This window comes from Microbacterium soli (assembly GCF_039539005.1).
Lineage (GTDB): Bacteria > Actinomycetota > Actinomycetes > Actinomycetales > Microbacteriaceae > Microbacterium > Microbacterium soli.
On the sequence record NZ_BAABCP010000001.1, the window covers coordinates 2500500 to 2558032 of the forward strand.

At 68.9% G+C, this 57533-nt stretch carries 52 protein-coding genes and 2 tRNA genes (2 of these 54 cut by a window edge); 38 read left to right on the forward strand and 16 right to left on the reverse strand.

The genetic code is table 11. The features are described from left to right. The 5 genes from ABD770_RS11800 to ABD770_RS11820 all read left to right on the forward strand — a co-directional run. Positions 1-944, forward strand: the 3' portion of a protein-coding gene (locus tag ABD770_RS11800; protein ID WP_344819758.1) for a dipeptidase. The gene continues 496 nt to the left of window position 1, outside the view; the window shows 944 of its 1440 coding nt (coding positions 497-1440); its start codon lies off the left edge, out of view; it ends in the stop codon at positions 942-944. A gap of 145 nt (positions 945-1089) precedes the next feature. Continuing rightward, positions 1090-1449 carry an iron-sulfur cluster insertion protein ErpA gene (gene erpA / locus ABD770_RS11805; protein ID WP_344819759.1) on the forward strand — a complete coding sequence of 120 codons (360 nt, stop codon included), beginning with the start codon at positions 1090-1092 and terminating at the stop codon, positions 1447-1449. A gap of 89 nt (positions 1450-1538) precedes the next feature. After that, complete coding sequence (gene ctaC, locus ABD770_RS11810) at positions 1539-2438, forward strand: aa3-type cytochrome oxidase subunit II (RefSeq protein ID WP_344819760.1); 900 nt, start codon at positions 1539-1541, stop codon at positions 2436-2438. A gap of 3 nt (positions 2439-2441) precedes the next feature. Beyond that, positions 2442-4172 carry an aa3-type cytochrome oxidase subunit I gene (gene ctaD, locus ABD770_RS11815; protein ID WP_344819761.1) on the forward strand — a complete coding sequence of 577 codons (1731 nt, stop codon included), beginning with the start codon at positions 2442-2444 and terminating at the stop codon, positions 4170-4172. 3 nt (positions 4173-4175) lie between these two features. Then, positions 4176-4598, forward strand: a complete 423-nt coding sequence (locus ABD770_RS11820; RefSeq protein WP_344819762.1) for a cytochrome c oxidase subunit 4 — start codon at positions 4176-4178, stop codon at positions 4596-4598. A gap of 100 nt (positions 4599-4698) precedes the next feature. On the opposite strand, the gene ABD770_RS11825 is transcribed toward ABD770_RS11820, so the two are convergent. From ABD770_RS11825 to ctaE, 5 genes are all read right to left on the reverse strand, one after another. Continuing rightward, positions 4699-5118 (reverse strand): rhodanese-like domain-containing protein, encoded by a 420-nt coding sequence (locus tag ABD770_RS11825; protein ID WP_344819763.1) that lies wholly within the window; start codon positions 5116-5118, stop codon positions 4699-4701. A 253-nt stretch (positions 5119-5371) separates the two neighbouring features. After that, a complete protein-coding gene (gene qcrB, locus ABD770_RS11830) occupies positions 5372-7198 on the reverse strand; it encodes a cytochrome bc1 complex cytochrome b subunit (protein ID WP_344819764.1) in 1827 nt (608 codons plus the stop codon). After that, positions 7195-8271 carry a cytochrome bc1 complex Rieske iron-sulfur subunit gene (gene qcrA, locus ABD770_RS11835; protein ID WP_344819765.1) on the reverse strand — a complete coding sequence of 359 codons (1077 nt, stop codon included), beginning with the start codon at positions 8269-8271 and terminating at the stop codon, positions 7195-7197. The genes qcrB and qcrA overlap by 4 nt, the downstream gene beginning before the upstream one ends. 35 nt (positions 8272-8306) lie before the next feature. Continuing rightward, on the reverse strand, positions 8307-9140 hold the full coding sequence (gene qcrC, locus ABD770_RS11840; RefSeq protein ID WP_344819766.1) for a cytochrome bc1 complex diheme cytochrome c subunit: 834 nt from the start codon (positions 9138-9140) through the stop codon (positions 8307-8309). 20 nt (positions 9141-9160) lie between these two features. Beyond that, a complete protein-coding gene (ctaE, locus tag ABD770_RS11845) occupies positions 9161-9814 on the reverse strand; it encodes an aa3-type cytochrome oxidase subunit III (protein ID WP_486348210.1) in 654 nt (217 codons plus the stop codon). A gap of 191 nt (positions 9815-10005) precedes the next feature. On the opposite strand from ctaE, the gene trpD reads away from it, so the two are divergent. Then, positions 10006-11070: an anthranilate phosphoribosyltransferase gene (trpD, locus tag ABD770_RS11850; RefSeq protein WP_344819767.1), complete on the forward strand. Its 1065-nt coding sequence runs from the start codon at positions 10006-10008 to the stop codon at positions 11068-11070. Between the two features lie 34 nt (positions 11071-11104). Here trpD and ABD770_RS11855 read toward each other — a convergent pair whose 3' ends face one another. After that, a complete protein-coding gene (locus ABD770_RS11855) occupies positions 11105-12025 on the reverse strand; it encodes a 5'-3' exonuclease (protein WP_344819768.1) in 921 nt (306 codons plus the stop codon). A 187-nt stretch (positions 12026-12212) separates the two neighbouring features. Between ABD770_RS11855 and rpsA the strand changes: the two genes are divergently transcribed. After that, on the forward strand, positions 12213-13670 hold the full coding sequence (gene rpsA / locus ABD770_RS11860) for a 30S ribosomal protein S1 (protein ID WP_344819769.1): 1458 nt from the start codon (positions 12213-12215) through the stop codon (positions 13668-13670). 100 nt (positions 13671-13770) lie between these two features. After that, complete coding sequence (gene coaE / locus ABD770_RS11865; RefSeq protein ID WP_344819770.1) at positions 13771-14370, forward strand: dephospho-CoA kinase; 600 nt, start codon at positions 13771-13773, stop codon at positions 14368-14370. Positions 14371-14508: 138 nt separating this feature from the next. Here the strand turns inward: coaE and ABD770_RS11870 are convergent, their stop codons facing one another. Continuing rightward, a complete protein-coding gene (locus ABD770_RS11870) occupies positions 14509-15120 on the reverse strand; it encodes a DUF4126 domain-containing protein (RefSeq protein ID WP_344819771.1) in 612 nt (203 codons plus the stop codon). A 92-nt stretch (positions 15121-15212) separates the two neighbouring features. On the opposite strand from ABD770_RS11870, the gene uvrB reads away from it, so the two are divergent. From uvrB to ABD770_RS11950, 16 genes are all read left to right on the forward strand, one after another. Continuing rightward, positions 15213-17291 (forward strand): excinuclease ABC subunit UvrB, encoded by a 2079-nt coding sequence (gene uvrB, locus ABD770_RS11875; RefSeq protein ID WP_344819772.1) that lies wholly within the window; start codon positions 15213-15215, stop codon positions 17289-17291. A 3-nt stretch (positions 17292-17294) separates the two neighbouring features. After that, positions 17295-18041, forward strand: a complete 747-nt coding sequence (locus ABD770_RS11880) for a DUF4129 domain-containing protein (RefSeq protein ID WP_344819773.1) — start codon at positions 17295-17297, stop codon at positions 18039-18041. Then, positions 18038-18526 (forward strand): hypothetical protein, encoded by a 489-nt coding sequence (locus ABD770_RS11885; RefSeq protein WP_344819774.1) that lies wholly within the window; start codon positions 18038-18040, stop codon positions 18524-18526. Before ABD770_RS11880 ends, ABD770_RS11885 begins: the two co-directional genes overlap by 4 nt. After that, positions 18523-19488 carry an AAA family ATPase gene (locus tag ABD770_RS11890; protein ID WP_344819775.1) on the forward strand — a complete coding sequence of 322 codons (966 nt, stop codon included), beginning with the start codon at positions 18523-18525 and terminating at the stop codon, positions 19486-19488. Before ABD770_RS11885 ends, ABD770_RS11890 begins: the two co-directional genes overlap by 4 nt. Positions 19489-19539: 51 nt before the next feature. Then, positions 19540-20793: a DUF58 domain-containing protein gene (locus tag ABD770_RS11895; protein ID WP_344819776.1), complete on the forward strand. Its 1254-nt coding sequence runs from the start codon at positions 19540-19542 to the stop codon at positions 20791-20793. After that, the gene (locus ABD770_RS11900; protein ID WP_344819777.1) at positions 20790-21368 is read left to right on the forward strand and encodes a hypothetical protein; all 579 of its coding nucleotides are present in this window, start codon (positions 20790-20792) and stop codon (positions 21366-21368) included. Before ABD770_RS11895 ends, ABD770_RS11900 begins: the two co-directional genes overlap by 4 nt. A 9-nt stretch (positions 21369-21377) precedes the next feature. After that, positions 21378-24281: an excinuclease ABC subunit UvrA gene (uvrA, locus tag ABD770_RS11905; protein ID WP_344819778.1), complete on the forward strand. Its 2904-nt coding sequence runs from the start codon at positions 21378-21380 to the stop codon at positions 24279-24281. Further along, entirely contained in the window at positions 24281-26170 is a 1890-nt protein-coding gene (gene uvrC, locus ABD770_RS11910) for an excinuclease ABC subunit UvrC (RefSeq protein WP_344819779.1), read from the forward strand. Before uvrA ends, uvrC begins: the two co-directional genes overlap by 1 nt. 26 nt (positions 26171-26196) lie before the next feature. Then, on the forward strand, positions 26197-27069 hold the full coding sequence (gene rapZ / locus ABD770_RS11915; RefSeq protein WP_344819780.1) for an RNase adapter RapZ: 873 nt from the start codon (positions 26197-26199) through the stop codon (positions 27067-27069). 88 nt (positions 27070-27157) lie between these two features. After that, positions 27158-28150, forward strand: coding sequence for a DNA-binding protein WhiA (gene whiA / locus ABD770_RS11920; RefSeq protein ID WP_344819781.1), 993 nt, complete (start codon positions 27158-27160; stop codon positions 28148-28150). Between the two features lie 285 nt (positions 28151-28435). After that, complete coding sequence (locus ABD770_RS11925; protein WP_344819782.1) at positions 28436-29062, forward strand: superoxide dismutase; 627 nt, start codon at positions 28436-28438, stop codon at positions 29060-29062. 100 nt (positions 29063-29162) lie between these two features. Next, a complete protein-coding gene (gap, locus tag ABD770_RS11930; RefSeq protein WP_344819783.1) occupies positions 29163-30173 on the forward strand; it encodes a type I glyceraldehyde-3-phosphate dehydrogenase in 1011 nt (336 codons plus the stop codon). 10 nt (positions 30174-30183) lie between these two features. Beyond that, positions 30184-31398, forward strand: coding sequence for a phosphoglycerate kinase (locus ABD770_RS11935; RefSeq protein ID WP_344819784.1), 1215 nt, complete (start codon positions 30184-30186; stop codon positions 31396-31398). Next, complete coding sequence (gene tpiA / locus ABD770_RS11940; RefSeq protein WP_344819785.1) at positions 31389-32207, forward strand: triose-phosphate isomerase; 819 nt, start codon at positions 31389-31391, stop codon at positions 32205-32207. Before ABD770_RS11935 ends, tpiA begins: the two co-directional genes overlap by 10 nt. 84 nt (positions 32208-32291) lie before the next feature. Continuing rightward, complete coding sequence (gene secG / locus ABD770_RS11945) at positions 32292-32540, forward strand: preprotein translocase subunit SecG (protein ID WP_344819786.1); 249 nt, start codon at positions 32292-32294, stop codon at positions 32538-32540. Beyond that, positions 32540-32896, forward strand: a complete 357-nt coding sequence (locus ABD770_RS11950) for an RNA polymerase-binding protein RbpA (protein ID WP_344819787.1) — start codon at positions 32540-32542, stop codon at positions 32894-32896. The genes secG and ABD770_RS11950 overlap by 1 nt, the downstream gene beginning before the upstream one ends. An 85-nt stretch (positions 32897-32981) precedes the next feature. Here ABD770_RS11950 and ABD770_RS11955 read toward each other — a convergent pair whose 3' ends face one another. From ABD770_RS11955 to ABD770_RS11975, 5 genes are all read right to left on the reverse strand, one after another. Then, entirely contained in the window at positions 32982-33491 is a 510-nt protein-coding gene (locus ABD770_RS11955) for a hypothetical protein (protein ID WP_344819788.1), read from the reverse strand. After that, on the reverse strand, positions 33488-34621 hold the full coding sequence (locus ABD770_RS11960; RefSeq protein WP_344819789.1) for a S26 family signal peptidase: 1134 nt from the start codon (positions 34619-34621) through the stop codon (positions 33488-33490). Before ABD770_RS11960 ends, ABD770_RS11955 begins: the two co-directional genes overlap by 4 nt. A gap of 8 nt (positions 34622-34629) precedes the next feature. Next, entirely contained in the window at positions 34630-35289 is a 660-nt protein-coding gene (locus ABD770_RS11965) for a SipW-dependent-type signal peptide-containing protein (protein ID WP_344819790.1), read from the reverse strand. After that, positions 35268-35846, reverse strand: a complete 579-nt coding sequence (locus ABD770_RS11970; RefSeq protein ID WP_344819791.1) for a SipW-dependent-type signal peptide-containing protein — start codon at positions 35844-35846, stop codon at positions 35268-35270. The genes ABD770_RS11965 and ABD770_RS11970 overlap by 22 nt, the downstream gene beginning before the upstream one ends. Positions 35847-36014: 168 nt before the next feature. After that, positions 36015-36085 (reverse strand) — tRNA-Gly (locus tag ABD770_RS11975). 101 nt (positions 36086-36186) lie between these two features. Between ABD770_RS11975 and ABD770_RS11980 the strand changes: the two genes are divergently transcribed. From ABD770_RS11980 to clpX, 9 genes are all read left to right on the forward strand, one after another. Continuing rightward, positions 36187-36263 (forward strand) — tRNA-Pro (locus tag ABD770_RS11980). A 60-nt stretch (positions 36264-36323) separates the two neighbouring features. Beyond that, positions 36324-37811 (forward strand): trigger factor, encoded by a 1488-nt coding sequence (tig, locus tag ABD770_RS11985; RefSeq protein ID WP_344819793.1) that lies wholly within the window; start codon positions 36324-36326, stop codon positions 37809-37811. Between the two features lie 335 nt (positions 37812-38146). After that, complete coding sequence (locus ABD770_RS11990) at positions 38147-38737, forward strand: ATP-dependent Clp protease proteolytic subunit (RefSeq protein ID WP_344819794.1); 591 nt, start codon at positions 38147-38149, stop codon at positions 38735-38737. A 15-nt stretch (positions 38738-38752) separates the two neighbouring features. Beyond that, a complete protein-coding gene (locus tag ABD770_RS11995) occupies positions 38753-39394 on the forward strand; it encodes an ATP-dependent Clp protease proteolytic subunit (protein ID WP_344819795.1) in 642 nt (213 codons plus the stop codon). A gap of 194 nt (positions 39395-39588) precedes the next feature. Continuing rightward, a complete protein-coding gene (locus tag ABD770_RS12000) occupies positions 39589-40524 on the forward strand; it encodes a sugar-binding transcriptional regulator (protein ID WP_344819796.1) in 936 nt (311 codons plus the stop codon). Continuing rightward, on the forward strand, positions 40521-41522 hold the full coding sequence (gene deoC, locus ABD770_RS12005; protein ID WP_344819797.1) for a deoxyribose-phosphate aldolase: 1002 nt from the start codon (positions 40521-40523) through the stop codon (positions 41520-41522). The genes ABD770_RS12000 and deoC overlap by 4 nt, the downstream gene beginning before the upstream one ends. A gap of 10 nt (positions 41523-41532) precedes the next feature. Further along, positions 41533-42975, forward strand: a complete 1443-nt coding sequence (locus ABD770_RS12010) for an aldehyde dehydrogenase family protein (RefSeq protein ID WP_344819798.1) — start codon at positions 41533-41535, stop codon at positions 42973-42975. Further along, positions 42972-43838: an aldehyde dehydrogenase family protein gene (locus ABD770_RS12015; RefSeq protein ID WP_344819799.1), complete on the forward strand. Its 867-nt coding sequence runs from the start codon at positions 42972-42974 to the stop codon at positions 43836-43838. Before ABD770_RS12010 ends, ABD770_RS12015 begins: the two co-directional genes overlap by 4 nt. Positions 43839-43987: 149 nt before the next feature. Continuing rightward, positions 43988-45256: an ATP-dependent Clp protease ATP-binding subunit ClpX gene (gene clpX, locus ABD770_RS12020; protein WP_344819800.1), complete on the forward strand. Its 1269-nt coding sequence runs from the start codon at positions 43988-43990 to the stop codon at positions 45254-45256. Between the two features lie 198 nt (positions 45257-45454). Here clpX and ABD770_RS12025 read toward each other — a convergent pair whose 3' ends face one another. After that, positions 45455-45670: a hypothetical protein gene (locus tag ABD770_RS12025; protein WP_344819801.1), complete on the reverse strand. Its 216-nt coding sequence runs from the start codon at positions 45668-45670 to the stop codon at positions 45455-45457. Further along, the gene (gene valS / locus ABD770_RS12030; RefSeq protein WP_344819802.1) at positions 45670-48267 is read right to left on the reverse strand and encodes a valine--tRNA ligase; all 2598 of its coding nucleotides are present in this window, start codon (positions 48265-48267) and stop codon (positions 45670-45672) included. The genes ABD770_RS12025 and valS overlap by 1 nt, the downstream gene beginning before the upstream one ends. Positions 48268-48639: 372 nt before the next feature. Between valS and ileS the strand changes: the two genes are divergently transcribed. The 4 genes from ileS to ndk are packed head-to-tail and all read left to right on the forward strand — an operon-like array spanning position 48640 to position 54164. Beyond that, positions 48640-52023: an isoleucine--tRNA ligase gene (gene ileS / locus ABD770_RS12035; RefSeq protein ID WP_344819803.1), complete on the forward strand. Its 3384-nt coding sequence runs from the start codon at positions 48640-48642 to the stop codon at positions 52021-52023. After that, positions 52023-53375, forward strand: a complete 1353-nt coding sequence (locus ABD770_RS12040; protein ID WP_344819804.1) for a bifunctional folylpolyglutamate synthase/dihydrofolate synthase — start codon at positions 52023-52025, stop codon at positions 53373-53375. The genes ileS and ABD770_RS12040 overlap by 1 nt, the downstream gene beginning before the upstream one ends. Next, a complete protein-coding gene (locus tag ABD770_RS12045) occupies positions 53372-53749 on the forward strand; it encodes a DUF4233 domain-containing protein (protein WP_344819805.1) in 378 nt (125 codons plus the stop codon). Before ABD770_RS12040 ends, ABD770_RS12045 begins: the two co-directional genes overlap by 4 nt. Position 53750: 1 nt before the next feature. Further along, positions 53751-54164, forward strand: coding sequence for a nucleoside-diphosphate kinase (gene ndk / locus ABD770_RS12050; protein ID WP_344819806.1), 414 nt, complete (start codon positions 53751-53753; stop codon positions 54162-54164). Between the two features lie 108 nt (positions 54165-54272). Here ndk and ABD770_RS12055 read toward each other — a convergent pair whose 3' ends face one another. Continuing rightward, on the reverse strand, positions 54273-54884 hold the full coding sequence (locus ABD770_RS12055; RefSeq protein ID WP_344819808.1) for a vitamin K epoxide reductase family protein: 612 nt from the start codon (positions 54882-54884) through the stop codon (positions 54273-54275). Positions 54885-55151: 267 nt separating this feature from the next. Here ABD770_RS12055 and ABD770_RS12060 point away from each other — a divergent pair, with 267 nt between their 5' ends. Continuing rightward, positions 55152-57446, forward strand: coding sequence for an Rne/Rng family ribonuclease (locus ABD770_RS12060; RefSeq protein ID WP_344819809.1), 2295 nt, complete (start codon positions 55152-55154; stop codon positions 57444-57446). Here the strand turns inward: ABD770_RS12060 and ABD770_RS12065 are convergent. Next, on the reverse strand, positions 57411-57533 hold the final stretch of the coding sequence (locus ABD770_RS12065; protein WP_344819810.1) for a DUF4031 domain-containing protein. It continues 144 nt past the right edge of the window; 123 of the gene's 267 nt are visible here — the last part of the coding sequence; its start codon lies off the right edge, out of view; it ends in the stop codon at positions 57411-57413. The two genes, ABD770_RS12060 and ABD770_RS12065, sit on opposite strands and share 36 nt — an antisense overlap.

The following is a 57533-nucleotide window of genomic DNA, read 5'->3' on the forward strand; positions in this document are numbered from 1 at the left end:
TCGGCGACGACCTGGAGCTCGGGGTGGCGCTGTTCGTCGAGGGGGAGGAGGAGTACGGTTCCCGCTCCTTCGCCAGATTCCTCAGAGACAACGCCGAGGCGCTGCGCGCCGACGCCATCGTCGTCGCCGACTCCGGCAACCTCGACTCGGAGACCCCCGGCCTGACCGTCTCGCTGCGCGGCAACGCACGGTTCACGCTGCGCATCCGGACTCTCCAGCACGCCTCGCACTCCGGCATGTTCGGCGGGGCGGTGCCCGATGCGATGATGGCCGCCGTGACGCTCCTGGCGACCCTGTGGGACGCCGACGGGGCGGTGGCCGTGGAGGGGCTGTCGATGCGCGAGGGGGAGACACCCGCGTACAGCGAGGCCACGCTGCGCGATGAGACGGGGCTGCTTCCCGGCGTCTCGCCGGTCGGCCGCGGCGACATCCTGGGCCGGATCTGGAACCGGCCGTCCATCACGATCACCGGTATCGATGCGACCGGTGTCGCGCAGGCATCGAACACCCTGCTGCCCGAGGTCAGCGTGGTCATCAGCGCGCGGGTGGCACCGGGGCAGAGCGCGCAGGATGCCTACGACGCGATCGAACGCCACCTGCGGGACAACACGCCGTTCGGTGCCGAGCTGACCTTCACGGATGTGGACCTCGGCGACGGATTCCTCGTGGACACCGCGGGCTGGGCCGTGGGGCTCACCCGGGGTGCGATGGCCGACGGCTACGGGACGGCACCCGTCGACCTGGGCGTGGGCGGCTCCATCCCGTTCATCGCGGACCTCGTGCGGGAGTTCCCCGCTGCGCAGATCCTCGTGACCGGTGTGGAGGACCCGCACTCCCGGGCGCACAGCCCCGACGAGTCCCTGCACCTGGACACGTTCCGCAGCGCGGTGCGCACGGAGGCGCTGCTGCTGACCAGGCTGAACGCGCGCACCGCGGCGTCCTGAGCAGGGTGCGCGGGCCGTGCGTGGGAACGACCGATCCGGCCGTTCGCATCCGCCGGCATGCGCACAGGAGCGCCCCTCCGTCGGCGTGTCGGCGGTAAGATCGGGGTGAGCAGCCGGCCCCGGCTGCACGCCTGCAAGGAGTGACATGAGCGACACCGCACTGACCGAACAGACCACCGCCCACGGCGTATCGCTGACCGATGCCGCAGCCGAGAAGGTCAAGAGCCTCCTCGAGCAGGAAGGCCGCGATGATCTGCGCCTGCGCGTCGCCGTCCAGCCCGGTGGGTGCTCGGGGCTGATCTACCAGCTCTACTTCGACGAGCGCTTCCTGGAGGGCGACGAGACCGTCGACTTCAACGGCGTCGAGGTCATCGTCGACAACATGAGCGTGCCGTACCTGGAGGGCGCGTCCATCGACTTCAAGGACACGATCTCGGAGCAGGGCTTCACGATCGACAACCCCAACGCCGCGGGCAGTTGCGCCTGCGGTGACAGCTTCCACTGACTGTCGTCATCCTGCGTGATTGGCATGAATCGGGTGTGAGGTTGCCCTAGACTTAGGGATGCCCTTATCCAAGATCTGAAAGGTGCATCGTGCCCTCGAAACGCCGCCTTCGTTGGGTTGCGCTCCCACTGGGAGTCGCGACAGCCGTGGCCCTCGCAGGATGTTCTACAGCTGAACTCCACGGATTCCTGCCCGGTTTCGAGGACGGCGCAGCTTCAGCCACGAACCAGACGGATCGCGTCGCCGGGCTCTGGGTCACCTCCTGGGTGATCCTGCTGATCGTCGGTCTGGTCACCTGGGGTCTGATGGGCTGGGCGATCATCATGTACCGCCGTCGGGTCGGCCAGACCGGTCTTCCCGTCCAGCTGCGCTACAACATGCCGATCGAGATCCTCTACACGGTGATCCCGCTGATCATGATCATGGGCATGTTCTTCTTCAGCGCTCGCGATCAGGCCGACATCGAAACGCAGTGGGACGACCCCGACGTCGAGATCACGGCGATCGCCAAGCAGTGGTCGTGGGACTTCCAGTACGACGGCACGGAGGAGGACGGCTCCGACGCGGTCTGGACGATGGGCGTCCAGGCCGACCCGGATGCCAACGGAGACATCGACCGCACCAAGCTGCCGACACTGGTCCTCCCCGTCGACCAGAAGGTCACCATCGACCTGCAGTCGCGGGACGTGGCGCACTCCTTCTGGATCATCGACTTCCTCTACAAGAAGGACATGTACATCGGGAAGGACAACAGCTGGTCGTTCATCCCGCAGCGCATCGGCGAGTACGACGGAAAATGCGCCGAGCTCTGCGGCGAGTACCACTCGATGATGCTGTTCAACGTCAAGGTCGTCTCGCAGTCCGATTACGACGCCTACATCCAGTCCCTCCGCGAGGAAGGCAACACGGGCGACATCACCGACGCCTACGACCGACTCGGCAATCTTCCGGGCACCGGCGCGAGTGCGGGCGAAGAGGAAGGGAAGTAAGTCATGACAACGACAGCTGAACCCGATACGCGGCAGGGCACCCGCCCCACGACCATTCCTCCTCGCCAGGCGGCGCTGCTCACCTCCACGCGGGTGGAGCAGAAGGGCAACATCGTCGTCAAGTGGATCACCTCCACGGACCACAAGACGATCGGGTACATGTACCTGATCTCGTCCGTGCTGTTCTTCCTGCTCGGCGGCGTGATGGCCCTCGTCATCCGTGCGGAGCTGTTCGCCCCCGGCATGCAGATCGTGCCGACGAAGGAGCAGTACAACCAGCTGTTCACGATGCACGGCACGATCATGCTGCTGATGTTCGCGACGCCGCTGTTCGCCGGATTCGCCAATGCGATCCTGCCGCTGCAGATCGGTGCTCCGGATGTCGCCTTCCCGCGACTGAACGCGTTCGCCTTCTGGCTGTTCCTGTTCGGGTCGACCATCGCCCTCGCCGGCTTCCTCACCCCGCAGGGCGCGGCATCCTTCGGCTGGTTCGCCTATCAGCCGCTCGCCAATGCGACGTTCTCACCCGGTGCCGGCGGGAACCTCTGGATGCTCGGGCTCGGCATGTCCGGTTTCGGGACCATCCTCGGTGCGGTGAACTTCATCACGACGATCATCGTGATGCGCGCACCCGGCATGACGATGTGGCGCATGCCGATCTTCTCGTGGAACACGCTGATCACGAGCCTGCTGATCCTCATGGTGTTCCCCGTGCTGGCCGCCGCGATCCTGGCCGCGGCCGCGGACCGCGTGCTCGGCGCGCACGTCTACGACCCGGCCAACGGCGGCGTGCTGCTGTGGCAGCACCTGTTCTGGTTCTTCGGGCACCCCGAGGTGTACATCATCGCCCTGCCGTTCTTCGGCATCGTCTCGGAGATCTTCCCGGTCTTCAGCCGCAAGCCGATCTTCGGATACAAGACCCTGGTATACGCCACGATCTCCATCGCCTCGCTGTCCGTGGCCGTGTGGGCGCACCACATGTACTCGACCGGCGGGGTGCTGCTGCCCTTCTTCTCGCTGATGACCATGCTCATCGCCGTTCCGACGGGCGTGAAGATCTTCAACTGGATCGGCACGATGTGGCGGGGGTCGATCACGTTCGAGACACCCATGGTGTTCTCGCTGGGCTTCCTGACCTCGTTCGTGTTCGGGGGCCTCACCGGTGTCATCCTGGCGTCCCCACCGCTGGACTTCCACGTCACCGACTCGTACTTCGTCGTCGCGCACTTCCACTACGTCGTGTTCGGCACGGTCGTGTTCGCCATGTTCGCGGGTTTCTACTTCTGGTGGCCGAAGTGGACGGGACGGATGCTCAACGAGCGTCTGGGCTACATCCACTTCTGGATGCTGTTCATCGGCTTCCACATGACCTTCCTCGTGCAGCACTGGCTGGGTGTGGACGGCATGCCGCGCCGGTACGCCGACTACTCCGCGTACGACAACTGGGAGTGGGGCAACCAGGTCTCCACGATCGGTGCCGTGCTGCTGGGGGCGTCCATGCTGCCGTTCTTCCTGAACGTGTGGATCACCGCGCGCAAGGCGCCGAAGGTGACCGTCGACGACCCGTGGGGCTACGGCGCGTCGCTGGAGTGGGCGACCTCCTGCCCGCCGCCGCGGCACAACTTCACGTCCATCCCCCGGATCCGCAGCGAGCGCCCCGCGTTCGATCTCAACCACCCCGAGGCGGCGGAGCAGGCCGTTCCGGCCGGCACCGCAGCAGGAGAGGCCAAGTAAGCCATGCGCAGCAGCATCGTCGTCTGGTGGGTCACCGCCGCCTTCTTCTTCGTGATGTCCGTCGTCTACACGGTCTGGAATCTGCTGGATTCGTTCCACGGTTATGTCGAATGGGTCGGGACCATCGCCCTGCTGTTCGTCGCCTTCATGGCCACGATGATCGCGGTCTACCTCCGCAGGACCTATCGTGCGCAGGGGGGAGAATTGCCGGCGGACATTCTCACAGCGGACATCGACGACGGAGATCCTGAGCAGGGCGAGTTCAGCCCCTGGTCCTGGTGGCCCATCGTTCTGGCAGGCGCCGCCGGAGTCTTCATCGTCGGGCTGGCCGTGGGCCACTTCCTGCTTCCGGTCGGGCTGGCGCTCTTCGTCGTCGCGATCGTCGGCTGGGTGTATGAGTACTACCGAGGACACTTCGCGCGCTGAGCGGGCTGTGTGATACGAGAGGGGCCTCCCGGAGTCAATCCGGGAGGCCCCTCTCGTGCACTTCGTCGGCAGGCTCAGCCCACCGGCGGGCGCGGAGGCCTCAGGGACGCGTACGGATGCGGGGGACACCGGTGAGCGGGTCGATGGGGCGACGGTGCACGCCGTCGTGGTCCTCGAGGGGGTAGCCCTCGCGCACCCAGTACTCGAACCCGCCGATGAGCTCCCGGACGGGGTAGCCGAGCTTGGCGAACTCCAGGGCACCCTTGGCACCGGCGTTGCATCCGGGGCTCCAGCAGTACACGACGACTTCGGACCCTGCAGGGATCTCCTTCGGAGCGCGCGTGGCGATCTCGCTGTAGTGCATGTGCACGGCCCCCGGAATGCGTCCCTGGGCCCACGCCTCGTCCGTGCGGACATCGACGACGGTGACCGGCTCTCCGGCCTTCTGAGCGGTGTACAAGTCGCTGCCGTCGGTCTCGTAGGCGAGTTTGGCGGCGAAGAACTCCTGACGATCGATCATGACCTTCAGGCTACTCCCGGCCGCACGGGGTGGTCGCAGAGCGGACACGACATGACAGGCCCTGATCGCGGGAGGCGCAGACGGTGAGGCGCGTCGGCAGGCGACTCCGCGCTCGGTCGCCGCGGACCGCGCCCGGCATCCGGAACGACCTCCGTCCGCACCGGATGCGCTGAGGGCCCTCCGTCCGCAGCCGGATGCGCTGAGGGCCCCGTCCTCTGCGGACGGAGCCCTCAGCGATGGGGAGCGGCGGTGACTACTCGCCGTCCTCCGACTTCTTCTTGCGCGGCTTGCGGGGCGGTTCGGTCGCGATCACCGAACTCGGCGTGTTGGGCGTCTCGCCGACCGTCTCGTCCGCGGGCTCGATCTCCGCGTCCGATGCGACACCTGCCCGTGCGTGCGCATCGGCGATCTCCGCCGACTCGAGGGCCTCGTCGTCGGCCAGCGCGTGCTGCTGATGCGCATCGGCCTCCTCGATCTGCGCCTGAGTGAGCGGCTGCAGACGGTCCTCGAAGAACCAGCGGGACAGCGACGAGCGCAGGTTCTCGTGCCAGGGGATGCGGCCCTTCGCGTTCGGACGCACCACAAGGGGCTGGTAGGTCTCGTAGTCGATCAGCTTCCAACGGTCGTACACGTCGACCGGCTGGTGGACCTCGATGAACTCTCCACCGGGGAGGCGGACGATGCGACCCGACTCGTAGCCGTGCAGCACGATCTCGCGGTCCTTCTTCTGCAGGGCGATGCAGATGCGCTTCGTGATGAAGTACCCCAGCACCGGTCCGATGATCAGCAACGCCTGGAGTGTGTGGATCACGCCCTCCATGGTCAGCATGAAGTGCGTGGCCATGAGGTCGGACGAGGCGGCCGCCCACAGCACGGCGTAGAAGATCATGCCGGCGACACCGATCGCGGTGCGGGTCGCGGCGTTGCGCGGACGGTCGGCGATGTGGTGCTCGCGCTTGTCGCCGGTGACCCACGCCTCGATGAAGGGGTACAGCGCCACGATGACGAGGAACAGGCCTAGCACCACGACGGGGATCAGGATGCCGAGGGACAGCGTGAAGTCACCAAGCGGGACATCCAGGTGCGGCGGTGCGAGGCGCAGCGCACCGTCTGCGAAGCCGATGTACCAGTCCGGCTGCGTGCCCGCCGAGACGGGAGAGGGGTCGTACGGTCCATAGTTCCACACCGGGTTGATCTGGAAGAAGGTCGCGATGAGGACGATCGTGCCGAACACGATGAACAGGAAGCCGCCCATCTTCGACATGTACACCGGCATCATCGGGTAGCCCACGACGTTGTCGTTGGTGCGGCCGGGGCCGGCGAACTGGGTGTGCTTGTTGATGACCATCAGCATGAGGTGCAGCACGACGAAGGCGATCACCAGCAGCGGCAGCAGCAGGATGTGCAGCGTGTACAGCCTGCCGACGATGTCCGATCCGGGGAACTCCCCGCCGAACAGCAGGAACGACGTCCAGGTGCCGATCAGCGGGATGCCCTTGACCATTCCGTCGATGATGCGCAGGCCGTTGCCGGAGAGCAGGTCGTCGGGGAGCGAGTATCCGGTGAAGCCCTCGGCCATGGCGAGGATGAACAGCACGAAGCCGATCACCCAGTTCAGCTCGCGCGGCTTGCGGAAGGCGCCCGTGAAGAACACGCGGAGCATGTGGATGCCGATGCCGGCGACGAACACCAGGGCGGCCCAGTGGTGGATCTGGCGCACCAGGAGGCCACCGCGCAGATCGAACGAGATGTTCAGCGTCGACTCGAGGGCTGCCGACATCTCGATGCCCCGCATGGGCTGGTACGCACCCGTGTAGTGCGTGGGAACCATGGAGGCCTGGAAGAAGAAGGTCAGGAAGGTCCCCGACAGGAACACGACGACGAAGCTCCACAGTGCGATCTCCCCGAGCATGAAGGACCAGTGGTCCGGGAAGATCTTCCGGCCGAGCTCCTTGACGAAGCCGGACAGACTGGTGCGCTCATCGAGGTAGTTCGCCGTGCCGGCCAGGAACCGGCCGCCCAGCGGCTTGTCCTTGGCGGGCGCGGGCTTGGTGTCCTCGTGAAGAGTTGCGGTGCTCAATGACGCTCCCAGAAGCTCGGGCCGACGGGTTCGGTGAAGTCGCTCTGCGCGATGAGGTAGCCCTCATCGTCGACGGCGATGGGCAACTGCGGCAGCGGCCTCGCGGCCGGGCCGAAGATGACCTTGGCGTGATCGGTGACGTCGAACTGCGACTGATGGCAGGGGCACAGCAGATGGTGCGTCTGCTGCTCGTACAGTGCCACAGGGCATCCGACGTGGGTGCACACCTTGGAGTACGCGACGATGCCGTTGTAGGACCACGACTTGCGCTCCTCGGTCTCGATCAGCTGCTCGGGGCGCAGACGCATGAGCAGCACAATGGCCTTGGCCTTCTCCTCGAGCAGGCCTCCCTCGTGACCGAGCTCGTTGAGGCCCTCCGGGATGACGTGCACCGCGGAGCCCAGTGTGACGTCCGCAGCGCGAATGGGCGTGCCGGCGGGGTCGTGCACGAGGCGCGTGCCGGCCTTCCACATGGTGTGGTGCAGGAGCTCGACCGGGTCGCCGGCCGTGGGGTCCTCGGGCGTCGAGAACGGCGCGAGGCCGCGAAACAGCGTGATCCCGGGCACGACGGAGGCGACGACGGCGGCGATCAGCGAGTTGCGGATCATGGCGCGCCGACCGAACCCGGACTCGTCGTTCGCATCGGAGAACGCCTGCACGGCGGCTTCGCGCGTCGCATCTCGGCCGCGGGTGGGGTGGCGGTGCTCGATGAACTCCTTGTCGTTCATGAGCGACTTCGACCAGTGGATGGCGCCGATGCCGATGCTCAGCAGCGCGAGGGCGATCCCCAGGCCGATGAACAGGTTGTTGTGCCGCACATCGATGAGCGCCCCGGACTCGATGGGGAACAGCATGTACGCGGCGACAGCCCAGATGCTGCCGGCCAGGGACAGGTAGAAGAGCGTGTAGACGGTGCGCGCGGCCGTCTTCTCCGACTTCGGATCCCGATCCGTCATCCGCTCACGGTGTGGTGGCAGTCCCGGGTTCACAGCGGGATCGCTGACTGCGACGCCCAGCCCCGGGGAGGGCTGGTAGGCCCGCTCCAGAGCCCGCGTCTCGTCGTCGTTTGCCATGGTGCTCCTCGTACGTGATTCGATGAAAGTTCGGGTCAGTTGGACTTCGCCGTGATCCACACGGTGAGGGCGACGAGTGCGCCGATGCCGAAGATCCAGATGAACAGGCCCTCGGAGACGGGGCCCAGCGAGCCGAGCGTGAAGCCGCCGACCTGGACCTCGTTCTGCTGGAAGGTCAGTGCGGCGATGAGGTCGCGCTTGTCCTCCGGGCTCAGGTTCATGTCGCCGAACACCGGCATGTTCTGCGGACCGGTGACCATGGCCGCGTAGATGTGCAACGCGCTCGTCGAGGTCAGCGCCGGGGCGTACTTGCCCTCTGTGAGCGCACCGCCGGCGGCCGCCACGTTGTGGCACATCGCACAGTTGATGCGGAAGAGCTCAGCGCCCTTGGAGATGCTGACCTCGTCGGCGCTGTTCTCCGGATTGACCTCGCCCGCCGTCACCCAGTCCTCGGGATAGCTGGGGCCGGGGGCGACGGACTGCACGTACGCCGCGATGGCGCGGTTCTGCGCATCGGTGAACTGTGCGGGCTTCTGCGGCGCCTGCGGCCCCTGCATCGCCATCGGCATGCGGCCCGTGGCCAGCTGGAACTCGACGGACAGCTCTCCGACGCCGATGAGGCTCGGGCCCTCGGAGGTGCCCTGCAGATCCACTCCGTGACAGGTGGCGCAGTTCGCCGTGAACAGCTTCTGGCCGTCGGCCGCAGTCAGTTCGGCGGCCGCACTGGTCTGCGTGTCCGCGGTCGAGGCCATGGCGGCGGACGCGCCCGCGTACACACCACCGGTCAGCAGCAGGCCGGCGCCGATCAGTGCGACGGCGGCGAAGGGACTGCGGCGGCCGCGCGAACGGCGCTTCTTCTCTCGTGCCATGTGGGGAAAACGCTCCGCTCTCATTTAAGGAAGTAGATGACGATGAACAGCGCGACCCAGACGACGTCGACGAAGTGCCAGTAGTACGACACGACGATCGACGAGGTCGCCTCCTTGTGCCGGAAGCTCTTCACCGCGTAGGCGCGGCCGATCACGAGGACGAAGGCGATGAGGCCGCCGGTCACGTGCAGCGCGTGGAAACCGGTCGTGAGGTAGAAGGCCGACGCGTAGGAGTCCGCGCTGATCGGCATCCCCTCGGCGACGAGCGTCGCGTACTCCCAGACCTGGCCGCTGACGAAGATCGCGCCGAGGAAGAAGGTGAGCCAGAACCACTCGACCATGCCCCAGCCGAACAGTCGACGACGCCCGGCGGCGTTGACCCTGCCGCGGGCGACGTGGTATGGCTGAAGGTCCTCCGCCGCGAAGACGCCCATCTGACACGTGAACGAGGACGCCACGAGGATGAGCGTGTTCACCAGCGCGTACGGGACGTTCAGCGTTTCGGTGCGGGAGGCCCACAACTCCGGTGAAGTGCTGCGGAGGGTGAAGTAGATCGCGAAGAGTCCCGCGAAGAACATCACTTCACTGCCGAGCCACACGATGGTGCCGACAGCGACCGGATTGGGGCGCTTGATGGTTCTTGCCGCCGGGGCATGCGTCGCTGAGGTGGTCACACGTCCATTATGGCTGATTCCGACCGCCGATTCTTGCACCGAGACGGTCGACGTCGACATTCAGTGCCTTCGGACGGGCTCTGAAGCGGCTGGGAATATGCCGAGACGGCTGTGGATCTGCTGATCACGGGCGAAGATCGTGACCGTCATCTCCGCACGATGCGTAGCGCCGCGCGGTTAGGATCACTCACATGGATGATTCCCTCTCCTGGACCGACCTGCTGACCACGCTCCTCGAGAGGCGCGACCTGAGCGTCAGGGAGTCGACGTGGGCGATGCGGCAGGTGATGCGGGGCGAGGTGACGCAGGCGCAGCTCGCGGGCTTCCTCGTGGCGCTCCGCGCGAAGGGGGAGACGATCGATGAGGTCGTCGGCTTCCGTGATGCGATCCTCGAGGCCGCCGTGCCGCTGCCGGTCTCGTCGGACGTGCTGGACATCGTCGGCACCGGAGGGGACAGAGTCGGCACCGTGAACGTCTCGACCACGGCCGCCGTCATCATCGGCGCCGCCGGCATCCCGGTGGTCAAGCACGGCAACCGTGCGGCGAGCTCGTCATCCGGGTCCTCCGACGTGCTCGCGGCGCTGGGGCTGAACATCTCGCTCGACCCGGCCCTGGTGGCATCCGTCCTGGAGCGCACCGGCATCACCTTCGCGTGGGCGGCGGCGTTCCACCCCGGATTCAAGCACGCCGGGGCGGTGCGCTCGGAACTCGCCGTGCCCACGGTGTTCAACATGCTCGGCCCGCTGTGCAACCCCGCACGAGCCGAGGCCAACGCCGTCGGCGTCGCCAAGCCCGAGCTCGTCCCGCTGATCACCGGGGTGTTCCGCACCCGCGGCGCCACCGCGCTGGTCTTCCGCGGCGACGACGGCCTGGACGAGCTGACCACGACCGGTCACAGCCGCATCTGGGAGGTCGCCCGCGGAGACATCCACGAGCACGACCTCGACCCGCGCGACCTCGATATCCCGCTGGCGGAGCTGTCCGATCTGATCGGCGGGTCGCCGGAGCACAACGCCAGAATCCTGCGCCGCACCCTCGAGGGCGAGAAGGGGGCCGTGCGCGACATCGTCCTGCTCAACGCCGCCGCGGGCATCGTCGCCTATGAGCTCTCGCACGACGCCTCGCTGACTCAGCGTCCCATCGTCGAGCGGCTGCGAGACGCATACGGCCGCGCCGCGGAGGCCATCGACGACGGCCGCGCCGCGGAGAAGCTGAACACCTGGATCCGCGTCACGCGGGAACTCGCCTCCGCCTGACCCCGGTGCAGGCGGAGGGCTCGGCCCGGTGGGCTCAGTCCCGCGCGCTCAGCGCCGCGATCGCTCTCGCCATCGACCCGTCGACACCGTGCTTCTCAGCCCACTCCCGTGCGGCATCCGTTCGCAGCAGTCCCGACGCCGGGGGATTGTCCGGCGCGGAGAGGTCCAGATCCGTGACCACCCGCACGACCCTCGGGGCGACATCGAGATAGTCGGATGCCGCGGCGAACCGAGCGGATGCCACGGCCGTGAGCCTGCCGTCGGCTGCAGCGGCGCGCACACCGGCGAGGTCGCCATGCGCCTGCAGGAGTGCGGCGGCGGACTTCTCGCCGATGCCCTTGACGCCCGGCAGTCCGTCGGAGGCGTCGCCGCGCAGCGTGGCGAAGTCCGCGTACTGGGCGGCGTGGACGCCGTACCTGGACACCACGACCGCATCCGTCACGATCTCCAGGTTGCTCATGCCCCGCGCCGTGTAGACGACTCGCACGTCGCGGGCGTCGTCGATGAGCTGGAACAGGTCGCGGTCGCCCGTGACGATGTCCACGGGCCCGGTCGCACGGGTCGCGAGAGTGCCGATCACATCGTCCGCCTCGTGCTCGGCGGCGCCGATGACGGGGATGCCGAGTACGCCGAGCGCCTCGCGGATCCGCGGGATCTGCTGCTGCAGCGGGTCGGGGACCTCCTCGACATCCGGGGACTGCGATCGGGCCTCGACCACGCGATGCGCCTTGTAGCTCGGAATGAGGTCGACGCGCCATCGGGGGCGCCAGTCGTCGTCCCAGCACGCGACCACCTTCGTCGGGCGGTACAGGGTCGCGAGCTTCGCGATGATGTCCAGCAGGCCCCGCACGGCGTTGACCGGCGAGCCGTCGGGGGACCTCACCTTGTCCGGCACCCCGTGGAAGGCCCGAAAATACAGGCTGGCGGTGTCGAGCAGCATGAGTCGTCCGGTCACGATCCCAGCCTAGAGAGCGGAGCCGAATCCGTCACACAAGGCGTGGTCGCATCTGGTAATCTGGAGTGTCACTCGTGGCGAGCACCTGCATGCCCTCGTGACGCAGCACTCCTATCCATTCGCCTCGGAGTTCCTCGGCTCGCCGAGTCCGCGGCCTGACCATCCATTCACAAGGACAACCCACTACATGACTAGCGCAACGACCGCCCCGGCCACCAAGCAGGTCGCGATCAACGACATCGGATCTGCCGAGGACTTCCTGGCCGCGGTCGAGAAGACCCTGAAGTTCTTCAACGACGGCGACATCATCGAGGGGACGATCGTCAAGATCGACCGCGATGAGGTTCTGCTCGACGTCGGCTACAAGACCGAGGGCGTCATCCCCTCGCGTGAGCTCTCCATCAAGCATGACGTCGACCCGAACGAGGTCGTCGCCGTCGGCGACCAGGTCGAGGCACTCGTCCTGCAGAAAGAGGACAAGGAAGGCCGCCTGATCCTCTCCAAGAAGCGCGCGCAGTACGAGCGCGCCTGGGGAGACGTCGAGAAGATCAAGGAGGAGGACGGCGTCGTCACCGGCACCGTCATCGAGGTCGTCAAGGGCGGTCTCATCGTCGACATCGGCCTGCGCGGCTTCCTTCCCGCGTCCCTCATCGAGCTGCGTCGCGTCCGCGACCTCACCCCGTACCTCGGTCAGGAGCTTGAGGCGAAGATCCTCGAGCTCGACAAGAACCGCAACAATGTGGTCCTCAGCCGTCGCGCCCTGCTCGAGCAGACGCAGTCCGAGTCGCGCACGACGTTCCTCAACAACCTGCACAAGGGCCAGGTGCGCAAGGGGATCGTCTCCTCGATCGTCAACTTCGGCGCGTTCGTCGACCTGGGCGGTGTGGATGGCCTCGTGCACGTCTCCGAGCTGTCCTGGAAGCACATCGAGCACGCCAGCGAGGTCGTCGAGGTGGGCCAGGAGGTGACGGTCGAGATCCTCGAGGTGGATCTGGACCGTGAGCGCGTCTCCCTGTCGCTGAAGGCGACGCAGGAGGATCCGTGGCAGATCTTCGCCCGCACTCACGCGATCGGCCAGATCGCGCCGGGCAAGGTCACCAAGCTCGTTCCCTTCGGCGCGTTCGTGCGCGTGGCGGACGGCATCGAGGGCCTCGTGCACATCTCGGAGCTGTCCAGCAAGCACGTCGAGCTGGCGGAGCAGGTCGTCTCCGTGGGCGAGGAGGTCTTCGTCAAGGTCATCGACATCGACCTGGAGCGCCGTCGCATCTCGCTGTCGCTCAAGCAGGCCAACGACGCGGTCGACCCCAACGGGACCGACTTCGACCCGGCTCTGTACGGCATGCTCGCCGAGTACGACGAGAACGGCGAGTACAAGTATCCCGAGGGCTTCGACGCCGAGACGGGGGCCTGGAAGGAGGGCTTCGACGCCCAGCGCGAGGCCTGGGAACAGGAGTACGCCGCTGCGCAGGCGCGCTGGGAGGCGCACAAGGCTCAGGTCGCCAAGGCCGCCGAGGCCGAGGCTGCCGCGGGCAACGACTTCGGTGGAGGCCAGTCGTTCTCCAGCGACTCGCTCGGTGCCGGCACGCTGGCCGACGACGAGGCCCTCGCCGCGCTGCGGGAGAAGCTCTCGGGCGGCAACGCGTAGTCGTCGTCAGCCCGGAACGGGCCGTCGCGCCGCCACCGTGCGGACGCGGCGGCCCGTTCCGCGTTCTCGGACGCGGATCCTCGCGTGACAGGATGGGAGGATGCCGCTCATCGCTCTCACCGGGGGGATCGCCTCGGGCAAGTCGACCATCGCCGCCCGGCTGGCGCAGCACGGGGCGGTGATCGTCGATGCGGATCGGATCGTGCGCGATGTGCAGTCACCCGGATCGCCGGTGCTGGTGCGCATCGCCGAGGAGTTCGGCTCGGACGTCATCGATGAGCAGGGCGCGCTGGACCGCGCGATGCTGAGCGCCCGCGTCTTCTCCGACGCGGCGCGGCTGGCGGCCCTCAACGCGATCGTGCATCCCGCCGTGCGCGCGGAGTCGCAGCGCCGCTTCGCCGAGGCCTTCGAGGCGGATCCGGAGGCCGTCGTGGTCTATGACGTTCCGCTTCTCGTGGAAGCCCGCGTCGACGATCCCTGGGATCTCATCGTCGTGGCCGACGCGCCCGCCGAGGTGCGGGAACGGCGCCTCATCGAACTGCGCGGCATGAGCGGCGCCCAGGCGCGCGAGCGCATCGCCGCGCAGGTGTCGGATGCCCGGCGCAGGGCCATCGCGGACGTCATCATCGACACGTCCGGATCGCTGGAGGCCACGCGTGCGCAGGCCGACGGACTGTGGGAGCGGCTCCGGGCACGGTGACCTTCGGCCCCGCGTGCCGGGAGCACGCGTGCGCGGATCGCGCGTCGAAACCCGCGTGCAGGGCCGATCCGTCATCGGCTCGTCCTTCGCCGGTGCTCCCGACCGGCTTCTCAGGAGGCCGCCGGGCTCGCCCACGTCTCAGGAGGCTGCCGGGCTCGCCCCCGGTGCGGTGCCCCGTCGAGCCCGCCTCCTCCGCACGGTCGTCGCCGCGGCGACGACCAGCCCGATCAGCAGGACGACGGCCAGGACGGGCACGACGATGGCGGCGACCGCGAGCAGGAAGGATGCCGCGTCCTCGGCGGCGCTCAGCGCGGGGGCCGCCAGTCCGCCCGTGACGGAGTTCGCAGCCAGGCGTCCGACCGCCTTGACGACGTGCACGGCGAGCGCGATGCCGATGCCCACCGCGATCAGCACCCACGCGGAGTCGGAGAAGAACGCGGAAGGGTCCTCGACGGCGACGGTGCGCGCGCTCGCGCCGGCCCCGAAGGCGATGCCGCCGGAAGCCGGTCGCAGCAGGCTCTGGACGATGTCGTTGAGGGAGTCCAGAGCGGGGATCTTGTCGGCGACGATCTCCAGCACGAGGAGGACGCCGATGATCCACAGCGCCGCATCGCCGGACAGCCACGACCATCCGGCGGGCAGCTGGACGGCCGGGATGAGGCGATCGGCGAGTCCGAGCAGGAGCAGCGGCATCCAGGCGTTGAGCCCTGCGGACGCGGCCAGGCTCGAGCCGATCACGAATTCGATCACGGCACCACTGTAGACGGGGCGTCTTCGGCCGACGAGCGGAGTGCGCGGATGGGCCCGGCCTCGATGTCGGAGGACGCTCGTAGAGTTGAGGGATGCAGACCACGCGCAGCGTCCGACCGTTCGAGGTCGTCAGCGAGTACATGCCCGCCGGCGACCAGCCGCAGGCGATCGCCGAGCTCGCGGCACGCATCAACGCCGGCGAGACGGATGTCGTGCTGCTGGGTGCCACGGGGACGGGCAAGTCGGCGACCACGGCCTGGCTCATCGAGCAGGTGCAGCGGCCGACCCTCGTGATGGCGCACAACAAGACGCTGGCCGCCCAGCTGGCCAACGAGTTCCGCGAGCTGCTGCCGCACAATGCGGTCGAGTACTTCGTCTCGTACTACGACTACTACCAGCCCGAGGCGTACGTGCCGCAGACCGACACCTTCATCGAGAAGGACTCCTCGATCAACGCGGAGGTGGAGCGGCTGCGCCACTCCACGACCAACTCGCTGCTGAGTCGGCGCGACGTGGTGGTGGTGAGCACCGTCTCGTGCATCTACGGCCTGGGCGCGCCGGAGGAGTACCTGCGGGCGATGGTCGCCCTGCAGGTGGGGGAGCGCTACGACCGGGACGCGCTGATCAGGCAGTTCATCGCCATGCAGTACAACCGCAACGACGTGGACTTCTCCCGCGGCAATTTCCGTGTGCGCGGGGACACCATCGAGATCATCCCCGTGTACGAGGAGCACGCGATCCGCATCGAGCTGTTCGGCGATGAGATCGAGGCGCTGTACTCGCTGCATCCGCTCACCGGCGAGGTGATCGAGAAGCTGGACGCCGTACCGATCTTCCCCGCCTCGCACTACGTGGCCGGAACGGACGTCGTCCAGCGCGCGATCGGCACCATCGAGGCCGAGCTCGCCGAACGGCTGGCCGAGCTGGAGCGCCAGGGCAAGCTGCTGGAGGCGCAGCGGCTTCGGATGCGCACCACCTTCGACCTGGAGATGCTGCAGCAGCTGGGCTTCTGCTCGGGGATCGAGAACTACTCCCGGCATCTGGACGGGCGCGAGCCGGGAGAGCCGCCGCACACCCTGCTGGACTTCTTCCCCGACGACTTCCTGCTCGTCATCGACGAATCGCATGTGACCGTTCCTCAGATCGGCGCCATGTACGAGGGGGACGCCTCGCGCAAGCGCACGCTCGTCGAGCACGGCTTCCGACTGCCCAGCGCGCTGGACAACCGTCCGCTGCGCTTCGACGAATTCAAGGACCGCGTCGGCCAGACCGTGTACCTCTCCGCGACCCCCGGCACCTACGAGATGGGGATCGCGGACGGCGTCGTCGAGCAGATCATCCGACCGACGGGGCTGGTCGACCCCGAGATCATCGTCAAGCCCTCGAAGGGGCAGATCGACGATCTGCTGGAGGAGATCCGCATCCGGGCCGACCGCGACGAACGTGTGCTGGTGACCACGTTGACCAAGAAGATGGCCGAGGAGCTCACGGACTTCCTCGGTGAGCACGGCGTGCGCGTGCGCTACCTGCACTCCGACGTCGACACGCTGCGCCGTGTCGAGCTGCTCACCGAGCTGAGGGCGGGCGTGTACGACGTGCTGGTCGGCATCAACCTGCTGCGCGAGGGGCTCGACCTGCCGGAGGTCTCCCTGGTGGCGATCCTCGACGCCGACAAAGAGGGGTTCCTGCGTTCCGGCACGTCGCTCATCCAGACCATCGGTCGTGCGGCCCGCAACGTCTCCGGCGAGGTCCACATGTACGCGGACAGCATGACCGACTCGATGGCCAGGGCCATCGAGGAGACCGAGCGCCGTCGCGAGAAGCAGATCGCGTACAACACCGAGCACGGCATCGATCCACAGCCGCTGCGCAAGCGCATCGCCGACATCACCGAGGTTCTGGCGCGCGAGGCCGCCGACACCGCGGACATGCGCGCCGGCCGCGGCAGAGCGGGCAAGTCCGGCAAGGGCAGGACCCCGACGCCCGGCCTGCGCCGCAACGGCATCGCCGCGGAGGGAGCGGCCCAGCTGGAGGAGACCATCGGCGACCTGTCCGACCAGATGCTGGCCGCCGCCGCCGAACTGAAGTTCGAGCTCGCGGCGAGACTCCGGGACGAGGTGCAGGATCTGAAGAAGGAGCTGCGCGCCATGGAGCGGGCCGGGCACGCCTGAGCGATGAACACCGTGATCGTCGAGTCCGGGCAGGACGAGCAGGGCGCGCGCCCGCCGCGACGGCGCCCGTTCGCGCCGCTCGCGGGTGTCGTCCTCCTGTTCGTCGTCGCGATCCTCGCCGCCGCGGTCGCCGGGCATCCCAGCTTCCGGCCCGCTCCGGAGCAGACCGCCCCGATCCTTCCCGAGCCCCGTCCGCCCGCCCCGACTGACGGCGCCCTGCCCGGAGACCTCGTGGGCGGCGGCGACCTCTTCCTGAAGATCATCGGCATCGTCCTCGTGGTGATCGCCATCGCGGTGGCGGTGCTGGTGCTCGTGTGGGTCGTGCGCGCCGTGCTGGCGGCCTGGCGGGAGCGCCCGCTGCGACGGCAGGCGCCCGTGGCCACGGATCTCGACGCGGCGGGCGGCGATGCGCCCGCGGAGCCCGAACCGGATGCGCCCGTGGTCAGACGGGGGATCGCCGCGGCGCGCGCGGCCATCGACGCGCGCACCGATCCCTCGGACGCCATCGTCGCCGCATGGCTGGGGCTGGAGGAGACGGCGGCCGACTCCGGCGCCGGCCGTGCGTCCAGCGAGACCCAGGTCGAGTTCACACTGCGGATGCTGCTGCACCGGCCCGGCATCGAGGAGCCGGCCCGTCGTCTGCTCGGCCTGTACGAGGGCGTCAGATACGCCGGCCGCACCGCCGGGGAGCAGGAGCGGTCGGCCGCGGCGGAGGCGCTCGCGCGCATCGAGGACGGGTGGAGCCGATGACGCTGCGCGCGCTGGCCGTGGCTGCGGTCGTCGGCGTCGTCGCCGGGCTGCTGTTCGTCGTGGTCGGCGTGCAGACCGAGTTCGCCTGGGCATGGGCGGTGCTGGTCGGTGCGATCACGATGCTGTTCGGCCTGCAGATGCCGGAGGACCCGCGTGTCGACGCTCCGGGCCGGCCGCCCGCCTCCGAGCACATCGGTTCGGAGGTGTCGCGACTGGCGTGGGCCATCAGCGGCCGGACGGGCACCGTCAACGAGGCCGTCACCCGTCGGGTGCGCGCGACGCTGCGGCGGCGGCTGCAGCGTCGAGGCATCGACGTCGATGACGACCGTCAGTCCGACCTCGTCGAGGACCTGCTGGGCCATGGCCTCTGGGCGCGGCTGAACGGCCGCCGCACGACCGTCGGCGATCTGCGCGACGCACTCGCGGCATCGGAACGACTGGCAGGATCGACGAGAGGGCAGCCCGTGCAGGAGGAGAACGGATGAACATCGAGCGCATCGAGGAGACCGGCCGTCGCATCCGCGAGTCCGTCGCGACAGCGGTCGTCGGCATGGACGGGCCGCTGGAGATCGCACTGGCGGCGATCCTCGCCGGCGGTCATGTGCTCTTCGAGGATGTGCCGGGTCTGGGCAAGACCCTCGCGGCGCGGAGCCTGGCATCCGCTCTCGGCCTGTCCTTCCGGCGCCTGCAGTGCACTCCTGACATGCTTCCCGGCGATGTCACCGGATCGTACGTCTACGCGCCGGGGACGGGGGAGTTCGAGTTCCGGCCCGGCCCCGTCTTCACAGGCCTGCTGCTGGCCGACGAGATCAACCGCACGACACCGAAGACCCAGTCCGCGATGCTCGAGGCCATGGCCGAGCGGCAGGTGACGGTGGAGGGCAACAGCTTCCCGCTGGCGCCGCCGTTCCATGTGATCGCGACGGCGAATCCCATCGAGTACGAGGGCACGTACGCACTCCCAGAGGCGCAGCTGGACCGCTTCATGGTGCGGCTGTCCGTGGGGTATCTCGACCAGCACGGCGAGACGGAGATCGTACTGGGACGCGTGCGCAGGCAGCAGGAGTCCGCGCCCGTCGACGCCGTGCTCGCGCCGGGAGAGCTCCTCCGGATGCAGCAGGCCGTCGAGGGCATCCACATCGACCCCGATGTCGCGGCGTACTGCGTGGCGCTGGCCGCGGCCACCCGCTCCGCCTCCCACATCGCGGTGGGGGCGTCTCCGCGCGGATCGCAGTCGCTCGCGCTGCTGGGACGCGCGCTGGCGGCTCTGGACGGGCGCGACTACGTGCGTCCCGACGACATCAAGCGCATCGCGGGTCCCGTTCTCGCACACCGGCTCACCCTCACGCCGCAGGCCTGGGCGCAGGGTGTGGACCCAGCCGATGTCGTCTCCGCCCTCGTGCACGAGGTCCCCGTCCCGCCGAGCATCGCGACCGTCCGAGACTGAACAGTGAGCGCGGGAGAGAGGCGCGGGCCGCAGCGACGGGCGAGTCCGTCGGTGCACATCGCGGTCCTGGGTGCGCTGACGGCGCTCCTCGCGGGCGTGCTGCTGTCGCGCCCGGATGTCATCGCGGTCGGGCTGCCGCTCGCCCTGTGGGCGGTGCGGTCGTTCACGCGCATCGGCGTCGGTGCCGTCAGCGCCGTCGGCGTGCGCATCGAGCGGGTGGGGGATGCCGAGGACGGCCCGCTTCTCGACGAGATCGTCATCGACTCGGATGCGGAGATGGTGGAAGTGGCGGTGATCCAGGCCGAGCGCATCCGTCGTCGTGTGTTCGTCCCCTCGCGTGCACGGCTGCGCTCGAGCGTGCGACCGCTGCACTCCGGGCCGCTCGTCACCGTGGAGGCCGCGGTGCGGACTCTGGACGCGGATGCCGGGTCGCTGGGTGCACCGCAGCCCGCGGCCGCCGCGATGCGCGCCGTGCGACCGCTTCCGCGCCGGCTCCCCCGACTGCCGCTGGCACCGCGCCTGACGGGCCTGCACGGCGCGCACGAGGGCGTCCGGCAGGGACAGGGCGGCGACTTCCGCGACATCCATGCGTTCGCCCCGGGGGACGAGCTGCGACGCGTCGACTGGAGAGCCACCGCTCGCGCGGCCCGCAGGCCGGACGAGCTGTTCGTGCGGCGGACGAACTCCCTCAGCGATGCCTCGGCCGTCATCATGATGGACACGGCGGACGACCTGGGAGCCGTCGTGGCGACGTGGGGTCGTGCAGCGCCCGACCGCAGCGGAGTGACCTCGCTGGACCATGCGCGCAGCGCGGCCCGGTCGATCGCCGAGGCCACGATCGCGCAGGGCGATCGGGTGGCGTTCCATTCCCTCGCGCACGGCGGGCGCTCCGTGCGCAGCGGTGGAGGGCGGCGACAGCTGGCGCGGCTGGTCGCGGAGATCTCCGCCTGCGGCCGTGGCGGCGATGACGCGCGCTTCCGCCGCACGCCGCCCGTTCCGCACGGCTCCATCATCTACATGCTCTCGACGTTCTTCGACGGCGCTGCCGCGGAGCTCGCGATGCGCTGGCGGGCGAGCGGGCATCGGGTCGTCGCGGTCGACACGCTGCCGGAGCTCGATCGGGGTCGGCTGACGCTCGAGCGCGACCTCGCGCTGCGAGTGCTGCTCGACGAGCGCGAGGACATGCTGCAGCAGCTGCGCGACGCGGCCGTCGAGACCGTCCGGTGGTCATCGGAGGGGATCGACGGTGCGCTGGCGGCGCTGGCGCGCATCCCCGGTGCGCTGCCGACGGGGAGGCGACGATGAGGATGCGCGAGGTGCGCCTCGACATCGGTCCGGCCATCCCCGGTTCCGTGTTGCCCGTGGTGGCGGCCGCGGCGGCCACGGGAGCGAGCGCCGCGATGGGCCTGCCGCAGGGGTGGGTCGGCGCGGCGGGCGCGCTGGCGCTCCTGGGCGGCATCGTGCGTCAGTCGGGGGGAGCATGGCTGGCCGCCGCGGTGCCGACCGTGAGCCTGCTGCTCGCTCCGCCGAACCCTTGGCGGACCGCCGCGGTCATCGGCGCCGTGCACGCGCTGCACGTCCTCGGTTCGCTGATGCTCGTGGTGCCGTTGCGGTCTCGGATCGCACTCGCCGCCCTGCGGCCCGCAGCACGGTGCTTCCTGCTCGTGCAGCTGGTCGGCCAGGCGGTGGGTGCGGGCGCCTGGCTGGTGGCCGGGCACAGTGGCCTTCCCGCCGCGGTCATCGCGGGGGCACTGGCCGTCCTCGCGTTCACGATCCTCATGGTCGGCAGGCTGCGCGGGCAGCGGCAGCGCGCCTTCCCCGCGCCCGCTTCCGCCCCGATGCGCGGCCGCACGGGCCCCGATGTCGGCGGCCCCTCATAGACTTGATCGGTGCCCATCGTTCCCGTCGCCTCGTCCGGAAAGCTCAGTGTCCGCGGTGCCCGCGTGCACAACCTCAAGAACGTCGATCTCGACATCCCCCGCGATTCCCTCGTGGTCTTCACCGGTCTGTCGGGATCGGGGAAGTCGAGCCTGGCGTTCGACACGATCTTCGCCGAGGGGCAGCGCCGCTACGTCGAATCACTGAGCGCGTACGCCCGTCAGTTCCTGGGTCAGGTGGACAGACCCGACGTCGACTTCATCGAGGGGCTGAGCCCCGCCGTCTCGATCGACCAGAAGTCGACCAACCGCAACCCACGCTCGACGGTCGGCACGATCACCGAGATCCACGACTACATGCGCCTGCTGTGGGCGCGCATCGGCGTCCCGCACTGCCCGGAGTGCGGGGAGCGCATCCAGCGCCAGACCGTGCAGCAGATCGCTGATCAGCTCATGGAGCTGCCCGAGCGCACACGTTATCAGATCGTCGCGCCCGTCGTCACGCAGAAGAAGGGCGAGTTCGTAGACCTGTTCAAAGAGCTCGGCGCCAAGGGCTATTCCCGGGCGATCGTGGACGGCGATCTCATCCAGCTCGCCGAGCCACCTCTGCTGAAGAAGAGCTACAAGCACGACATCGCCGTCGTCGTCGATCGACTCGTCGCCTCCGCGGACATTCTCGGCCGTGTCACGGATTCCGTGGAGACGGCGCTGCGACTGGCCGGCGGGATCATGCAGGTGAACTTCGTCGACGAGACCGGGGACGACGCCTGGCAGTCGTTCTCCGAGAAGCTGGCGTGCCCCAACGGGCATCCGATCACGCTCACCGAGATCGAGCCGCGCACCTTCTCGTTCAACGCGCCGTTCGGCGCATGCCCGGCCTGTGCGGGTCTCGGCACGCGCATGTCGGTGGACGTCGACCTCATGCTGGGCGACGAGGACCTGTCGATCCGCGAGGGCGTCATCCTGCCGTGGACGACGCAGGGCAAGGGGCTGTTCCAGTACTACGAACGACTGCTGGAGGGGCTCGCCCGCGATCTCGACTTCTCCCTCGACACGCCGTGGAACCAGCTGCACTCCGATGTGCGGGAGGCCGTGCTGCGCGGCAACGACTACAAGGTCAGCGTCAAATGGCGCAACCGCTACGGACGCGAGATGCGGTACACCTCCGGGTTCGAGGGCGTGGTGCCCTACATCGAGCGGCAGTACATGCAGGCCGAGTCCGACACGCAGCGCAGCCGGTGGGGGGAGTACCTTCGCGAGGTGCCGTGCCCGGTCTGCGCAGGAGCGCGACTGAAGCCCGAGGTGCTGGCGGTCAAGGTCCACGGTCACTCCATCGCCGAGGTGTCGAGTCTGAGCCTGGCCGATGCCGACACGTTCATGCGCACCCTCGAGCTCACCGACCGCGAGGCGAAGATCGCCGCGCAGGTGCTGCGGGAGATCCGGCTGCGCCTGGAGTTCCTCCTGCAGGTGGGGCTGTCGTATCTGAACCTCGGCCGCTCGGCCGGCTCGCTCTCCGGCGGGGAGGCCCAGCGCATCCGGCTCGCGACGCAGATCGGGTCCGGGCTCACCGGCGTGCTGTACGTGCTCGATGAGCCGTCCATCGGTCTGCATCAGCGCGACAACCGCCGGCTCATCGAGACGCTCATGCGCCTGCGGGACCTCGGCAACACGCTCATCGTCGTCGAGCACGATGAGGAGACCATCCAGGCCGCGGACTGGGTCGTCGACATCGGCCCCGGTGCGGGGGTGAACGGGGGAGAGGTCGTGCACTCCGGCCCGTACTCCGCGCTGCTGGGCGAGACGGCATCCATGACCGGCGACTACCTCGCCGGACGCCGGGAGATCCCGACGCCCGTCCGGCGCCGCCGGATCGACAGGAAGCGGATGCTGAGCGTCGTCGGGGCGCGGGCCAACAACCTCAAGAACGTCACGGTCGACTTCCCGCTCGGGGTGCTCACGGCCGTGACCGGTGTGAGCGGCTCCGGCAAGTCCTCCCTGGTCAACGACATCCTCTACCAGGTGCTCGCGGGCCGGCTCAACGGCGCGCGAACAGTCCCCGGCAAGCACACCCGCGTCACCGGGATCGAGAACCTCGACAAGGTCGTGCATGTCGACCAGGCGCCGATCGGTCGCACTCCGAGGTCGAACCCGGCGACCTACACCGGGGTCTTCGACCGCATCCGCACCCTGTTCAGCGAGACGCCGGAGGCGAAGATGCGCGGCTATCAGCCGGGCAGGTTCAGCTTCAACGTCAAGGGGGGGCGCTGCGACGCCTGCTCGGGCGACGGCACGATCAAGATCGAGATGAACTTCCTGCCGGACGTGTACGTGGACTGCGAGGTGTGCCACGGAAAGCGGTACAACCGGGACACGCTCTCCGTGCAGTACAAGGGCAAGAACATCGCCGAGGTCCTGGAGATGCCCATCGCCGAGGCGGCGGAGTTCTTCGAGCCCATCCAGGCCATCCATCGCTACATGAAGACGCTCGTCGACGTGGGGCTCGGCTACGTCCGCCTCGGACAGTCCGCCACGACGCTCTCCGGCGGCGAGGCGCAGCGCGTCAAGCTCGCCACCGAGCTCCAGCGCCGCTCGCGCGGCCGCAGCATCTACGTGCTCGACGAGCCGACCACCGGTCTGCACTTCGAAGACGTCCGCAAGCTCCTCGAGGTGCTGGGCGGCCTCGTCGACAAGGGCAACACCGTCGTCGTGATCGAGCACAACCTCGACGTCATCAAGTCCGCCGACTGGGTGATCGACCTCGGCCCCGAAGGGGGCTCGGGCGGCGGCGAGGTCCTCGCCACGGGCACGCCGGAGCAGATCGCCGAGGTGGAGGAGAGCCACACCGGGCGCTTCCTCGCCGAGATCCTGCCCGGGCTCGCGCCGGCCGCGGACCGGGCGGCGCGCAGGGCGGGCTGATGGCCGACGTCCTGCCGTACAAGCCCCGCACCGGGGAGATCCCGACGGATCCGGGCGTCTACCGCTTCCGTGATGCCGAAGGGCGCGTTCTGTACGTCGGCAAGGCGAAGAGCCTCCGTCAGCGACTGTCGAACTACTTCGCCCCGCTGCAGACCCTGCACGAGCGCACCCGGCGGATGGTGACGACCGCGGCATCCGTGGAGTGGACGGTCGTCGCCACGGACGTCGACGCGCTGCAGCTGGAGTACATGTGGATCAAGGAGTTCGATCCGCCCTTCAACGTGCGCTACAAGGACGACAAGTCCTACCCGTTCATGGCCATCACGCTCGCCGACGAGGCACCGCGCGTGATCGTCACGAGGAACCGGAGGATCCCGGGCGCGCGGTACTTCGGGCCGTACCCGAAAGTGTGGGCGGTGCACGAGACCATCGATCTGATGATCAAGGCGTTCCCCATCCGCACCTGCAGCGACGCCAGCTATCGGCGGGCCATGCAGACCGGCCGCCCCTGCTTCCCCGGTCAGATCGGGCGCTGCGGCGGGCCGTGCTCGATGACCTGCACGATCGAGGAGCATCGTGCCATGGTCGACGATTTCATCGCCTTCATGGAGGGCGGTGACGAGAGGTTCACGCGCGAGCTGACCGAGCGGATGCTGGCGGCATCCGCCGCCATGGACTACGAGGCCGCCGCGGGGTTCCGGGACAAGCTGGCGTCGATCGACGCCGTGCTGAGCAAGAGCGCGCTGGTGCTGCCCGCCGACGAGGATGCGGACCTGTTCGGCATCGCCGAGGACGAGCTGTCGGCCGCCGTGCAGCACTTCGTGATCCGCGGCGGGCGCGTTCGCGGTGTGCGCTCGCTCACCCTCGACAAGGAGCTCGACATCTCCGGCGGCGAACTGGTCGACCAGGTGCTGCAGCGCGTGTACGGCGACTCCGACGACATCCCTCGGCGCGTGCTCGTCCCCGTGCTCCCGGAGGCGTCGGTCGAGCTGGAGCAGTGGCTGTGCGAGCGGCGGGGACGGCGGGTCGCGCTGAAGGTCGCCCATCGTGGGCAACGGGCCGAGCTCATGCGCACGGCGACGCTCAACGCCCAGCAGGCGCTGCTGCGGCACAAGACCCGGCGCGCCGGAGATTACGTCGCGCGCACACAGGCGCTCACGGATCTTCAGGAGGCGCTGGGCATGGGCGAGGCGCCGCTGCGCATCGAGTGCTTCGACATCTCCCACCTGGGCGGGACCAACGTGGTGGCCTCGATGGTGGTCTTCGAGGACGGACTCCCGCGCAAGGATCAGTACCGCTCCTACAACATCGCCGAGACGACGGATGACACCGACTCGATGTATCAGGTGCTCATGCGCAGGCTCGCGCGCATCGAGACCGATGCCGGTTCGGCGGTCGACGAGGAGAAATCCGGCCCGGGGCGCCGACCGCGGTTCGCCTATCGTCCGCAGCTGCTGATCGTCGACGGCGGCCGACCCCAGGTCCAGGCGGCGGCGCGCGCGCTGCGCGACAGCGGGCGCACCGACATCGCGCTGTGCGGCATCGCCAAGCGGCTCGAGGAGATCTGGCTCCCCGACGACGACTTCCCCGTGATCCTCCCGCGCACCAGCGAAGCGCTCTACCTCGTCCAGCGGTTGCGCGACGAGGCCCATCGCTTCGCCATCACCCATCAGCGGCGGCGACGACGACGGGACATCACGACGGTGCTCAGCGAGATTCCCGGGCTCGGCGCGGCGCGGATCAAGTCGCTGCTCAAGCACTTCGGATCGGTGGCGGCGCTGCGCGCCGCGACGGAGGAGCAGATCACCGAGGTCGACGGCATCGGACCGCGGCTGGCGTCCGCCATCCACGCCCACCTCGCCGGTGATCGCGCACCCTCGAGCGGATAGGCTGGGAGGCAGGGAAGGGAGGCACGATGGCGACCGCTGAAGCAGGCCAGTTCCTGATCGTCACGGGGATGTCGGGTGCCGGGCGCACGACCGCCGCGAACGCGCTGGAGGACCTCGGCTGGTACGTCGTGGACAACCTGCCTCCGCAGATGCTGCGCCCGCTTCTGGACCTCACGGACATGGGCGCGGGGAACCTTCCGAGGATCGCGGCAGTCGTGGATGCGCGCGGAGGCAGCCTGTTCGACGACTTCTCCGGTGTCGTGCATGCGCTGCGCTCCCGAGGCGACGTGAAAGTGCTCTTCCTCGAAGCCTCGGATGACGTTCTCGTGCGCAGGTACGAGTCCGTCCGACGCCCGCATCCGCTGCAGGGCGACGGCACGCTCCTGGACGGCATCCGTGCCGAGCGTCTTCGGCTGGCGCCGGTCCGCGAGGCGGCCGACCTGCTGATCGACACCTCCGGCCTGAACATCCATCAGCTGGCCATCCAGGTCTCCGAGATGTTCGCGGAGGAGGGCGCCGCGCGGCACCGGCTCACCATCCTGAGCTTCGGGTTCAAGTACGGGCTGCCGACGGATGTCGACCACGTCGCCGACATGAGGTTCCTGCCCAACCCGTTCTGGAACGAGGAGCTGCGCGACCATGACGGCGAGGACGCCGAGGTGCGCGACTTCGTGCTCTCCCGGCCCGGCGCGCAGGAGTTCCTGGAGGCGTACACGACGGCTCTCAGGCAGGTGCTGGAAGGGTACCAGCGCGAGAACAAGAGCCACTCCACCGTCGCGATCGGCTGCACGGGCGGGAAGCACCGCTCCGTGGCGACCGCCGTCGAGCTCGCGCGGCGGCTCGCGGACGTCCCCGGCGTCGCCGTCAACGTCCGCCACCGCGACCTGGGACGGGAATGAACACGGCATCGAGGCGGGCGGAGCCGCCTCGGCCTTGTAGGCTGGATCCTTGCGTCGGAGGCCGACGCAAGGATCGTGAAGGAGCCCCGTGGCACTAACCACCGACGTCAAAGCCGAACTCGTCAGCATCCGCAACGCACCCCCCAGCGTGCGTGTCGCCGAGGTGACGACGATTCTCCGCTTCGCCGGTGGGCTGCACTCCATCGCCGGGCGGGTGGCTGTGGAGGCCGAGGTGGATGCCGAGAAGCTCGCGCGCCGGGTGAGTCGCGATCTCGCGGAGATCTACGGCGTGCGTCCGGAGATCGCGCAGGTCAAGTCCAGCATCGCGCAGACCAGCACCGTCGGTGACGGAGCCCGGTGGGCGGTGCGCGTGATCGGCGCGGGGGAGACCCTCGCCCGCCAGACCGGCCTGCTCGACGCCCGTCGGCGTCCCGTGCGCGGGCTCCCGAACCGTCTGACCACGGGAGCTCCCGAGGAGCTCGCCGGCATCTGGCGGGGCGCCTTCCTCGCGGCGGGCTCGCTGAGCGAACCGGGCCGTTCCGCCATGCTTGAGGTGTCCTGCCCGTCCGGCGAGGCCGCCATGGCGCTGGTGGGCGCGGCCCACCGTCTCGGCGTCACCGCCAAGGCCCGCGAGGTGCGCGGCCTGCCGCGCGTGGTCGTCCGCGAGGGCGAGGCCATCCGTGCGGTCCTGACCGCCATGGGCGCCCGTCGCACGGCGGCGACCTGGGAGGAGATGCGTCAGCGCCGCGAGGTGCGCGCCGGGGTGAACCGACTGGTGAACTTCGATGACGCGAATCTCCGCCGCTCCGCGCAGGCCGCCGTGGCAGCCTGCGCACGCGTCGAGCGCGCCCTTGAGATCCTCGGCGACGACGTGCCCGATCATCTGCGCACGGCGGGCAACCTGCGCCTGCGCTACCGCGACGCGAGCCTGGACGAGCTGGGTCACCAGGCCGAGCCGCCTCTGACCAAGGACGCCGTCGCCGGACGCATCCGTCGCCTGCTCGCGATGGCGGACAAGCGCGCCCAGGCGGAGGGCATCCCCGGCACGGAGGCGGCGGTCCCCGCAGGCCTCGACGACTGAAGCCCACGGCTCCCGGCATCATCGCACCTCGCATCGTCGCTCGCTGCGGGGGAGGGGTGGTGCGCTCCCTCCCGGAAGGGGATGTCATGCGGCGACACACGCGCTGCATCCCCGCTCCTGTCGGCCGCGTCAGGCAGGTGCCGGCGAGCGCATGCCGTCATCCGGGAAGGATCCCTCCGCTGCGGTCGTTGCCGTCAGTAGGATGTGAAACGTCTGCTCCGCGGTGCACACGGCATCGCGGAGAACGCAAGCGCCGCGGCGCGGCGCGGATTGGATGAAATCGACATGGCGACCTACACGCTGCCCGACCTTCCGTACGACTTCGCAGCCCTTGAGCCGCACATCAGCGGCAAGATCATGGAGCTGCATCACGACAAGCACCACGCCGCGTATGTGGCCGGTGCGAACGCTGCGCTCGCAGCGCTCGAGGAGGCGCGCGAGACGGGCAACCTCGCGAACGTCAACAAGCTCGAGAAGGACCTCGCGTTCAACCTCGGCGGTCACGTGAACCACTCGATCTTCTGGACCAACCTCTCGCCCAACGGCGGCGGGCAGCCGGAGGGCGAGCTGAAAGCGGCCATCGACGAGTTCTTCGGCTCGTTCGAGAAGTTCCAGGCGCACTTCGCGGCGGCTGCTGCCGGCATCCAGGGCTCGGGCTGGGCCGTGCTCAGCTGGGACCCGATCGGCGCACGACTGATCATCCAGCAGCTGTTCGACCAGCACGCCAACAGCGCGCAGGGCACCATCCCGCTGTTCCAGCTCGACATGTGGGAGCACGCCTTCTACCTCGACTACCTGAACGTCAAGGCGGACTACATCAAGGCGGCCTGGAACATCGCGAACTGGGAGAACGTCGCTCAGCGGTTTGAAACAGCGCGTGAGAAGACCTCCGGTCTGCTGGTAATGTCGTAAAACATGGGCGTCCTGATGGACATTTCGCCCATCAGGACGCCGTTGTCCGCGCAATCCGCGATTTTTACGCATTTCCTTGATCAAGAACCAGGAGACTTTCGTGTCTGTCAAGATCGGTATCAACGGCTTCGGTCGTATCGGAAGAAACTTCCTTCGTGCAGCCCTCGCTCAGCACGCTGACCTCGAGATCGTCGCCGTCAACGACCTCACAGACAACGCGGCGCTCGCGCATCTCCTGAAGTACGACTCGGTCGGCGGTCCTCTGGGTGCTGCGGTGTCGCACGAGGGCGACATCATCACCGTCGGCGGCAAGGCCATCAAGGTGTTCGAGGAGCGCGACCCCGCCAAGCTGCCGTGGGGCGAGCTGGGTGTGGACATCGTCATCGAGTCGACCGGACGTTTCACCAACGCCGAGGACGCGGCCAAGCACATCGGCGGCGGAGCCAAGAAGGTCATCATCTCGGCTCCCGGGACCGGTGTCGACGGCACGTTCGTCGTGGGCGTGAACGAGGACGGCTACGACCCGGCCAACCACCATGTCATCTCGAACGCCTCGTGCACCACGAACTGCCTCGCACCCCTGGCCAAGGTGTTCAACGACACCTTCGGCATCCAGCGCGGCTTCATGATGACCGCTCACGCCTACACCGCCGACCAGAACCTGCAGGACGGTCCGCACAAGGACCTGCGTCGCGCTCGCGCCGCGGCGATCAACATCGTCCCCGCCTCGACGGGCGCCGCCAAGGCCATCGGCCTGGTCCTGCCGGAGCTCAACGGGAAGCTCAGCGGCTCGTCGTACCGGGTGCCGGTGCCCACCGGCTCGATCGTCGACCTGACGATCGTCGCGGACCGCGACGATCTGACCGTCGACGAGGTCAACGCCGCATACCGCGCCGCCGCCACCGAGGGGCGTCTGGAGGGCATCCTGGAGTACAACGAGGATCCGATCGTCTCCAGCGACATCCAGCAGAACCCGCACTCGTCCGTGTTCGACGCCGCGCTGACCAACGTCAGCGGCAACCTCGTCAAGGTGTCCAGCTGGTACGACAACGAGTGGGGCTACTCCAACCGCCTCGTCGACCTGACCGAGTACGTGGCAGAGCGCCTCTAAGCTCATACACATGACTCTGCGCACCCTGGACTCCCTGGGATCGCTGGAGGGCAAGCGCGTCATCGTCCGTTGTGACCTGAACGTCCCGCTGCGGGACGGCGTCATAACGGACGATGGCCGCGTTCGCGCCTCTCTGCCGACTCTCAACACCCTCATCGACGCCGGCGCACGGGTGATCGTGTGCTCGCATCTCGGTCGGCCCGACGGCACCGCCGATCCGCAGTACAGCCTGGAGCCGGTCGCGCGGCGACTGTCCGAGCTGCTGGGCAGGTCCGTCGCCTTCGCCAGCGACACCGTGGGCGAGTCCGCGCGCGAGGCCTCCGTCGCGGTGGAGCCCGGCGGCGTCGTCCTGCTGGAGAATCTCCGCTTCAACGCGGGCGAGACCGCCAAGGACGAAGCGGCGCGGAAGGCGTTCGCGTCCGAGCTGGCGGCCCTGGCCGACGCGATGGTGTCCGACGGCTTCGGCGTCGTGCACCGCAAGCAGGCCAGCGTCTACGAGCTCGCGCAGCTGCTGCCCTCCGCCGCGGGCCTGCTGATCGCCGCCGAGCTGGACGTGCTCGACCGTCTGACCGAGACCCCGCAGCGACCCTATTCCGTGGTGCTCGGCGGCTCGAAGGTCAGCGACAAGCTGGGTGTCATCGCGCACCTCCTGCCACGGGTGGACCGCCTTCTCATCGGCGGTGGCATGCTCTTCACCTTCCTCGCCGCCCAGGGGCACGCGGTCGCCTCGAGCCTGCTGGAGCAGGATCAGCTGGACACCGTCCGCGGTTACATCGCGGAGGCGGAGGAGCGGGGGGTGGAGCTGGTGCTCCCCACCGATGTGGTGGTCGCCTCGGGGTTCGCCGCGGACGCCGACCACGAGACCGTGGCGGCGGATGCCATCGAGCAGAGCTCCTTCGGTGCATCCGGCATCGGCCTGGACATCGGGCCGGAGACGGCTGCGCGCTTCGCGGAGACCGTCCGCGGATCCAAGACGGTGTTCTGGAACGGCCCGATGGGCGTGTTCGAGTTCCCGGCCTTCGCCGCGGGCACCACGGCCGTGGCGAAGGCGCTGACGGAGGTCGACGGACTGAGTGTCGTCGGCGGCGGGGACTCGGCCGCCGCGGTGCGCCAGCTGGGCTTCTCCGACGACGCGTTCGGGCACATCTCCACCGGAGGCGGCGCCAGCCTCGAATTCCTCGAAGGCAAGAAGCTACCTGGACTGGAGGTCCTCGGATGGCAGTGAATCCGACCGATCCTTCTGCTGCGCAGAAGGGACGCACCCCACTGATCGCGGGGAACTGGAAGATGAACCTCGATCACCTGCAGGCGGTGGCGACCGTGCAGAAGCTGCACTGGACGCTCAAGGACGCCGGGCACGAGGAGGGATCCGTGGACGTCGCGGTCTTCCCGCCGTTCACCGACATCCGGTCCGTGCAGACGCTGATCGACGCCGACAGGATCCCGTTCGGCCTCGGGGCGCAGGACCTGTCCGCGCACGACTCCGGGGCGTACACCGGGGAGGTCTCGGGCGCGTTCCTGTCCAAGCTCGGGGTCGGCTCGGTCATCATCGGGCATTCGGAGCGCCGGGCGTACCACAACGAGGATGATGACGTCGTCAACGCCAAGGTCAAGGCCGCACTCAAGCACGGTCTGGTGCCGGTGATCTGCGTGGGCGAGACCGCGGAGGACCTGGAGCGGTTCGGTGGCAGCGCGGTCCCCGTCGCGCAGCTCGAGAAGGCGCTTGAGGGGATTCCGACGTCCGCCGACATCGTGGTCGCCTACGAGCCGGTCTGGGCGATCGGCTCCGGCCAGGCCGCGACCCCGGCTCAGGCGCAGGAGGTGTGCGCCGCGCTGCGGGCCGCCATCTCCCGCGTGCTGGACGCGGAAGCCGCCGCGCGCACCCGCATCCTCTACGGCGGTTCGGTGAAATCCGGCAACATCGCCGGCTTCATGCGGGAGCCCGACGTCGACGGCGCGCTGGTGGGGGGTGCGAGCCTCGTCGTCGACGAGTTCGCGGCGATCGTGCGCTACCAGAAGCACGTCGGCGTGTGAGGCGGATGGGGCGTCTGTCGCGCTCCGTCCTATAATCAACAGCTAGGCGGGCCGTCCACCGGCCCTGGCGAAAGGCTTCATCCCGTGCTGGTTCTCGAGTTCGTACTGCAGGTGGTGCTGGGCATCAGCAGCGTCCTGCTGACTCTCCTCATCCTTCTTCACAAGGGTCGCGGCGGCGGTCTGTCCGACATGTTCGGCGGTGGCATGACCGCGACGGTCGGCTCCTCCGGGCTGGCGGAGCGCAACCTCAACCGGTTCACCGTGGTGCTCGCGCTGGTCTGGTTCGCGGTCATCGTCGCACTCGGTCTCATCACGAAGTTCACGGTGATCTGATGGCGACCGGTGGCAACGCGATCCGCGGCACACGGGTCGGCTCGGGTCCGATGGGAGAGCAGGACCACGGCTTCCACGCGGACCGCATCGCCGTGTCGTACTGGGACGGGCTCGGCAACGAGACCGTGCGGTACTTCGCCGCGGGGCTGCCCGAGGAGGAGATCCCGGAGATCATCGACCATCCGCACACGGGTCTGCCCGCAGGCCGCGACAAGCACAACCCGCCGGCTCTCGCGAAGGCGGAGCCGTACAAGACGCACCTCGCCTATGTGAAGGAGCGTCGTACCGATGAGGAGGCCGAACAGCTCCTCGAGGAGGCACTCGCGCAGTTGCGCGAGCGTCGCGGACAGAACTGAGTCCGCGCGACGGACATCGCCGAGGAGCGCCCGGGAACATGATCCCGGGCGCTCCTCGTGTCGGCTCTGGGACGCGGGGCGGTTCTCACGTGCACTCGTTGCGACCGGCGAGCCCGAGCAGACCGCCCACGCTGAGCGTCCGGGTCGCGGCCGGGGAGACCCACGCGCTGCCGGGATGCGTCGCGGTGACCTCGACGGGGTTCGACGAACCGAGAAGGCCGCCGAGCAGCGAGGAGAGCAGATCGTCGGACAGGGTCGCCGTGTAGACGTAGGGGCCCGAACCGGTGGGCGTGACCGCCGATGACGGGATCGTCCTGCCGCTGATGCGAAGCTCGACCCCGCTCTGCTCGTAGGCGGACGTCCAGGTGATGGTCACGCCGGTGAAGACCAGCCCGAGGTTCAGGAGAGTGCGCACCTCGCAGGAGGTGATGGTCGGAGTCTCGAGTGCGCCCGCGGAGACGGATGCGCTGACGCGGTGCGCGTCGGACCACGCCGCAGCGGTCCATCGTGCGTCGGCGGGGCCGCTGAACGCCGCGACCGCCGCGCAGAAGACCAGTGCCGCCGCGGACGCGATGGATCGGCGCCGCCGTCTCACGATGGCCTCCTGTTTCCTCGACCGGCGAGCATCGCGACGCCCAGTCCCACGAGCACCGCCGCCGGGGCTGCGACGAGGCCCAGCGACGCACCGCCCGTGGCGGGCAGGGTCGTGCCGCCGAGGTGAGCGGTGGTGCTGGTCTGCGCGGCGGTCGCCCGGATCGTGAGGGTCGCTCGTGCGTCCTCGGTGCCGCTGCCGGTCACAGCGATACGCAGGTGAGCCGTCGATGGGGCGCCCGTGCGCAGCAGCATCCGCTCCGAACCGTTCAGCGGGAGCACGGCGGCCGTGTTCAGAGCCGACTCCGCACCAGGACATCCCGATGACTCCCAGGCCACGCTGCAGCTGTGCACCTCGGTCGTGATCCGCAGGCCGTGCCCTGAACCGCTGAGCGCCACAGCCAGGTCGCCGTCGGATGGAGCGGACGACGCGTCGATGTCGACGTCCCACACGAACGGGATCCGTGGGTGGAGTGCGTGCACGCCGCCGCCATCCGCATTCGTCGTGATCGAGACGAGCCCCGCCGCCTGCGCCGCCGGGGGCGGGAGGACGAGTGGTGCGACGCCGGTGGCGACGATCACCGCGATGCCGAGAGGTCCCCGTCGTCGTCGGCCGTGACGCGGCCCGGAGCCGCCGACGGGCGCGGGATCGGTGCGCGGCCAGAACGCCCAGGTGACCACAAGCGCTGCGGCGATCGTGAGACCGCCGAGCGCCCAGGGGCTGCCGAGCCAGACGATCATCGGGGCGAGGCGGGGCACCGAGCCGCGGACGACTCGTCCCTCGGAGATCACATAGGGATCGGGGTCCTCCGATGCGTTGGCGTCGCCCTGCATCGTGATCGATCGCTCGACATTCGTGGGCCCCGGGGCGATGCGTATGACACGGTGCGTGATCGGGAGCTGTCCGTCGCGATCGACGGTCACGACGTCGCCGATCGAGATCTCGGACGCCGGGATGCGCTGGACGAGTGCGACGGACCCGGCAGGGATCGCGGGCGACATGGAACCGGTCTTGAACATGATCAGGGAGAACCCTCCCGTGAAGGCAAGAACAGTGAGGATGATGCAGAGGACGCCTCCGGCGGCGGCGAGGGTGAGCAGGCCCTCGCGCAGTGCCCGCGCGATTCCGGTCATCACCGCTCTCACGGCCGCACTCCGTCCGTGGTGCCGGTGAACGTCCACGTCGCCTCGACGTGGCCGCCCTGTGCGGTGGACACCGCAGTCGCGGGCAGCGACACCACGATGCAATACGTGACGACGCTCTGGCCGTCGCCCGCGAGCGTCTGCGCGGACTGGGGCGGCACGGCCGTGATACCGACGTCGGGTCCGAGAACCGCCGCGGGTCCGCAACCTCCGACATCCGCGACGGGGGCAGCGCGGACACGGAGCGCATCGCGCAGATCCGTGTGCGGGGCGGTGTCGGCGGGCAGTGCGACCTGGACCGCAGTGAGCGAGACCGTGCCCGGCACGGAACCGGCAGCCGTTCGCAGCTGCACCCAGGCGGCGCGGGACTGGTTCGGATACAGGTCCGTCGCGGCCAGCGGGAGAGTCACGGCCGTCGTGTCGTTCGAGGCCCATGTCGTGCCGGAGACCCGCGACTCGATCGCGAACCTGCCCGCGGTGACCGTCGTCGTGGCGTGCTCCTGGTCGGTCCATGCCGCAACGGTCACCGTGCCGCCGATGCCGAGCACCAGGGCAGCCGCGAGCAGCGCCCGCGCACGCAGGAGCGTGCGCCGGCGCTGCTCGTTGTGCGAGACTCGCCGGCCGCGGCGGGTCTGCGTTACTGGCTCTCGACCGTCCACTGCCAGGTCACGACCCCGGACTCCTCCTGCGTCAGGTCCGGGCCGGCCGTCACCTGCAGGCAGAAGTCGAGCTGTCCGGTGGAACCGTCCTCGCTCGCGGCGATCGTGGCCGGTGGTGTCGCCGTGCCGTCGTCGAACGTGCTCGCATCGCAGGTCGTCCCATCGATGAGACGGGTCGCTGCCGTCAGATTCGCGGCATTGTCGCCGCTGATGGTGGGCGGCTCCACGGTGAGCACACCGTCCGCGGTGCCGATGAGCCGAATCGAGTACAGCGCATACAGAGTCTGGCCGGGAACGATGTCGTCGGCGTCGACGGCGAATCCGAGGCCGGCGGCATCGTCCTCTGCAGCGTGGTCGGTGAAGTTGACGCCGTCCGTGGATCCCTCGAGGTCGAACGATCCCGCGGTGAACGTGGACGTCGCCCACTCGGAGTCGTTCCACGCCGCAAGGGTGACGGCGGCGCCGACCCCGAGGACGAGTCCACCGGCGAGGACGGCGGAGATCCTGCGACGGCGCAGGGATGCGGATGCTGCCGAAGCAACGATGGTTCGGTTCATGAGATTCCCTTCTCGGCGGCGTGCAGGGTCACGCCTGCGCGACAGTGTACTGGGATGCCGAGATATCGGAGGGATCTCGAGGGGACGAAGCGCGGCGAGGTCCTGGATGAGGACTGGATGAGGAGGAGACGGCGCGCACGCGGGTACCGCGCCGAGGCCGGGGAGCGGAGGGGCTGACGGGAATCGAACCCGCGTCATTAGTTTGGAAGACTAAGGCTTTACCATTAAGCTACAGCCCCGCTGGTGTCCTGCCGAGCAGAGCACCTCGTAAAGCATAGCGGACGGAGCGAGCGCTCTTGTCCGTTAGACTCGATGAGGCCGTTCCCGCGCGGGTTCAAGCCGGGGCGTAGCTCAGCTTGGTAGAGCGCCCGCTTTGGGAGCGGGAGGTCGCAGGTTCAAATCCTGTCGCCCCGACCACGGCCGCCAGACTTCATGCCCGTGCCGTCCGCGCGGAAACCACAAGGAGAACACACCAGTATGGCCAACAGCACCGTCGAGAAGCTGTCCCCGACCCGGGTCAAGCTCAGCATCACGGTCACCCCCGAGGATCTGGGGCCCAGCATCAAGCACGCGTACGAGCACATCGCGCAGGACGTCCAGGTCCCGGGCTTCCGCAAGGGCAAGGTGCCGGCGCCGATCATCGATCAGCGCATCGGGCGCGGCGCGGTCATGGAGCATGCCGTCAACGAGGGCCTGGACCGCTTCTTCCGTGAGGCCGCGGCCGAGCACGGTGTGCGCATCGTGGGTCGCCCATCGGCCGACATCACCCAGTGGCCGAACGAGAAGGACTTCTCCGGCGACCTGCTCGTCGACATCGAGGTCGATGTGCGCCCGGAGATCGAGGTGCCGTCCTTCGAGGACATCACCATCACCGTCGACGCCGTCGAGACCGACGCCGCCGCCATCGACGCCGAGCTGGACAGCCTCCGCGCCCGCTTCGGGACGCTGATCCCCGTCGACCGTCCGGCGGCCAAGGGCGACTTCGTCGAGCTGGACCTCGTCGCCACGATCGACGACGCCGAGATCGACCGCGCTGACGGCGTCTCCTACGAGGTCGGCTCCGGTGAGCTGCTGGAGGGCATCGACGAGGCGATCGACTCGCTGACCGCCGGTGAGCAGACCACGTTCCGCTCCAAGCTCGTTGGGGGAGACCACGCCGGGGAGGAGGCGGAGGTCTCCGTCACCGTCAAGGCGGTCAAGGAGCGCGAGCTTCCCGAGGCCGATGACGACTTCGCGCAGATGGCCTCCGAGTTCGACACCATCGCCGAGCTGCGCGACAGCCTCGCCGAGCGCGTCGGGCAGCAGGGCGTGTTCACCCAGGGTGCGGCCGCCCGCGACCAGCTGCTCGAGACGCTGCTCGAGAAGGTCGAGATCCCCGTTCCTCCGCAGCTCATCGAGGACGAGGTGCACACGCACCTCGAGAACGAGAACCGCCTGGACGACGACGTGCACCGTGCCGAGGTCGCCGAGGCCAGCGAGAAGCAGTTCCGTACGCAGGTGCTGCTGGACACCATCGCCGAGGGTGCGGACGTGCAGGTCTCCCAGGAGGAGCTGAGCCAGTACATCGTGCAGTCGGCCGCGCAGTACGGCATGGCCCCGCAGGAGTTCGTCGAGGCACTCCAGGGCGCCGGTCAGCTGCCGGCTCTCGTCGGTGAGATCGCCCGCAACAAGGCCCTCGCCTCGGTGCTGGGCAAGGTCAAGGTCGTCGACAGCAAGGGGGCCGTGGTCGATCTCTCCGAGTTCATCGGCGACGTCGACGAGGCCGACGGCGCGGAGGAGACCGAAGAGGCCTCCGCCGAGGAGGCTCCCGCCGAGGAGAAGCCTGCCAAGAAGGCCCCTGCGAAGAAGGCCCCTGCGAAGAAGGCCCCTGACGCCGAGAAGTCCGCGGCCGAGAAGCCTGCCGCGAAGAAGGCTCCGGCCAAGAAGCCGGCCGCGAAGAAGGACGAGGCCGGCAAGGCCGAGTGATCACGGCGACCAGTCCGGTGAGAAGGCGGATGCTGCGGCATCCGCCTTCTCCGTATCCGGGAGAAGACGTGACAGCTGTGAGTGACGACCGGCGACCCGCAGCGCCGGGTGGGTGCCGTCCGCCAGGATCGTGGTGACGCTGACGGCGGCATCCGTCGTGCGGACGGCGCTCGCGCCGCACCGGAGGCGTTACACCCGCTCCGTCACCGGATACGCCGCCGAACTGCTGGATCCGCGCGGCGGATGACACGCTCTGTGCTCAGGGCGAACACGGCCGAGCACCCGCGTTGTCGCCGGTAGATTCGAATCACCGAAACACGGAAGCAGGAGCTGACATGGCTGAACCCCTGGTCGCGACGAGCGTCTTCGACAGACTGCTCAAGGACCGCATCATCTGGCTGGGCTCTGAGGTGCGCGATGAGAACGCGAACGAGATCTGCGCGAAGATCCTCCTTCTCGCCGCCGAGGATCCTGAGAAGGACATCTACCTCTACATCAACTCGCCCGGCGGCTCGATCACCGCAGGCATGGCGATCTATGACACCATGCAGTTCGTGCCGAACGACATCGTGACGGTCGGCATCGGCATGGCCGCCTCCATGGGTCAGCTGCTGCTGACCAGCGGTACGAAGGGCAAGCGCTACATCACTCCGAACGCCCGCGTGCTCATGCACCAGCCGCACGGTGGCTTCGGCGGCACCGCCAGCGACATCCAGACGCAGGCCAACCTCATCCTCTCGATGAAGCAGCGCCTCGCGGAGATCACCGCGGGCCAGACCGGGAAGACCGTCGAGCAGATCAACGAGGACGGCGACCGCGACCGCTGGTTCACCGCCGACGAGGCACTGGAGTACGGATTCGTCGACCACATCCGCGAGCACGCCAGCGACGTGCACGGCGGCGGTGGCACCGGCGCGGACAAGTAAGGCAGGACGACGCACATGTACACACCCACCTTCCGCGCTGCCGGGAACCTGCCCTCCAGCCGCTACGTGCTGCCGCAGTTCGAGGAGCGCACGGCCTACGGCTTCAAGCGCCAGGACCCGTACAACAAGCTGTTCGAGGATCGCGTGATCTTCCTCGGCGTGCAGGTCGACGACGCCTCGGCCGATGATGTCATGGCGCAGCTGCTGGTCCTGGAGAGCCAGGACGCCGAGCGCGACATCACGATGTACATCAACTCGCCCGGTGGTTCCTTCACTGCGATGACGGCCATCTACGACACCATGCAGTACGTGGCGCCGCAGATCCAGACCGTCGTCCTCGGGCAGGCGGCGTCCGCGGCGTCCGTGCTGCTGGCGGCCGGGGCCCCCGGCAAGCGCCTCGCGCTGCCCAACGCGCGCGTGCTCATGCACCAGCCGGCGATGGGCGAGGCCGGTCAGGGCCAGGCATCCGACATCGAGATCCAGGCCAACGAGATCATGCGCATGCGTACGTGGCTTGAGGAGACCATGGCGCGCCACACCGGTCAGGCGGTGGAGAAGGTCAACCGCGACATCGATCGCGACAACATCCTCTCCGCCGAGCAGGCCAAGGAGTACGGCATCGTCGACCAGGTGCTCACCTCGCGCAAGCGCGCCTGAGCACGTCATCTCACGAGGGCGGCTCGGTTCTGCGGAACCGGGCCGCCCGTCGTCGTGTCCGCGGCGTGCGCTTCGCGCCGGCTCCGCACGAGGGGGCCGCGGATGCGCGGATTCCATGACTCGTGCTGCTCATTTGAGCATCATGGCGCGCGTACGTCGGTGCACTCCTAAGCTGGATACGGAAGGAGGATGTCATGGACGACGAACTTCTCATGGTGCGCGCGGCCGAGCTCTCGTACGACGAGAATCGCACGCAGGACGAGATCGGCGCACTCCTCGGCATCTCCCGGTGGAAGGTCGGCAGACTGCTGCTCCAGGCTCGCGAGCGCGGGATCGTGCGCATCGAGATCGTGCATCCGCGTGCCCGACGGCTGGGCCTGGAGCGTGCTCTCCTCGGTCGGTTCGGATTGACGGATGCCGTCGTCGTCCCTGCGTCCGACGATCCCGGCGCGGTGCTGGAGCGCGTCGCCCGCGCCGCCGCCGACCTGCTCACGGCGCTGCGTCCCGTCCCGCGCACGCTGGCCGTCAGCTGGGGGCGCACGCTCACCGCCGTCGCCGACGCACTGCCCGACGGGTGGGCGCACGGCGTCACCGTCGTGCAGGCCAACGGCGGAGTGAGTGTGAACCGGAGGGCCGGCGGCGCGGCATCCGTCGCCGTCACCATCGCCCAGCGCGGTGAGGGGCAGGCCGTGCTGCTGCCGAGTCCGGCGATCCTGGAGCGCATCGAGACCAAGCGGGCCGTCGAAGCGGACCGCACCGTCGCCGCCATCCTCGAGCGGGCCGCGGGTGCGGACACCTTCCTGTTCACCGCGGGGCCGTGCGATCCGGCATCCGCTCATGTGGAGAACGGCTACCTGACCGCCGATGACATCGCCGAGCTCGCACGGCGCGGCGCAGTGGGGGATCTGCTCGGCCGCTACATCGACGCCGACGGGAACATCGTCGACCCGCAGCTGGATGCGCGCACCCTCGGTGTCGGCCTCGACCGGGTGCGCGCGTCGCCCCGATCCATCTTCGTCACCGCGGGCATCGCCAAGCACGACATCGCGCGTACAGTCGTCAGCAACGGCCTCTGCACTGTTCTGGTGACCGACGAACCCACCGCCCTGGCACTTCTGGAGGAGACATGACGACCACGGAACTCGCCCGACGCACCGCCGTCGACGTCCTGGGCGGTGAGCCCGATGACGCGACCCTGCGTCGTTTCCTGCACGGACTGCCCGGTGTGGACGCGGTCGGGCTGGAACAGCGCGCGGCCGCCCTCGGCACGCGCTCGATCAAGGCCACCTCGAAGGCCTGGGCGCTGGACAAGGTCATCTCGCTGATCGACCTCACCACGCTCGAGGGCGCTGATACGGCGGGCAAGGTGCGCTCCCTGGTCGCGAAGGCCAAGAATCCGGATGCTTCGGACCCGACCACCCCGCGGGTTGCGGCGGTGTGCGTGTACGGCGACATGGTCGGCCACGCGGTCGAGGCGCTCGGCGACCTGCACGGCGACCCCGACGAGGGGCGCATCTCCGTCGCCGCCGTCGCGACGGCCTTCCCGTCCGGTCGCGCGTCTGTCGACGTCAAGCTGGCCGACACCGCGGATGCCGTGGCCGCGGGCGCCGACGAGATCGACATGGTCATCGATCGCGGAGCGTTCCTCGAGGGGCGCTACGGGTTGGTGTTCGACCAGATTGCGCGGGTGAAAGAGGCCTGTCGGCGCGAGGACGGCAGCTACGCCTCGCTCAAGGTCATCATGGAGACCGGCGAGCTGAACACCTACGACAACATCAAGCGCGCCTCCTGGCTGTCGATCCTCGCGGGAGGCGACTTCATCAAGACGTCCACCGGCAAGGTGCAGCCCGCGGCGACCCTGCCCACCACCCTGCTCATGCTCGAGACCGTGCGGGACTGGCATCGTGCGACGGGGGAGAGGATCGGTGTGAAGCCCGCCGGCGGCATCCGCTCGTCGAAGGACGCGATCCGCTACCTCGTCACGGTCGCCGAGACCGCGGGCGAGGAATGGCTGCAGCCGCATCTGTTCCGTTTCGGCGCGTCGAGTCTGCTCAACGACGTCCTGCTGCAGCGCCAGAAGACCATCACCGGGCACTACTCCGGTGCCGACTACGTCACCATCGACTGAGGAGCCTCATATGTCATTCCTGGAATACGCTCCCGCCCCTGAATCCACAGCGATCCTGAAGCTCAAGGACAGCTACGGACTGTTCATCGACGGGGAGTTCGTCGACGGCTCCGGTCCCTCCTTCCACACCATCTCCCCCGCCGACGAGAGCCGCATCGCCGAGATCTCCTCGGCATCCGATGAGGACGTCGATCGCGCCGTCGCAGCCGCCCGGCGGGCGTACGACAAGGTGTGGTCGAAGATGAGCGGACGCGACCGGGGCAAGTACCTGTTCCGCGTCGCCCGCCTCGTTCAGGAGCGCGCCCGTGAGCTGGCCGTCGCGGAGAGTCTGGACAACGGCAAGCCGATCAAGGAGAGCCGTGACGTCGACGTGCCCCTGGTCGCGGCCTGGTTCTTCTACTACGCGGGTTGGGCCGACAAGCTCGACTATGCGGGTCTCGGCGCGAACCCGAAGTCGCTGGGCGTGGCGGGGCAGGTCATCCCGTGGAACTTCCCGCTGCTCATGCTGGCATGGAAGCTCGCACCGGCCCTCGCCGCCGGCAACACGGTGGTGCTCAAGCCCGCCGAGACCACACCCCTGACCGCGCTCATCTTCGCCGAGATCCTGCAGCAGGCCGACCTGCCGGCGGGCGTCGTGAACATCATCACGGGTGCGGGTGCCCCCGGAGCCGCTCTCGTGCGTCACGCCTATGTGGACAAGGTGGCCTTCACCGGATCCACGGCCGTCGGTCGAGACATCGCGAAGGCCATCGCGGGCACCGACAAGCGCGTGACGCTCGAGCTCGGCGGCAAGGCCGCGAACATCGTGTTCGACGACGCGCCCATCGATCAGGCCGTCGAGGGCATCGTGAACGGCATCTTCTTCAATCAGGGGCACGTGTGCTGCGCGGGCAGCCGACTGCTCGTGCAGGAGTCGATCCACGACGACGTCGTCGACCGCCTCAAGCATCGCCTGTCGACGCTGCGCCTCGGTGATCCGCTGGACAAGAACACCGACATCGGCGCCATCAACTCCGCGGCTCAGCTCGCCCGCATCCGCGAGCTCAGCGACATCGGCGAGGCCGAGGGCGCGGAGCGCTGGAGCGCGGACTGCGCGATCCCGGAGAAGGGCTTCTGGTTCGCCCCGACGATCTTCACCGGCGTCGAGGCGTCCAGCCGCATCGCCCGCGACGAGATCTTCGGACCCGTGCTGTCGGTGCTGACCTTCCGCACACCGGCCGAGGCGATCGCGAAGGCCAACAACACGCCGTACGGTCTGTCGGCCGGCATCTGGAGTGACAAGGGATCCCGCATCCTCGCCGTCGCCGACCGGTTGCGGGCCGGAGTGGTGTGGGCGAACACCTTCAACCGCTTCGACCCGTCGAGCCCGTTCGGCGGCTACAAGGAATCCGGCTACGGGCGCGAAGGCGGCCGTCATGGCCTGACCGCGTACCTCAAGGGAGCATCGGCATGAGCGCACGACTGACCGTTCCGAAGACGTACAAGCTCGCGATCGGCGGGGCGTTCCCGCGCAGCGAGTCAGGGCGCACCTATGAGGTGCTCTCCGCCGAGGGCGCCTTCCTCGCCAACGCCGCCAAGGCGTCGCGCAAGGACGCCAGGGATGCCGTGGTCGCCGCGCGGGCGGCCGTGAAGGGCTGGTCGGGTGCCACGGCCTACAACCGCGGGCAGGTGCTGTACCGGGTCGCGGAGATCCTGGAGGGGCGCCGCGCCCAGTTCGTCGACGAGATCGTCGGCCAGGAGGGCGCCACGGCCGCGGCGGCCGGCGCACAGGTGGATGCCGCGATCGACCTGTGGGTCTGGTACGCGGGATGGTGCGACAAGTACGCGCAGGTGGGCGGCAACGCCAACCCCGTCGCGGGCCCCTACTTCAACATCTCGGTGCCCGAGCCCACCGGGGTCGTCGCGATCGTGGCGCCGCAGGACTCCGCACTGCTGGGCCTGGTGTCCGTCATCGCCCCGGCGCTGGTCACCGGCAACACCGTCGTCGTGATCGCCAGCGAGCGGTTCCCGCTCTCCGCCATCAGCCTGGCCGAGGTGCTCGCGACCAGCGACGTGCCCGGGGGAGTCGTGAACGTGCTGACCGGCTCGCCGGCGGAGATCACTCCGTGGCTCGCCTCGCACGCCGATGTCGACGCCCTCGATCTCGCGGGCGCGGGCGACCTGGACTGGGTCGACCTGGAGATCGCCGCCGCCGACACCCTCAAACGCGTGCTGCGGCCCGGCGTGGGGTCGAACGGCGCCGTCGAGCAGAGCCTGGACCGCATCACGGCGCTCACCGAGACCAAGACCGTGTGGCACACGAAGTCCATGGTGTGACGTGAGACCGGATGCCGGGGCACCATCCGACATCAGCATGCCGGGCCGCACGCGCTGCGCGCCAATGCGCCCCGGTGTCGGTGCAGACGGTTAGGCTCGAATGACGGCATCAGGACCCCGCCTGGCCGCTCGCTTCGAGGAGGACGCGCATGGCACGCATCGGTGAGAGCGCTGACCTGTTCAAATGCTCTTTCTGCGGCAAGAGCCAGAAGCAGGTGCAGCAGCTGATCGCCGGCCCCGGCGTGTACATCTGCGACGAGTGCGTCGAGCTGTGCAACGAGATCATCGAGGAGCGGATGGCGGAGGCCGGCACCGGCCCGGTCGCCGACTTCGAACTGCCCAAGCCCCGGGAGATCCACGCCTTCCTCGAGGAGTACGTGGTCGGTCAGGACGACGCGAAGCGGTCCCTGGCCGTGGCGGTCTACAACCACTACAAGCGCGTACGCGCCCGCGGCACCATCCAGCCCGCCGAGCAGCGGGCGGAGGAGGTCGAGGTCGCCAAGAGCAACATCCTCATGCTGGGCCCGACCGGATGCGGCAAGACGTACCTCGCCCAGACACTGGCCAAGCGATTGAACGTGCCGTTCGCGGTGGCGGATGCCACGGCGCTCACCGAGGCCGGATACGTCGGCGAGGACGTCGAGAACATCCTCCTCAAGCTGCTGCAGGCCGCGGACTACGACGTCAAGCGCGCCGAGACCGGCATCATCTACATCGACGAGATCGACAAGATCGCCCGCAAGGCCGAGAACCCCTCCATCACCCGCGACGTGTCGGGGGAGGGCGTGCAGCAGGCGCTGCTGAAGATCCTCGAGGGCACGGTGGCCTCCGTCCCGCCGCAGGGCGGACGCAAGCATCCGCACCAGGAGTTCCTGCAGATCGACACGACGAACGTGCTGTTCATCGTCGCCGGCGCGTTCGCGGGGCTCGAGGACATCATCTCGGCCCGTGTCGGCAAGCACGGCGTCGGCTTCGGCGCACCGCTGCACGACAAGGACAAGGATCTCGATCTGTTCAGCGAGGTGCTCCCCGAGGACCTGCACAAGTTCGGGCTGATCCCGGAGTTCATCGGCCGACTGCCCGTGGTCACCTCCGTGTCGCCGCTGGATCAGGACGCCCTCATCGACATCCTCACCGGGCCCCGGAACGCGCTCGTCAAGCAGTATCAGCGCATGTTCGAGATCGACGGCGTCGTTCTGGAGTTCGAGGAGGACGCGCTGCGCGCCATCGCCGACCTCGCCGTGCTCCGCAAGACCGGCGCCCGCGGCCTGCGGGCGATCCTCGAAGACGTGCTGGGCCCGATCATGTTCGAGATCCCCTCGGCGGAGGACGTCACCAAGGTCATCGTCACCAAAGCCGCCGTCGAGGACGGGGCCGCTCCCACCGTGGTCATGACGCGCAAGCGCAAGAGCGCCTGAGACTCGCCGCACGAACCCGCAGAAGTGCGCACAACCTCGCAGGTCCGAGCCGGATTGCTGCGGAGTGGTGCGTTTCTGTGAGAACGCGCCGGATGCTCAGGCCTCGGTCATCACCGAGCCCGTGCCGCGCACACGAAGCGGACGCACGGCGGCGCCGGGACGGTGAGGGCCGGGGGTCAGGCGCCGAGGCGCCGACCCTCAGTCCTGGAACGGGCGGGAGACGACCTCTCCGGCTGCGTCCAGGAGGACCTCCCATCCGGCATCCAGTTCCGCCAGCGGGCGACCCTCCAACCAGGTGAGGGTCCAGTGCCCGCTGAGCCCGCGCGCCTCCAGGTCGGCGATCGCGGGGCGCAGCTCGGCCGGTACGGATGCCGGTGGCTGCGTCCCGGTGGCCCAGCGCGTCCCGAGCTGCATCACTGCTCCACCGGTGCGAGTTCGATCGCGGTGACCGACAGCTCGTCGGCTTCCGCGAAGCTCAGCTCGGCGATGCGACCGACCGCGCGCAGATCGTCCGCCGCCGCACGCAGCGCCGCGATCCTCTCCGCCGGGGCGGAGATGGTCGCGGTGGACACCGGAGTCTTCTGCGACGCCTTCGCCTCGGTCTTCGCACGACGGATGCCGATGAGCGCGGCACTCGCCGTCGCCAGCACATCGGGGTCGGCATCCGGCAGGCTCACGGCTCCGGGCTCGGGCCACGCCGCGGTGTGGATCGAGCCCTCCTCGAACCAGCTCCACGCCTCCTCCGTCGCGAACGACACGATCGGCGCGAGCAGCCGCAGCAGGGCGGACAGCGCCACGTGCAGCGCGAGGGCGGCGGATGCCTGGCCGGGGTCGGCCTGATCGTAGGCGCGCTCCTTGACGAGCTCGAGGTAGTCGTCGCAGAACGTCCAGAAGAACGACTCGGTCACCTCCAGGGCCTTGGCCTGGTCGTAGTCCTCGTACGCGGTCGTCGCCTCGCGGATCACCTCGTCGAGGGTGGCCAGCATCGAGGCGTCCAGCGCGTGGGTGATCCGCGCATCCTCCGGGACGGGGAACGACAGCACGAACTTCGCCGCGTTGAGGATCTTGATGGCGAGCCTGCGGCCGATCTTCACCTGCGTGGGGTTCTGCGGGTCGAAGGCGGCGTCCATGCCGAGCCGGCTGGATGCGGACCAGTAGCGCACGGCGTCCGACCCGTGCTTGTCGAGGATGTCCGCCGGGGTGACGACGTTCCCCTTCGACTTGGACATCTTCTTGCGGTCGGGGTCCACGATGAACCCGGAGATGGCGGCGTTGCTCCACGGGGCGCGCTGGTCCTCGAGCGTGGAGCGCAGCATGGTGGAGAACAGCCAGGTGCGGATGATGTCCTGGCCCTGCGGGCGCAGGTCGAACGGCGCCACCAGGTTCCACAGCTCCTCGTCGCGCTGCCAGCCGCCGGCCAGCTGCGGCGTGAGGGAGGAGGTGGCCCAGGTGTCGAAGATGTCCTGCTCGGCATCGAACCCGCCCGGTATGCCGCGCTGCTCCTCGGTGTACCCGGCCGGTACGGAACTGGTCGGATCGATCGGAAGCTCGTCGTGGGCCGGAGTGAGCACCCGGTCGTAGTCGCGCTCGCCGTTCTCGTCCAGCGCGTACCAGACCGGGATCGGCACGCCGAAGAAGCGCTGTCGGGAGATGAGCCAGTCGCCGGTCAGGCCGCCCACCCAGTTCTCATAGCGCACGCGCATGAAGTCCGGATGCCAGGCCATCCGCCGGCCGTGCTCGAGCAGTTCGTCGCGCAGGTGCTCGTCGCGTGCGCCGTTGCGGATGTACCACTGGCGGGTGGACACGATCTCCAGCGGCCGGTCGCCCTTCTCGAAGAACTTCACCGCGTGGTTGAAGGGCTTGCCCACCTCGATGAGCTCGCCGGACTCGCCCAGCAGCTCCACGATCGCCTTGCGCGCGCTGAACACGGTCTTGCCCGCGAGCTGCGCGTACGCCGCCTTCCCGGCATCCGACACGATGACCTCGGGCGCGTCGGCGATCACGCGGCCGTCCTTGCCCAGGATCGTGCGGTTGGGCAGATCCAGCTCCCGCCACCACACGATGTCGGTCACGTCGCCGAACGTGCAGATCATGGCGATGCCGGAGCCCTTGTCGGGCTGGGCGAGGTGGTGCGCGAGCACCGGGACCTCGACGTCGAAGATCGGCGTGCGCACGGTGGAGCCGAAATACGGCTGGTAGCGCTCGTCGTCGGGGTGGGCCACGAGCGCCACACAGGCGGCCAGCAGCTCGGGGCGGGTGGTCTCGATGTGGATGTCGCCGCTGCCGTCGGTGCGGTGGAAGGCCAGCCGGTGGTAGGAGGCCTGCTGCTCGCGGTCCTCGAGTTCGGCCTGCGCGATCGCGGAGCGGAAGTCGATGTCCCACAGCGTCGGCGCCAGGGACTGGTATGCCTCACCGCGCTCCAGACCGCGCAGGAAGGCCAGCTGGCTCTGGCGGATCGTCGCGTCGGAGATGGTGCGGTAGGTCTGCGTCCAGTCGACGCTGAGCCCCAGCTGGCGGAACAAGGCCTCGAACTGCTTCTCGTCCTCGATCGTGAGCTTCTCGCACAGCTCGATGAAGTTGCGTCGGCTGATGGGGACCTGGTCGGCCGCACGGGTCGACTTGTTGGTGCCGCCCTCGAACGGCGGAGTGAAGTCGGGGTCGTAGGGCAGGGTGGGATCGCACCGCACACCGTAGTAGTTCTGCACGCGGCGCTCGGTGGGCAGGCCGTTGTCGTCCCAGCCCATCGGATAGAACACGTTCTTGCCGCGCATGCGCTCGAAGCGCGCCTTGATGTCGGTGTGCGTGTACGAGAACACGTGGCCGATGTGCAGGCTGCCGGATGCCGTGGGCGGGGGCGTGTCGATCGAGTACACGCCGTCGCGTCCGGACTCGGCGGCACGGGCACGGTCGAAGAGGAACGTCCCCTGCTCGGCCCAGCGCTCACCCCACTTCGCCTCGAGACCTTCCAGCGCGGGCTTGTCGGGGATCTGGTTCGATGCGGACGCGGCCATGAAGGGTCTCCTTGCGCGATGTGTGCGGCACCGTGTGAGCGTGCCTGAGTGTGAGCGTGCCACGAGTCTACCCGGCTGTGCCGGGAGGGTTCGCCCGCCGCACGGATGCCGGTGCGCGCCCGCCGCGGTCTGCGCGCTTCGCACGCGGCGCGGGGCGGGTACAATGAGCGGAGCAGCAGTGATCCGGCCATCACCGGGGAGCTCTCGGAAGAACAGTCGTCAGGCCCAGTAGAACCGAGCGGGGCAGGCCCGTCACAGCCGCAGTGAGAGGGGCGTCGCCGGGAGGCGCCGCACGCCGGGTGGTACCGCGGTCCGCGTGAGAACAAGGGTCGTCCCGGCAAGCGGCATCCGACCACGACCGAGCGAGCTCACATGACCTACCCCCGCCCCTCGACATCCTCAGGTTCCCGCCCCGGCGCCGCCTTCGGCGAGGCCGCAGTGAGCCCCAGTCCGCGCTTCCCCGAGATCGAGACCGAGGTGCTCGAGTACTGGAAGGCCGACGACACGTTCCGCGCCTCCGTCGCGCAGCGCGAAGGCGCCGACGAGTGGGTCTTCTACGACGGCCCGCCGTTCGCGAACGGCCTGCCGCACTACGGGCACCTGCTCACCGGGTACGCCAAGGATCTCTTCCCGCGCTTCCAGACCATGCTCGGCAAGAAGGTCGACCGCGTGTTCGGATGGGACACCCACGGTCTGCCCGCCGAACTGGAGGCGATGAAGCAGCTCGGCATCACCGAGAAGAGCCAGATCGAGGACATGGGCATCGACGTCTTCAACGCGAAGGCGCGCGAATCGGTGCTCGCCTACACGCGCGAGTGGCAGGACTACGTCACCCGCCAGGCCCGCTGGGTGGACTTCGAGCGCGGATACAAGACTCTCGACCTCGGCTACATGGAGAGCGTGCTCTGGGCGTTCAAGACGCTCTACGACAAGGGCCTGGCCTACGAGGGCTACCGCGTGCTGCCGTACTGCTGGCGCGACGAGACACCGCTTTCCGCGCACGAGCTGCGCATGGACGACGACGTGTACCAGGATCGTCAGGACCCCTCGGTCACCGTCACCTTCCCGTTGACGGGTGCGAAGGCCGAGTCGCTCGGACTCACCGCCGTGCGCGCCCTCGCCTGGACGACCACGCCGTGGACGCTGCCGACGAACCTCGCGCTCGTCGTCGGACCCGAGATCGAGTACGTCGTCGTCCCGGCCGGTCCCGACGGCGCCGCGGATGTCGTGGCCGGAGACGACCCCGCCGAGACCGCCGCGCACCGGTACCTGCTGGCCCGTGACCTGCTGGGCGGCTACGCGAAGGACCTCGGCTACGACTCCGCCGACGACGCGCTCGCCGCCGTCGAGAGAACCGTGGTCGGCAAGGAGCTCGAGGACGTCACGTACGACAGGCTGTTCGACTACTACGCGGATGCCGAGACCTGGGGCACCGAGCGGGCCTGGCGCATCCTCGTCGACGACTACGTCACGACCACCGACGGCACCGGCATCGTGCACCAGGCGCCCGCGTACGGTGAGGACGACCAGCGCGTGAGCAACGCGGCAGGGATCCCCACCATCCTCTCGCTCGACGAGGGGGGGAAATTCCTGCCCACCGTCACCGATGTCGCCGGCCGACTGTGGTCGGACGCCAACCGGCCTCTCATCCGCCTGCTGACCGAACGCGGACGTCTGCTGCGCGAGCAGAGCTACGTGCACTCCTACCCGCACTGCTGGCGCTGCCGGAACCCCCTCATCTACAAGGCCGTCTCGAGCTGGTTCATCCGTGTCACGGACATCAAGGACCGGATGCTCGCAGGCAATGAGCAGATCACGTGGGTGCCCGAGAACGTCAAGCACGGCCAGTTCGGCAAGTGGCTCGAGGGCGCGCGGGACTGGTCCATCAGCCGCAACCGCTACTGGGGCTCGCCCATCCCGATCTGGAAGAGCGACGACCCGGAGCACCCGCGCGTGGATGCCTATGGGTCGCTCGAGGAGCTGGAGCGCGACTTCGGCACGCTTCCGCGCAATCCCGAGGGCGAGGTCGACCTGCACCGGCCGTACATCGACGAGCTGACCCGCCCGAACCCCGACGACCCGACCGGGAAGTCGACGATGCGCCGCATCGAGGACGTCTTCGACGTGTGGTTCGACTCCGGCTCGATGCCGTACGCGCAGGTGCACTACCCGTTCGAGAACCAGGAGTGGTTCGACACGCACGCCCCCGCCGACTTCATCGTGGAGTACATCGGGCAGACCCGCGGCTGGTTCTACGTCATGCACGTGCTCTCCACGGCGCTGTTCGACCGCCCGGCGTTCACGGGGGTCAGCTGCCATGGCATCGTGCTGGGCTCCGACGGGTACAAGATGTCCAAGTCGCTGCGCAACTACCCGGATGTCAGCGAGGTACTGGACCGTGACGGCTCGGACGCCATGCGCTGGTTCCTCATGTCCAGCTCGGTGCTGCGGGGCGGCAACCTCGCCGTCACGGAGGAGGGCATCCGCGCCGGCGTGCGCGAGTTCCTCCTGCCGCTGTGGAACTCGTGGTACTTCTTCGCGACCTACGCCAACGCCGCGCAGGACGGCGGGTACGAGGCCACGTGGCGCACGGACTCCACCGATGTCCTGGACCGCTACATCCTCGCCCGGCTCGGGGACCTCGTCCGACAGGTGCGCGCCGACCTGGAGGGGCTGGACTCCACCACGGCATCCGCTCGCCTGCGCGATTTCGCCGAGGTGCTGACGAACTGGTACATCCGCCGTTCCCGTGACCGCTTCTGGGAGGGCGTCACCGAGGATCCCCGCAGTCGCGAGGCCTTCGACACGCTGTACACCGTGCTGGAGACGCTCACGCGAGTCGCGGCGCCGCTCGTGCCGCTGATCAGCGAGCGCGTATGGCAGGGACTCACCGGCGGACGCAGCGTGCACCTGACCGACTGGCCCGACGCGTCCGCGTTCCCCGCGGCCGACGACGTGCGCGACGCCATGGACGCCGTGAGGGAGCTCAGCAGCGTCGGCAACGCGCTGCGCAAACGGGAGAAGCTGCGCGTGCGCCTGCCGCTGGCACGGTTGACGGCCGTCTCCCCAGTCGCGGCGGACCTCGCGCAGTTCGAGGACATCCTTCGCGACGAGCTCAATGTGAAGGCCGTCGAGTTCGTGCCGCTCGGCGAGAGCACCGCGGAGGAGTACGGCATCAGCCATCGGCTCACCGTCAACGCCCGTGCCGCCGGACCCCGGCTCGGCAAGGACGTGCAGCGCGTGATCGCGGCGGCCAAGAGCGGGCAGTGGCGGGAGTGGAAGGGCGAGATCGTCGTCGGCGGCGTCGCCCTGCAGCCCGGAGAGTACGACCTCGTGCTGGAGACCACCGGCAGACCGGAGGGGGAGGCTCTCGCCGTCGTGCCCGGCGGCGGGTTCGTGCTGCTGGATGTGACCACCACGCCCGAGCTGGAGGCGGAGGGCCTCGCCCGCGATGTGATCCGGGCAGTGCAGGACTCGCGCAAGAAGGCCGGCTTCGAGGTCAGCGACAGGATCCGCCTGGTGCTGACCTTCGAGGAGGAGTCGGATGCCGCGGACGTCGCCTCGGCGTTCGAGATCGCCGATATCGCGGGGGAGACCCTTGCGACCGCGTATGCCGTGCGCTCGGGCACGGGGGTGCACCGGGAGCTCGGCGACGTCTCCGCGGATCCCGAGTTCGAGGCCGACGTCGCCGCGGGGACGTACGCCAATGCGGGAGCGTTCACCGTCGCCGTCGCCAGGACCGGCAGGGCCTCGTGATGACCGACCGGCAGCGGGCGGACGCCGTCTACGAGCTGCTGCTGGAGCGCGCGGGGGAGCGCTGGGTGCAGCCGAGGAAGGAACGAGTGGCGCGCATCCTCACGCTGCTCGACGACCCTCAGCGCACCTACCGGGTCGTGCACATCACCGGCACCAACGGCAAGACCTCCACAGCCCGGATGGTCGAGAGCCTGCTGCGCGCGCACGGCCTGCGCACCGGGCTGTTCACCAGTCCGCACCTGAAGCGCTTCACGGAGCGCATCATGATCGACGGGGAACCGGTCGCGGACGCTGCCGTCGCGGATGCCTGGGATGAGATCGAGCCGTTCGTCGGGATCGTGGACGCCGAGCTCTCCGCCGCCGGCGACGAGCCGCTGACGTTCTTCGAACTGCTCACCGTGCTCGCGTTCGTCGCAGCGGCCGATGCGCCCGTCGACGTCCTCGTGCTCGAGGTCGGAATGGGCGGCTCGTGGGACTCCACGAACACCGCGGACGGCGACGTGGCGGTGTTCGCCCCGATCGACATGGATCACGTCGACCGGCTGGGCGACACGATCGAGGCGATCGCCGAGGTCAAGTCGGGGATCATCAAGGACGGCGCGGCCGTCGTCTCGGCGGAGCAGCGGCCGGAGGCCGCGGCCGTCCTGCGCCGCGTGGCCTCCGAGAAAGGGGCGAGCATCGCGTTCGAGGGGGAGGACTTCGGGCTGTCGGCGCAGAGGCTCGCCGTCGGCGGTCAGATGATCAGCATCCGTGGGCTCGCCGGGGAGTATGCCGACGAGTACCTGCCGCTGTACGGCGCCCACCAGGGCCACAACGCGGCCCTCGCCGTCGTCGCCGTGGAGTCGCTGATCGGGGGTGGCGTGCAGCGCATCGCGGGAGACATCATCACAGAGGGTCTGCAGGGGGCCACCTCGCCCGGTCGCCTTCAGCTCGTCGGCGTCGCGCCGACGGTCATCGTGGACGCCGCCCACAATCCGCACGGCGCCGCCGCCCTCGCGCAGTCGCTGGCCGACAGCTTCGACTTCGATGAGTGGGGACTCGTGCTGGGCATCTTCGCCGACAAGGACACCGCGGGGATCGTCGACACGCTGCTGCCGGCGGTCGCCGAGGTGTTCGCGACGGCGCCGGATTCCGTCCGGGCGGCGGATGCGGATGCCATCGCCGACCTCGTCGAGGCGCGCGGACGCCGTGCCGGCGTGCACCCCTCGCTGGCCGAGGCCGTGGACGCGGCTCGGGAATGGGCGTCCGCCTCAGAGCGGCGCGCCGTGGTGATCGCCGGCTCCATCGTGCTCGCGGGAGAGGCACTGCTGCTCTCCGAGGAGGAGGACTGGAAGAGCGGGTGGCGCGGATGAGCGGCGGCAGGACGCGTGCACCGCGTACGCTCGCGCAGAAGCTCGGCGCCATCGTGCTGGGGTTCGAGGCGATCGTCGTGTTCCTGGCGGGCCTGACGGTGTACGGGCTCAAGGCGCTGCCCGAGGGCATCCCGCCATGGTGGGGCATCGTCGGGGGCGCCGTGCTGGGGCTCGTGATGATCATGCTGGCCGGAGCGATCGCCCGTCCGGGCGCCGTGGTGACCGGGTGGGTGCTGCAGGGCGTGGTTCTGGCCTCCGCCGTGCTGGTGCCCGCCATCGCCCTGGTCGCCCTGATTTTCGGCGGCATGTGGGGGTATGCGACGATCGTGGGGGCCCGGATGGACCGCAGAACAACCCAGACAGGGAGCGAATGACATGGCCATTGAAGAAACCCTCGTCCTCGTCAAGCCCGACGGCGTCGCCCGCGGACTGACCGGTGCGATCCTCGCCCGCATCGAGGCGAAGGGCTACTCGCTCGTCGACATCCGCCTGGTCGAGCCCGACCGCGACCTGCTGGCCGCGCACTACGCCGAGCACGAGGGCAAGCCGTTCTACGAGCCCCTGATCGAGTTCATGATGTCCGGCCCGTCGGTCGCCATCCGGCTCGCGGGGAACCGGGTCATCGAAGGATTCCGCTCCCTGGCGGGCACCACCGATCCGACCTCGGCCGCTCCCGGCACCATCCGCGGGGACTTCGGTCGCGATTGGGGGCTGAAGGTGCAGCAGAACCTCGTGCACGGATCCGACAGCCCCGAGTCCGCTCAGCGCGAGCTCGGCATCTGGTTCTGATCGCACGACGCGACCGGGTCCGGTGATCCATCACGAGATGGATGCCGGACCCGTCCTCATCCGGGGCCCGGATCGGATGAGGCCGCCGCGGGCGACCTGGACTGCGGTTCAGCGGATGAGCCCGGCGATCTCACCGAGGAAGTCCAGTCCTGCCAGTTGAGCCATGGCGATGACGACGGCGTAGGCCAGGATCGTGATCAGGGGGACCCATGCCATCAGACGGTTCGCCCGCCGCTTCACCACAGCCGATCTCGTGATCGTCCCGTTGCGCAGCAGATGGACGGCCGTCGCGATGAAGGCGGGTATCGTCACGGCCCATGTCACCATGCACCACGGGCACAGCACGGCCAGGTGGTAGATGCTCTGGCCGATCAGCCAGCAGATGAACGCGATGGCGCCGAGCATGCCCAGCCCGAACAGCCCCCAGAACCAGCGCGGGAAGCGCGCGCCCGAGATGACGGCGACGCCGACGACGAGTACCGCCATCCATCCGGTGAGGCCGATGACGGGGTTGGGGAAGCCGAAGACCTCGCCCTGCCATGAGCCCAGATTCTTGTCGCACTGGAGGATCACGCTCACGTAGCAGCTGGTCTGCTCGCTGGGATTCTCCAGCAGGAAGAACTTCTCCACAGTCAGCTGGAAAGCCGCCCACCAGCCGACCACGGAGAAGACGATCAGCCAGATGCCGTATCCGACGGGTCGGATTCGCTGTGCGGTCATATCGGGATTATCCCAGCAATGGCTGTGCGATCCGGGTGAATGCGGACTGCGGGCCGCGCGGCGGATGCCGCGCCATCGCTCCGGGGGTGCGATAATGACTGGAGATGCCGTTGTGGGAAGTCGCGATGGCATCGTCAAGACTTCGGGGACGCATGTCCCGCGCGATCCTGCCACCGAGCGGATCGCATGCCGAATGAGTTCGCGGTTGCAGTTTCGCCGCATGAGTTTCCGCAGGCACTCGGTGCCAGCGCAGGGAGTAAGCCAGAGATGGCCGATGAGAACGATGACAGGACCACACTCGACCTCGACACGACGCCGGCGCGGCCGGTAGCCGAGGAGCTGCCTGCGACGGACGTCGCGGCGGAGCCCACCGGCAGTGCCGAGGCCGCGGATGCCGTGCAGGAGCCGACCGGCTCTGGCACGGGGGCCGCCGAGCCGCAGCCGGCTGCGGAGCCGGAGGCCGCCGTCGCCCCCGAGGCGGCGGCGCCGGAGGAGCCCGTCGAGCCCGAGCAGCCCGAGCCCGTGACGGCGGTGAGTCTGGGCCTGCTTCCCGAGGTCTTCGTCTCCAAGGTCTCCACGCAGCTGCACTTCTATGCGCCCGAGATCGTGCCGCTGCCCGCTGTCCGTCACGATGACGGCGACGACGACCGAGGATCGTCCTCCTCCCGCCGGGGCGGCCGACGCCGCCGCGGCGACGACGACGGCAGGGACGAGCCGCGTCAGCGCCAGCGCACGGTCGAATACATCACCGAGCCGAAGGCCATCAAGGGGTCCACGCGACTGGAGGCCAAGAAGCAGCGTCGCCGCGACGGACGCGACGCCGGTCGTCGTCGCCCCGTCGTCACCGAGGCGGAGTTCCTCGCCCGTCGCGAGTCCGTCGACCGCATGATGGTCGTGCGCGCGCGCAACGGCCGCACGCAGATCGGCGTGCTGGAGGACAACGTGCTCGTCGAGCACTATGTCGCCCGCAATCAGGACGCATCGCTCATCGGCAACGTCTACCTCGGGCGCGTGCAGAACGTGCTCCCGAGCATGGAGGCGGCCTTCGTCGACATCGGCCGCGGACGCAACGCCGTGCTGTACTCCGGCGAGGTGGACTGGGATGCCGTGGAGACCGGCAATCAGCCGCGTCGCATCGAGCTGGCACTCAAACCCGGCGACCGCGTGCTCGTGCAGGTGACCAAGGACCCGGTGGGGCACAAGGGTGCCCGCCTGACCAGCCAGATCTCCCTGCCGGGCCGTTACCTGGTGTACGTGCCGGGCGGATCCATGAACGGCATCTCCCGCAAGCTCCCCGACAACGAGCGGGCGCGTCTGAAACGCATCCTCAAGGAGGTGCTGCCCGAGTCCTCCGGAGTGATCGTCCGCACGGCGGCCGAGGGCGCCACGGAGGAGCAGCTCACACGCGACGTCCAGCGGCTCACCGCGCAGTGGGAGCACATCCAGAAGCTCGTGCAGAGCCAGCAGGCTCCCGCGCTGCTTCATGCGGAGCCCGATCTGCTGGTCAAGATCGTGCGCGACGTCTTCAACGAGGACTTCGCCCGGATGACGATCCAAGGCGAGGAGGCGTACAACACCATCACCGCGTATCTGGGCAGCGTCGCCCCCGATCTCCTCGAGCGGGTGGAGACCTACACCGACGACGTCGACCCCTTCGATGCGCACCGGATCACCGAGCAGATCGAGAAGGCGCTGGACCGGAAGGTCTGGCTGCCCTCGGGAGGCTCGCTGGTCATCGACCGCACCGAGGCGATGACCGTCATCGACGTCAACACCGGCAAGTTCGTGGGCACCGGAGGAAACCTCGAGGAGACCGTCACCAAGAACAACCTCGAGGCGGCGGAGGAGATCGTCCGTCAGCTGCGTCTGCGCGACATCGGCGGCATCATCGTCGTCGACTTCATCGACATGGTCCTCGAGTCCAACCGCGACCTCGTGCTGCGGAGGCTGGTGGAGTGCCTGAGCCGCGACCGCACCAAGCACCAGGTCGCCGAGGTCACCTCGCTCGGCCTCGTGCAGATGACGCGGAAGAAGCTGGGGCTGGGGCTCCTGGAGACCTTCAGCGAGCCGTGCGAGGTGTGCGCGGGGCGCGGCATCATCGTGCACCACGACCCGGTCGTCAAGCACCGTGGCGGGCCGTCGGGCGGCCAGGGGCGCAGGTCGCGCGGGTCGTCGTCCTCTCAGGCCTCGTCGGGCCACGGGGCCGCGGCGCCCGCGAGCACGACGCACAGCATCACGGAGGGCGCGAAGTCGGCCCTCGCCGCCATCGCCGCCTCGACGATCGCCCCCGCACCGTCTCAGGAGGAGGCGCCCCCTGCGCCCACCGAGGCGCCCCTCGTCCCCGAGCGACCCAAGAAGAGCCGCAGGAAGCGCGCGAACGAGCACAAGGCCCCGAAGACCGAGGCGGAGCAGCTGCTGGACTCCGTGCTGAACTCCCTGCCCGAGCCGAAGGCCCCCGGGCAGGGACGCAACCGGCGACGGGTGAGCACGGCGATGCTCACGGCATCGGCGCCGGCGGTTCCGGAGTCAGTGCCGGTCCCTGGCACGGACCCGCAGCCCTGACGCGATCAGCCGTCTGGTCAGCTCCTTGCCGCTCACATGCCCGGCGCCGGCGGCGATGAGCCTCGGCACGGCGTCGGCCGGGACGTC

What these genes read in the sequence shown, in the direction of transcription:
- erpA (WP_344819759.1), top strand. Translation starts at nt 1,090, where the DNA reads ATGAGCGACACCGCACTGACCGAACAGACCACCGCCCACGGCGTATCG.
- ctaD (WP_344819761.1), top strand. Translation starts at nt 2,442, where the DNA reads ATGACAACGACAGCTGAACCCGATACGCGGCAGGGCACCCGCCCCACG.
- ABD770_RS11820 (WP_344819762.1), top strand. Translation starts at nt 4,176, where the DNA reads ATGCGCAGCAGCATCGTCGTCTGGTGGGTCACCGCCGCCTTCTTCTTC.
- ABD770_RS11825 (WP_344819763.1), bottom strand. Translation starts at nt 5,118, where the DNA reads ATGATCGATCGTCAGGAGTTCTTCGCCGCCAAACTCGCCTACGAGACC.
- qcrA (WP_344819765.1), bottom strand. Translation starts at nt 8,271, where the DNA reads ATGGCAAACGACGACGAGACGCGGGCTCTGGAGCGGGCCTACCAGCCC.
- qcrC (WP_344819766.1), bottom strand. Translation starts at nt 9,140, where the DNA reads ATGGCACGAGAGAAGAAGCGCCGTTCGCGCGGCCGCCGCAGTCCCTTC.
- trpD (WP_344819767.1), top strand. Translation starts at nt 10,006, where the DNA reads ATGGATGATTCCCTCTCCTGGACCGACCTGCTGACCACGCTCCTCGAG.
- rpsA (WP_344819769.1), top strand. Translation starts at nt 12,213, where the DNA reads ATGACTAGCGCAACGACCGCCCCGGCCACCAAGCAGGTCGCGATCAAC.
- coaE (WP_344819770.1), top strand. Translation starts at nt 13,771, where the DNA reads ATGCCGCTCATCGCTCTCACCGGGGGGATCGCCTCGGGCAAGTCGACC.
- uvrB (WP_344819772.1), top strand. Translation starts at nt 15,213, where the DNA reads ATGCAGACCACGCGCAGCGTCCGACCGTTCGAGGTCGTCAGCGAGTAC.
- ABD770_RS11880 (WP_344819773.1), top strand. Translation starts at nt 17,295, where the DNA reads ATGAACACCGTGATCGTCGAGTCCGGGCAGGACGAGCAGGGCGCGCGC.
- ABD770_RS11885 (WP_344819774.1), top strand. Translation starts at nt 18,038, where the DNA reads ATGACGCTGCGCGCGCTGGCCGTGGCTGCGGTCGTCGGCGTCGTCGCC.
- ABD770_RS11890 (WP_344819775.1), top strand. Translation starts at nt 18,523, where the DNA reads ATGAACATCGAGCGCATCGAGGAGACCGGCCGTCGCATCCGCGAGTCC.
- ABD770_RS11900 (WP_344819777.1), top strand. Translation starts at nt 20,790, where the DNA reads ATGAGGATGCGCGAGGTGCGCCTCGACATCGGTCCGGCCATCCCCGGT.
- uvrC (WP_344819779.1), top strand. Translation starts at nt 24,281, where the DNA reads ATGGCCGACGTCCTGCCGTACAAGCCCCGCACCGGGGAGATCCCGACG.
- rapZ (WP_344819780.1), top strand. Translation starts at nt 26,197, where the DNA reads ATGGCGACCGCTGAAGCAGGCCAGTTCCTGATCGTCACGGGGATGTCG.
- ABD770_RS11925 (WP_344819782.1), top strand. Translation starts at nt 28,436, where the DNA reads ATGGCGACCTACACGCTGCCCGACCTTCCGTACGACTTCGCAGCCCTT.
- ABD770_RS11935 (WP_344819784.1), top strand. Translation starts at nt 30,184, where the DNA reads ATGACTCTGCGCACCCTGGACTCCCTGGGATCGCTGGAGGGCAAGCGC.
- tpiA (WP_344819785.1), top strand. Translation starts at nt 31,389, where the DNA reads ATGGCAGTGAATCCGACCGATCCTTCTGCTGCGCAGAAGGGACGCACC.
- ABD770_RS11950 (WP_344819787.1), top strand. Translation starts at nt 32,540, where the DNA reads ATGGCGACCGGTGGCAACGCGATCCGCGGCACACGGGTCGGCTCGGGT.
- ABD770_RS11960 (WP_344819789.1), bottom strand. Translation starts at nt 34,621, where the DNA reads ATGACCGGAATCGCGCGGGCACTGCGCGAGGGCCTGCTCACCCTCGCC.
- ABD770_RS11970 (WP_344819791.1), bottom strand. Translation starts at nt 35,846, where the DNA reads ATGAACCGAACCATCGTTGCTTCGGCAGCATCCGCATCCCTGCGCCGT.
- tig (WP_344819793.1), top strand. Translation starts at nt 36,324, where the DNA reads ATGGCCAACAGCACCGTCGAGAAGCTGTCCCCGACCCGGGTCAAGCTC.
- ABD770_RS11990 (WP_344819794.1), top strand. Translation starts at nt 38,147, where the DNA reads ATGGCTGAACCCCTGGTCGCGACGAGCGTCTTCGACAGACTGCTCAAG.
- ABD770_RS11995 (WP_344819795.1), top strand. Translation starts at nt 38,753, where the DNA reads ATGTACACACCCACCTTCCGCGCTGCCGGGAACCTGCCCTCCAGCCGC.
- ABD770_RS12000 (WP_344819796.1), top strand. Translation starts at nt 39,589, where the DNA reads ATGGACGACGAACTTCTCATGGTGCGCGCGGCCGAGCTCTCGTACGAC.
- deoC (WP_344819797.1), top strand. Translation starts at nt 40,521, where the DNA reads ATGACGACCACGGAACTCGCCCGACGCACCGCCGTCGACGTCCTGGGC.
- ABD770_RS12010 (WP_344819798.1), top strand. Translation starts at nt 41,533, where the DNA reads ATGTCATTCCTGGAATACGCTCCCGCCCCTGAATCCACAGCGATCCTG.
- ABD770_RS12015 (WP_344819799.1), top strand. Translation starts at nt 42,972, where the DNA reads ATGAGCGCACGACTGACCGTTCCGAAGACGTACAAGCTCGCGATCGGC.
- clpX (WP_344819800.1), top strand. Translation starts at nt 43,988, where the DNA reads ATGGCACGCATCGGTGAGAGCGCTGACCTGTTCAAATGCTCTTTCTGC.
- ABD770_RS12025 (WP_344819801.1), bottom strand. Translation starts at nt 45,670, where the DNA reads ATGCAGCTCGGGACGCGCTGGGCCACCGGGACGCAGCCACCGGCATCC.
- valS (WP_344819802.1), bottom strand. Translation starts at nt 48,267, where the DNA reads ATGGCCGCGTCCGCATCGAACCAGATCCCCGACAAGCCCGCGCTGGAA.
- ileS (WP_344819803.1), top strand. Translation starts at nt 48,640, where the DNA reads ATGACCTACCCCCGCCCCTCGACATCCTCAGGTTCCCGCCCCGGCGCC.
- ABD770_RS12040 (WP_344819804.1), top strand. Translation starts at nt 52,023, where the DNA reads ATGACCGACCGGCAGCGGGCGGACGCCGTCTACGAGCTGCTGCTGGAG.
- ABD770_RS12045 (WP_344819805.1), top strand. Translation starts at nt 53,372, where the DNA reads ATGAGCGGCGGCAGGACGCGTGCACCGCGTACGCTCGCGCAGAAGCTC.
- ndk (WP_344819806.1), top strand. Translation starts at nt 53,751, where the DNA reads ATGGCCATTGAAGAAACCCTCGTCCTCGTCAAGCCCGACGGCGTCGCC.
- ABD770_RS12055 (WP_344819808.1), bottom strand. Translation starts at nt 54,884, where the DNA reads ATGACCGCACAGCGAATCCGACCCGTCGGATACGGCATCTGGCTGATC.
- ABD770_RS12060 (WP_344819809.1), top strand. Translation starts at nt 55,152, where the DNA reads ATGGCCGATGAGAACGATGACAGGACCACACTCGACCTCGACACGACG.